The 57,671-nt window shown below is 41.3% G+C and carries 47 protein-coding genes and 3 tRNA genes (1 of these 50 only partly in view); 26 read left to right on the top strand and 24 right to left on the bottom strand.

The window, feature by feature from the left end; genetic code table 11:
* From ispC to rimO, 6 genes are all read right to left on the bottom strand, one after another.
* Positions 1–2, bottom strand: partial view of a 1-deoxy-D-xylulose-5-phosphate reductoisomerase gene (gene ispC, locus KPY62_RS12480; protein ID WP_216582685.1) — a 2-nt sliver only. It extends 1,201 nt beyond the left edge of the window; only 2 of the gene's 1,203 nt are visible here; only part of the start codon is in view: it crosses the left edge, with 2 bases visible at positions 1–2; its stop codon lies beyond the left edge, outside the window.
* Positions 3–65: 63 nt separating this feature from the next.
* Positions 66–875 (bottom strand): phosphatidate cytidylyltransferase, encoded by an 810-nt coding sequence (locus KPY62_RS12475; RefSeq protein ID WP_216582683.1) that lies wholly within the window; start codon positions 873–875, stop codon positions 66–68.
* A gap of 160 nt (positions 876–1,035) precedes the next feature.
* The gene (gene uppS, locus KPY62_RS12470; RefSeq protein WP_216582681.1) at positions 1,036–1,773 is read right to left on the bottom strand and encodes a polyprenyl diphosphate synthase; all 738 of its coding nucleotides are present in this window, start codon (positions 1,771–1,773) and stop codon (positions 1,036–1,038) included.
* A gap of 341 nt (positions 1,774–2,114) precedes the next feature.
* Positions 2,115–2,669: a ribosome recycling factor gene (gene frr / locus KPY62_RS12465; RefSeq protein ID WP_201622345.1), complete on the bottom strand. Its 555-nt coding sequence runs from the start codon at positions 2,667–2,669 to the stop codon at positions 2,115–2,117.
* A 112-nt stretch (positions 2,670–2,781) separates the two neighbouring features.
* Entirely contained in the window at positions 2,782–3,507 is a 726-nt protein-coding gene (gene pyrH / locus KPY62_RS12460; RefSeq protein ID WP_201622346.1) for a UMP kinase, read from the bottom strand.
* A 163-nt stretch (positions 3,508–3,670) separates the two neighbouring features.
* Positions 3,671–5,272: a 30S ribosomal protein S12 methylthiotransferase RimO gene (rimO, locus tag KPY62_RS12455; RefSeq protein WP_228730691.1), complete on the bottom strand. Its 1,602-nt coding sequence runs from the start codon at positions 5,270–5,272 to the stop codon at positions 3,671–3,673.
* 143 nt (positions 5,273–5,415) lie between these two features.
* Here rimO and KPY62_RS12450 point away from each other — a divergent pair, with 143 nt between their 5' ends.
* From KPY62_RS12450 to KPY62_RS12435, 4 genes are all read left to right on the top strand, one after another.
* A complete protein-coding gene (locus tag KPY62_RS12450) occupies positions 5,416–6,813 on the top strand; it encodes a two-component system sensor histidine kinase NtrB (RefSeq protein ID WP_216582679.1) in 1,398 nt (465 codons plus the stop codon).
* A gap of 78 nt (positions 6,814–6,891) precedes the next feature.
* Positions 6,892–8,877, top strand: coding sequence for a sigma 54-interacting transcriptional regulator (locus tag KPY62_RS12445; protein ID WP_216582677.1), 1,986 nt, complete (start codon positions 6,892–6,894; stop codon positions 8,875–8,877).
* 221 nt (positions 8,878–9,098) lie between these two features.
* A tRNA-Leu gene (locus KPY62_RS12440) sits at positions 9,099–9,183 on the top strand.
* 189 nt (positions 9,184–9,372) lie between these two features.
* Complete coding sequence (locus tag KPY62_RS12435) at positions 9,373–9,900, top strand: hypothetical protein (protein WP_216582675.1); 528 nt, start codon at positions 9,373–9,375, stop codon at positions 9,898–9,900.
* Positions 9,901–9,945: 45 nt separating this feature from the next.
* On the opposite strand, the gene KPY62_RS12430 is transcribed toward KPY62_RS12435, so the two are convergent.
* Positions 9,946–11,064, bottom strand: a complete 1,119-nt coding sequence (locus KPY62_RS12430) for a serine/threonine protein kinase (protein ID WP_216582673.1) — start codon at positions 11,062–11,064, stop codon at positions 9,946–9,948.
* 203 nt (positions 11,065–11,267) lie between these two features.
* Here KPY62_RS12430 and KPY62_RS12425 point away from each other — a divergent pair, with 203 nt between their 5' ends.
* Positions 11,268–12,248, top strand: a complete 981-nt coding sequence (locus tag KPY62_RS12425) for an ATP-binding protein (protein ID WP_216582669.1) — start codon at positions 11,268–11,270, stop codon at positions 12,246–12,248.
* 251 nt (positions 12,249–12,499) lie between these two features.
* Here KPY62_RS12425 and KPY62_RS12420 read toward each other — a convergent pair whose 3' ends face one another.
* The 5 genes from KPY62_RS12420 to gyrA form a co-directional block, all read right to left on the bottom strand.
* The gene (locus KPY62_RS12420) at positions 12,500–13,693 is read right to left on the bottom strand and encodes a ribonuclease Z (protein ID WP_216582667.1); all 1,194 of its coding nucleotides are present in this window, start codon (positions 13,691–13,693) and stop codon (positions 12,500–12,502) included.
* A 74-nt stretch (positions 13,694–13,767) separates the two neighbouring features.
* The gene (locus KPY62_RS12415) at positions 13,768–13,995 is read right to left on the bottom strand and encodes a hypothetical protein (protein WP_216582665.1); all 228 of its coding nucleotides are present in this window, start codon (positions 13,993–13,995) and stop codon (positions 13,768–13,770) included.
* 186 nt (positions 13,996–14,181) lie between these two features.
* Complete coding sequence (locus KPY62_RS12410; protein WP_216582663.1) at positions 14,182–14,850, bottom strand: glutathione S-transferase; 669 nt, start codon at positions 14,848–14,850, stop codon at positions 14,182–14,184.
* A 277-nt stretch (positions 14,851–15,127) separates the two neighbouring features.
* On the bottom strand, positions 15,128–16,198 hold the full coding sequence (gene rarD / locus KPY62_RS12405; protein ID WP_216582661.1) for an EamA family transporter RarD: 1,071 nt from the start codon (positions 16,196–16,198) through the stop codon (positions 15,128–15,130).
* A gap of 217 nt (positions 16,199–16,415) precedes the next feature.
* Complete coding sequence (gyrA, locus tag KPY62_RS12400) at positions 16,416–19,265, bottom strand: DNA gyrase subunit A (RefSeq protein WP_216582659.1); 2,850 nt, start codon at positions 19,263–19,265, stop codon at positions 16,416–16,418.
* An 845-nt stretch (positions 19,266–20,110) separates the two neighbouring features.
* Here gyrA and KPY62_RS12395 point away from each other — a divergent pair.
* Both KPY62_RS12395 and KPY62_RS12390 read left to right on the top strand, forming a co-directional pair.
* Positions 20,111–20,386 (top strand): hypothetical protein, encoded by a 276-nt coding sequence (locus KPY62_RS12395; protein ID WP_216582657.1) that lies wholly within the window; start codon positions 20,111–20,113, stop codon positions 20,384–20,386.
* 70 nt (positions 20,387–20,456) lie between these two features.
* Positions 20,457–21,332 carry a methyltransferase domain-containing protein gene (locus KPY62_RS12390; RefSeq protein WP_216582655.1) on the top strand — a complete coding sequence of 292 codons (876 nt, stop codon included), beginning with the start codon at positions 20,457–20,459 and terminating at the stop codon, positions 21,330–21,332.
* Positions 21,333–21,435: 103 nt separating this feature from the next.
* Here KPY62_RS12390 and KPY62_RS12385 read toward each other — a convergent pair whose 3' ends face one another.
* The 6 genes from KPY62_RS12385 to KPY62_RS12360 all read right to left on the bottom strand — a co-directional run bounded on the left by KPY62_RS12385 (position 21,436) and on the right by KPY62_RS12360 (position 30,412).
* Positions 21,436–22,593, bottom strand: a complete 1,158-nt coding sequence (locus tag KPY62_RS12385) for an ABC transporter ATP-binding protein (protein WP_416384066.1) — start codon at positions 22,591–22,593, stop codon at positions 21,436–21,438.
* Between the two features lie 310 nt (positions 22,594–22,903).
* A complete protein-coding gene (locus tag KPY62_RS12380; RefSeq protein WP_324033924.1) occupies positions 22,904–24,526 on the bottom strand; it encodes an iron ABC transporter permease in 1,623 nt (540 codons plus the stop codon).
* Positions 24,527–24,614: 88 nt separating this feature from the next.
* Positions 24,615–25,748, bottom strand: a complete 1,134-nt coding sequence (locus KPY62_RS12375; RefSeq protein WP_216582651.1) for an extracellular solute-binding protein — start codon at positions 25,746–25,748, stop codon at positions 24,615–24,617.
* A gap of 265 nt (positions 25,749–26,013) precedes the next feature.
* Positions 26,014–26,790: a 16S rRNA (uracil(1498)-N(3))-methyltransferase gene (locus KPY62_RS12370; protein WP_216582649.1), complete on the bottom strand. Its 777-nt coding sequence runs from the start codon at positions 26,788–26,790 to the stop codon at positions 26,014–26,016.
* A gap of 110 nt (positions 26,791–26,900) precedes the next feature.
* Complete coding sequence (locus KPY62_RS12365) at positions 26,901–28,517, bottom strand: 3-deoxy-D-manno-octulosonic acid transferase (protein ID WP_216582647.1); 1,617 nt, start codon at positions 28,515–28,517, stop codon at positions 26,901–26,903.
* A 233-nt stretch (positions 28,518–28,750) separates the two neighbouring features.
* Positions 28,751–30,412 (bottom strand): cardiolipin synthase, encoded by a 1,662-nt coding sequence (locus KPY62_RS12360; RefSeq protein ID WP_216582645.1) that lies wholly within the window; start codon positions 30,410–30,412, stop codon positions 28,751–28,753.
* A gap of 504 nt (positions 30,413–30,916) precedes the next feature.
* Between KPY62_RS12360 and KPY62_RS12355 the strand changes: the two genes are divergently transcribed.
* The 3 genes from KPY62_RS12355 (at position 30,917) to KPY62_RS12345 (ending at position 31,648) form a co-directional block, all read left to right on the top strand.
* Positions 30,917–30,992, top strand: a tRNA-Val gene (locus KPY62_RS12355).
* Positions 30,993–31,056: 64 nt separating this feature from the next.
* Positions 31,057–31,133, top strand: a tRNA-Asp gene (locus KPY62_RS12350).
* A 236-nt stretch (positions 31,134–31,369) separates the two neighbouring features.
* A complete protein-coding gene (locus tag KPY62_RS12345) occupies positions 31,370–31,648 on the top strand; it encodes a peptidylprolyl isomerase (protein WP_201622512.1) in 279 nt (92 codons plus the stop codon).
* Between the two features lie 350 nt (positions 31,649–31,998).
* Here the strand turns inward: KPY62_RS12345 and KPY62_RS12340 are convergent, their stop codons facing one another.
* Positions 31,999–32,742 carry a hypothetical protein gene (locus tag KPY62_RS12340; RefSeq protein ID WP_216582643.1) on the bottom strand — a complete coding sequence of 248 codons (744 nt, stop codon included), beginning with the start codon at positions 32,740–32,742 and terminating at the stop codon, positions 31,999–32,001.
* A 190-nt stretch (positions 32,743–32,932) separates the two neighbouring features.
* Here KPY62_RS12340 and KPY62_RS13975 point away from each other — a divergent pair, with 190 nt between their 5' ends.
* The gene (locus KPY62_RS13975) at positions 32,933–33,151 is read left to right on the top strand and encodes a hypothetical protein (protein WP_216583382.1); all 219 of its coding nucleotides are present in this window, start codon (positions 32,933–32,935) and stop codon (positions 33,149–33,151) included.
* A 453-nt stretch (positions 33,152–33,604) separates the two neighbouring features.
* On the opposite strand, the gene KPY62_RS12330 is transcribed toward KPY62_RS13975, so the two are convergent.
* Positions 33,605–34,090 carry a hypothetical protein gene (locus KPY62_RS12330; protein ID WP_216582641.1) on the bottom strand — a complete coding sequence of 162 codons (486 nt, stop codon included), beginning with the start codon at positions 34,088–34,090 and terminating at the stop codon, positions 33,605–33,607.
* 283 nt (positions 34,091–34,373) lie between these two features.
* On the opposite strand from KPY62_RS12330, the gene KPY62_RS12325 reads away from it, so the two are divergent.
* From KPY62_RS12325 to KPY62_RS12285, 9 genes are all read left to right on the top strand, one after another.
* A complete protein-coding gene (locus tag KPY62_RS12325; protein ID WP_216582639.1) occupies positions 34,374–36,074 on the top strand; it encodes a phosphoethanolamine transferase in 1,701 nt (566 codons plus the stop codon).
* Between the two features lie 182 nt (positions 36,075–36,256).
* On the top strand, positions 36,257–36,943 hold the full coding sequence (locus KPY62_RS12320) for a response regulator transcription factor (RefSeq protein WP_216583380.1): 687 nt from the start codon (positions 36,257–36,259) through the stop codon (positions 36,941–36,943).
* A 128-nt stretch (positions 36,944–37,071) separates the two neighbouring features.
* A complete protein-coding gene (locus KPY62_RS12315; protein ID WP_216582637.1) occupies positions 37,072–38,412 on the top strand; it encodes a sensor histidine kinase in 1,341 nt (446 codons plus the stop codon).
* A gap of 346 nt (positions 38,413–38,758) precedes the next feature.
* Positions 38,759–39,220, top strand: coding sequence for a diacylglycerol kinase (locus KPY62_RS12310; protein WP_216583378.1), 462 nt, complete (start codon positions 38,759–38,761; stop codon positions 39,218–39,220).
* A gap of 78 nt (positions 39,221–39,298) precedes the next feature.
* Entirely contained in the window at positions 39,299–40,039 is a 741-nt protein-coding gene (locus KPY62_RS12305; protein WP_216582635.1) for a PAP2 family lipid A phosphatase, read from the top strand.
* 188 nt (positions 40,040–40,227) lie between these two features.
* Positions 40,228–40,818: a YceI family protein gene (locus tag KPY62_RS12300; RefSeq protein ID WP_216582633.1), complete on the top strand. Its 591-nt coding sequence runs from the start codon at positions 40,228–40,230 to the stop codon at positions 40,816–40,818.
* Positions 40,819–40,874: 56 nt separating this feature from the next.
* Positions 40,875–42,272 carry a cytochrome c gene (locus tag KPY62_RS12295; protein ID WP_216582631.1) on the top strand — a complete coding sequence of 466 codons (1,398 nt, stop codon included), beginning with the start codon at positions 40,875–40,877 and terminating at the stop codon, positions 42,270–42,272.
* Positions 42,273–42,319: 47 nt separating this feature from the next.
* Positions 42,320–43,921 (top strand): flavin monoamine oxidase family protein, encoded by a 1,602-nt coding sequence (locus KPY62_RS12290; RefSeq protein ID WP_216582629.1) that lies wholly within the window; start codon positions 42,320–42,322, stop codon positions 43,919–43,921.
* A 65-nt stretch (positions 43,922–43,986) separates the two neighbouring features.
* Entirely contained in the window at positions 43,987–44,640 is a 654-nt protein-coding gene (locus KPY62_RS12285) for a cytochrome c (protein ID WP_324033946.1), read from the top strand.
* Between the two features lie 349 nt (positions 44,641–44,989).
* On the opposite strand, the gene KPY62_RS12280 is transcribed toward KPY62_RS12285, so the two are convergent.
* Positions 44,990–45,307: a DUF1810 domain-containing protein gene (locus tag KPY62_RS12280; RefSeq protein ID WP_228730689.1), complete on the bottom strand. Its 318-nt coding sequence runs from the start codon at positions 45,305–45,307 to the stop codon at positions 44,990–44,992.
* Between the two features lie 332 nt (positions 45,308–45,639).
* On the opposite strand from KPY62_RS12280, the gene KPY62_RS12275 reads away from it, so the two are divergent.
* The gene (locus KPY62_RS12275) at positions 45,640–46,935 is read left to right on the top strand and encodes a M20 family metallopeptidase (RefSeq protein WP_216582626.1); all 1,296 of its coding nucleotides are present in this window, start codon (positions 45,640–45,642) and stop codon (positions 46,933–46,935) included.
* A gap of 363 nt (positions 46,936–47,298) precedes the next feature.
* On the opposite strand, the gene KPY62_RS12270 is transcribed toward KPY62_RS12275, so the two are convergent.
* The 3 genes from KPY62_RS12270 to KPY62_RS13925 form a co-directional block, all read right to left on the bottom strand.
* Entirely contained in the window at positions 47,299–49,305 is a 2,007-nt protein-coding gene (locus tag KPY62_RS12270; protein WP_216582624.1) for a DUF262 domain-containing protein, read from the bottom strand.
* Positions 49,298–50,842, bottom strand: coding sequence for a DUF262 domain-containing protein (locus KPY62_RS12265; protein WP_216582622.1), 1,545 nt, complete (start codon positions 50,840–50,842; stop codon positions 49,298–49,300). Before KPY62_RS12265 ends, KPY62_RS12270 begins: the two co-directional genes overlap by 8 nt.
* A 323-nt stretch (positions 50,843–51,165) precedes the next feature.
* Complete coding sequence (locus KPY62_RS13925) at positions 51,166–51,300, bottom strand: hypothetical protein (protein ID WP_267459614.1); 135 nt, start codon at positions 51,298–51,300, stop codon at positions 51,166–51,168.
* A gap of 277 nt (positions 51,301–51,577) precedes the next feature.
* On the opposite strand from KPY62_RS13925, the gene dinB reads away from it, so the two are divergent.
* The 5 genes from dinB (at position 51,578) to KPY62_RS12245 (ending at position 57,596) form a co-directional block, all read left to right on the top strand.
* Positions 51,578–52,648 (top strand): DNA polymerase IV, encoded by a 1,071-nt coding sequence (dinB, locus tag KPY62_RS12260; protein WP_228730781.1) that lies wholly within the window; start codon positions 51,578–51,580, stop codon positions 52,646–52,648.
* A 277-nt stretch (positions 52,649–52,925) separates the two neighbouring features.
* The gene (gene queA / locus KPY62_RS12255; protein WP_216582613.1) at positions 52,926–54,122 is read left to right on the top strand and encodes a tRNA preQ1(34) S-adenosylmethionine ribosyltransferase-isomerase QueA; all 1,197 of its coding nucleotides are present in this window, start codon (positions 52,926–52,928) and stop codon (positions 54,120–54,122) included.
* 300 nt (positions 54,123–54,422) lie between these two features.
* Positions 54,423–55,334 carry a FimV family protein gene (locus tag KPY62_RS12250; protein ID WP_228730688.1) on the top strand — a complete coding sequence of 304 codons (912 nt, stop codon included), beginning with the start codon at positions 54,423–54,425 and terminating at the stop codon, positions 55,332–55,334.
* Between the two features lie 123 nt (positions 55,335–55,457).
* Entirely contained in the window at positions 55,458–55,649 is a 192-nt protein-coding gene (locus KPY62_RS13825) for a hypothetical protein (protein WP_228730687.1), read from the top strand.
* 117 nt (positions 55,650–55,766) lie between these two features.
* The gene (locus KPY62_RS12245) at positions 55,767–57,596 is read left to right on the top strand and encodes a FimV/HubP family polar landmark protein (protein WP_216582611.1); all 1,830 of its coding nucleotides are present in this window, start codon (positions 55,767–55,769) and stop codon (positions 57,594–57,596) included.
* Positions 57,597–57,671: the final 75 nt, after the last annotated feature.

Raw genomic sequence — 57,671 nt, 5'->3', positions numbered from 1 at the left:
ATAACTATTAGTGCCTATGATATCGTCAATTAATAAAATTAGCTAAAGTCAGTTACATCAGCAACTTAGACAACTAATAATCCTAGCTGTTGTAAGCCCCAAAATCCTAACGCAAATACAGGTGTAGCAGACAATAATGAGTCAATACGGTCAAGGATACCACCATGACCTGGCAATATAGTTCCTGAATCTTTCACATTAGCACGGCGCTTAAGCATCGACTCAAACAAATCGCCCAATACCGAAGACAATATCGTCAGCGCTGATAAGCTGATAAAGGCTACTAGCGCCATACCGGTTAACTGTAACTTGAAAACGCTGATAGCTATCACTACTACTAAGCCCGTTACTAAGCCGCCAGCCAGTCCTTCCATGCTCTTGTTAGGCGAGACATTCGGTGCCATCTTAATGCGACCGAGCTTACGTCCAACAAAATAAGCACCACTGTCCGCGCACCAAACCATTAAGAATACGTACATAAGCCACCAAGGTGACACTTGCCATAAGTAAAACATCGCCGTAATTGAGGCCGTTAAAATAACCACACCCATCAGTGCGAGGCGCTGACCATACCATTTTGTATGAGTAGGAAATTTAGTAACCCACGATAAAGCCATCATCCAGATAACTAGAGACGCTAGCCACCAAACTACCCAAGTGACTTTGAGCATCAATGAAGCCAAAGTCACTACTAGTACCATCAATACAAACACTATTGGCTGCCGCCATTTCGGCATTAGCTTAGTCCACTCATGAGCGGCAATAGTCACTCCGATGGCTAATAATGGAGCGAACAAAACAGGCGTTTGGCTGGCAAATAAAGCAATACCAACAATGACAATAAGTACGACTGCCGTTTTAATCCGTTGCCACATAGTGAGCGAACCTTATAGTTTTATAGTCTTTAATAAAAATATTTATTAATGAAAAAATAGGTCTTAATGGCCAACAGTCAGTGAAAGAATGGCAATTAAAGCTGCATTATAACAGCTAATTTGATAGGTTCAGTCACATTGATTGGCTTAGCAATTAAGATTAGGTTTGTATTTGCTCGCTGGTCTTACCAAATCGACGCTGACGCTGAGCAAAATCTTTGATCATCACCGCCAACTCTTCTGCAGCAAAATTCGGCCATAATGTTTGAGTAAAGAACAGTTCAGCATAAGCAGACTGCCATAATAAAAAGTTAGAGATTCGGTATTCACCGCCAGTACGAATCAGCATATCTACTGCTGGTTCATCTGCTAGCTGTACATACTCACCCAGTTTTTCTTTATTAATATCTTCTAGGCGCAGTTGTCCGGCCTGCACTTGTTCAGCTAGCTGCTGGGCAGCATGAGCGATATCCCATTGACCACCATAGCTGATAGCGATCACTAGGGTCATCGACTCGTAATGAGCAGTCTTAGCTTCAGCATCAGCCATTTGTGTCCGCAACTCGTCACTCAATAGACTACGATCACCAATAAAACGTAGTTTAATATGATGCTTTTGCATGCGGGGCATTTGCTCATCGATGGTCAGTTTTAATAATTGCATCAATAAAGCCACTTCAGCAGGTGGACGCTGCCAATTCTCACTAGAAAACGCAAATACCGTCAATACTTTAATGCCCACTTCACGGCAATACTCAACGATAGGGTCTAGTGCATCTTTACCTTTACTGTGGCCTTCACCTTTACCTAAGGCGTTTTGTTTGCCATAACGGTTATTACCGTCCATGATAATAGCGATATGTTTGGGCTTAAGGTATATATTGGTTTCTTTAAACATTTTAGAGCCATTTTAGTATTGAGAATTGGTAGTGATAAAAGAAGGTTAATATTTACTACGTATCAGCATATTCAGATTAGTAAGTATATAAGGTAAATGCAATGATTAACGACTTGTAAGTGCATTAACACTATATTATTTCGTAGGATGCTTTTTTTGGCTCGATAGCTTCTTCAGCCGTATCTACTATAGCTAATAATATATTTAACAAACTAGGTAAAGATAGCGGATTGTTTTTACCGCTTAAACGCCAACCATTAAAAAACTGGCAACTTAACAAATACAACTTGCAAGAGACCAGTCCTTATTTAACTATTGATGTAGCGCTTTTAAACCGCTGTTTACACTGCCATCAAATCAATTTCTTTTTTACTTAGACGGCTATCGATAGTTTCGATATATTTGTCAGTAATTTTTTGGATTTCATCACTAGCACGGTGCTCATCATCTTCTGATATTTCTTTTTCTTTTGCTAATTCCTTGATATCATTCATCATATCACGGCGTACATTACGGATAGAAACTCGGCTGTTTTCAGCCTCACCTCGTGCTAATTTTTGCATGTCACGACGGGTTTCTTCGGTCAAAGACGGCATCGGTACTCTGATGACATCAGCAGTCATCGGGTTCAAACCCAAATCGGCTTCGCGAATGGCCTTATCTACTGCTTGTATCATAGTGCGATCGAACGGCTGTACCAACAGCGTGCGCGAGTCTTCAACGTTGACGCTAGCCACTTGGTTCAAAGGTGTAGCAGCACCATAATAGCTGACCATAATACCTGATAACATGCCTGGATGCGCACGTCCAGTACGGACCTTACTAAAGGTACTTTCTAGTGCCTCTAAGGTTTTTTGCATGCGCGCTTCGCCTTCTTGCTTAATCTCTTTAATCATGTTGTTGTCCTTATTTATCGCTAACGATAATATGCTATGTTATTGGTTTTTTATTTTGAATAATAGTTTATGAAATAGTAGCTGATTAATTGACAGCTTAGTAGCTATTAACTTAGTGATAGACTCTTGTGCCTTCATTCTCGCCCATAACCACATTTAGCAAAGCGTTCGGTTTAGTCATATCGAAGACTTGTAGGGGTACATTATGCTCACGACATAAAGCGATAGCCGTCAAATCCATCACCCCAAGCTTTTGCTCTAGCACTTCATCAAAAGTTAAACCGTCATATTTAACCGCATCACTATGTAAGCTTGGGTCTTTATCATAGACCCCATCAACTTTAGTGGCTTTTAGAATCAAGCCAGCTTCAATCTCAATACCACGTAGGCAAGCTGCCGTATCGGTAGTAAAGAAAGGGTTACCAGTACCAGCAACGAAAATACAAACTTCGCCGTTTTTGAGGTAGCGAATAGCATTACGGCTACTATAGCTTTCGGTAACTTCACCAATAGGCAACGCTGACATCAGGCGGGTTTTAATATTACGACGCTCAAGCGCATCACGCATGGCCAAACCATTCATCACAGTCGCTAACATACCCATTTGGTCGCCCGTCACTCGGCCGACTAAGCCTTCTTTTTGTAATTGCGCGCCACGATATAAGTTACCACCGCCAACTACGATCCCTACTTGTACTCCAAGACCACGCAAATGGGCGATTGATAAACTCATATTATCGAGCACTTCACTATCAATACCCATCTCTTTGCCACCTGCTAAGGCTTCGCCTGAGAGTTTAAGCAAAATGCGCGAGTAACGAGGGTTCTTGTCAGACATGAGGCTACCTTTTATAGTTGAACGCCAATATTAGGGTTAAATGTAAATATTATAATAATAAACACTTAGATACAGCAAACAAATTGCACTAATTGTAGCAAAAACTACCGGCTATTGGGCAATTTTCCTTTCGCGCATTATTGCCAGAAAATACTAGCAATGCCTAGGCTTTATAATTGGCAAATAAGTCGTACTCGCTAGCATCATCGATAGTCACCGTTAATAACTGACCAACTTGCACGTTAGCAGTAATGTTATCAACATAGACGTGGCCGTCAATTTCAGGCGCATCGGCATAACTACGGCAAATAGCGATGTTCTCTTCGCTATCGATTTCATCGACTAACACGGTTAAAGTCCTGCCAATTTTCTCTTGCAGCTTTTGCGCAGAGATATCCTGCTGTAGCGCCATAAAGCGCTCGTAACGTTCCTGCTTAACCGCTTCAGGTACTGGATTAGGCAAGTCATTAGCAACAGCGCCTTCGACTTCTGAATAAGTAAAGGCACCAACGCGATCAAGGCGAGCTTCGACTAACCAGTCAAGCAGACATTGGAAATCTTCTTCAGTCTCACCAGGGAAACCGACTACAAAGGTTGAGCGAATGACGATATCGGGACAAATCGCTCGCCAAGCTTGGATACGAGCTAAAGTGTTTTCGCTATGCGCTGGGCGTTTCATCGCCTTCAAGATGCGAGGGCTGGCATGCTGAAACGGAATATCTAAGTAAGGCAATAGCTTGCCTTCACCCATTAACTCGACAACTTTATCGACATGAGGATACGGGTAAACATAATGCAGACGCACCCAGATACCTAGCTGATTCAGCGCTTGGCACAAATCATAAAATTTAGACTTCAGCGGCATTCCGTTCCAAAAACTAGTCTTATATTTCAGATCAAGACCATAAGCAGAGGTATCTTGCGAGATGATTAGCAGCTCTTTTACCCCAGCATTTTTTAGTGCCATAGCTTCATTCATTACGCTATCAATCGGGCGTGAGACTAAATCGCCACGTAAGCTTGGAATAATACAAAAAGTACAGCGATGATTACAGCCTTCTGAAATCTTTAGATAAGCATAATGACTAGGGGTTAATTTAATACCCGCTTCATTGATTAAGTCTATCTTGGGATTATATTCATCGGTTAATTCGCGCTTCGGCTTAGGTACATGCAGCGCTACTGCCCTAATTACTTCATCATAAGCATGGGCACCAGTCACTGCCAATACCGCAGGATGCATTTTTCTAATCTTGTCCGCCTCTTTACCTAAGCAACCAGTAACAATGACTTTACCGTTTTTGCTAATAGCTTCACCGATAGCGTCCAGCGATTCCTGTACGGCTGACTCGATAAAGCCACAAGTATTGACTACTACTAAGTCAGCGCCTTCGTAATCACTAGCTACTTGATAGCCATCGCGGCTCAGCTCAGTGATAATACGTTCGCTATCTACTAAAGCTTTAGGGCAGCCTAGAGAGACAAAGCCAATTTTTGGCGTAGTGGTCGGTGCACTAGCCGTCGCAGCATTAGCACTGCTCGCCTCGCCACTCTGACTGATACTACGATTTTGATTATGATTGGCTTTATGATGAGTAGCTTTATGAGTGTTGACAGGCTCTGCTGGCGACGTTTGACTTTGTGCCGGATTGAATACTGTTACGCTGTCATTAAGTTGCGCTAATGCTACAGACTCTGTAGCTGCTGATGATAAAGTCGATAGTGACGCTTTCACATCAGTTGATAGTGTAGAAATTTTGGACATAGCTGACCTTGCAAGAGATAAATTGGCTGTGCGCATTGTACGTTTTTTTTGTGATAATCACCAGTTTTGCCGTGCTATGCTGTTGATTTATGGTTAAATAATAGCGCTATTATTCTATTTCTCCCTTTATTTAGGCTTTAGTCATGAGCATTCGTCCTATTACAGCTGAAACTACTCCCGACTTAGCCTTTATATCACAGCATTTATTTACTGCGGTTTTGTGGGTCGATGAATCTTTAGATATCAAATGGCTCAATACTCAGACTGAGCAGCTGTTGGCCATTAGTCGTGGACGGCTACTAAATCATTCTATTTTGACCTTGCTAGCTCCTGCAGAAACAAATGATGGCACCGACCCAGATGTATTAAAATACTCAATAGATAAGCCACAATCAGGCGAAACCCCTACTCATAAAACCTGTTCGTTAACTGAGCGTTTCGCTCATGCCCACCAATATCAGCAGCCCTTTATCGATCATGATCACCGCATCAGCCCGCAATTATTAGAGGGTAATAGCAGCAGTCATAGTGGCGCTATATTGTTAGTAGACTATAGCGTGACACCGGTCAGCTATGAGCAGCAGACTTATTTTATCATTGAGATGTGGAGTAAGGATCGGCACAGCCGTATCTCAAAGGAGCAACGACAACAGCAGCAATATGCTGTGGCCCGACGTATGTTGCGCTCAGTGGCTCATGAGGTCAAAAATCCTTTGGCTGGCATTCGCGGGGCGGCGCAGCTACTACAGCGTCAGTTTGCTAAAGTGAACCATTGGTCCTTAGTGGATAGTTTAGCTACTGCTATAGCAGCCAATGATACTGAGCCAAATATCAAAACTATAAACCAAAAGTCACTGACTTATACTGATATTATCATCTCAGAAACTGACCGCTTGACTCAGCTTATCAGCCAACTTCTTGGCTCTAATCAACTGCCCAATTGGCAAGCGCTAAATATTCACCAAACCCTTGAACACGTGTTAACTTTAGTATTAAGTCAGTATCCAACCGTCAAATTACAGCGCGATTATGATTTATCTCTACCAGACTTAACAGCGGATAAAGATCAGTTGATCCAAGTATTTTTAAACTTAATAAACAACGCTTGTGAGTCGATGCTAGAGTATGAGCAAGCACTAGTAAATAGTGTTAATACTATCCACGCTAGTGTATCAACGATTAATAATGGCTCAGTAGAAAATCTACCAAAACCAACTAGCCAGCCAACCGCTTATCAAGCAAAGCTGGCTATCCAGACACGCATTGCTTTTCAACATACCATCGGCAGCCAGCAACATAAGCAAGTGTTACAAGTCACTATTACTGATAACGGCAGCGGTATAGACTCCCCGCTTATTGGCCAGATATTCTTTCCGATGGTGACTAGTCGTGCAGCTGGGACAGGCTTAGGGTTAGCGATTGTCCAAGATATTGTTAGCCGCCATAATGGTATGATAGATGTCATCTCCCAACAGATGCCCGATAGCAGCGAGACTAGCTTCACCTTATACTTGCCTTTTACTCAACCTGTCACTAGATAAAGTTGATTCGGTAAACAGCATCGATTCGAGTAACTGGTTAAGTAAGCATTTGGCTTAATTATCTTTAAAGGCTTATATATGACTAAGCGTTATGATACTGATATAGACAATACTGTGAATAATTCTGCTAATAGCAGTTCTGATAATGATTATAAAACCAATAGTTCTGACAATATTAGCCAAGTGAGCACTAGCTCCGATAAAATTGCGACTTTGTGGCTTATTGATGACGATGCTGCGCTGCGTTTGGTACTCGCTGATACTTTTAGTGATGCTAATCTCGAGGTGATCAGCTTTACCCAAGCGCAAGCAGCGTGGGTCCGACTCAACGATGTTTTGCAGCAGCGTGAGAGCTACGCCATTCTACCGGATGTTATCTTGACGGATATTCGTATGCCGATGATGGATGGCTTATCATTCAGCGATTGGGTGCACAGTAATTTTCCTAAACTGCCTACAGTGATTATGACCGCGCATTCAGATATTACTTCAGCCATTGATAGCTATCAGACAGGTGCGTTTGACTATTTGCCTAAGCCTTTTGATTTAGATGACGCCGTTGCCACTATTTATAAAGCTATTGATTATCAGCCTAATGAGCAGAAAAACCAGCAAAACACTGCCGATAAGTCAGTTAAAAAAGATCAGCAAATTAATGACAATATTAGCGACAGTGTTAGCAAAAGTTTTAATAGCAAGGCTAGTGACGATACTAAGGCCGGTGTTGATAATATTAATAACACTGCTAGCATTACTGGCACTGGCAACAGGGAAAGTAGTATCAGTATAAAATCAGCTATAAAGCCAGATATAAAACCAATTATAAAAGATACAGCGGTAACAGAAGATCCTAAAAGTAATAATAATCCCAGTGGAATTATTGGTCAGTCGCAAGCGATGCAAACCGTATTCCGTGCTATAGGCCGCCTAGCCCACTCTCCTATTACCGTGCTGATTACCGGCGAGTCCGGTACTGGTAAAGAATTGGTAGCTAGCGCATTGCATCAGCATTCCCCACGAGCGCAGCAGCCCTTTATTGCTCTCAATATGGCCGCTATCCCTCATGACTTGATTGAGTCTGAGTTATTCGGTCACGAAAAAGGCGCTTTTACCGGCGCCACAACCCAGCGCCAAGGACGCTTTGAGCAAGCCGATGGTGGTACGCTATTTTTAGATGAAATTGGTGATATGCCTTTTAGTACTCAGACGCGCTTATTGCGAGTATTAGCCAATGGCGAGTTTTATCGAGTTGGCGGTCAACAGCCCGTAAAAGTCGATGTACGTATCATTGCTGCCACCCATCAAAACTTAGAGTATCTAGTGCAACAAGGTAAATTTCGAGAAGATTTGTTTTATCGCCTCAATGTCATTCGCCTACCACTGCCACCGTTACGATCTAGGCGTGAAGATATCCCTGCGCTCGCCAGCCATTTTATGCAGCGGGCTAGTGAGCAGATGAACACCACAGCTAAGCAGTTGTACCCTGATGCTATGCATATTGTGCAAAACTTTGACTGGCGTGGCAATGTTCGCCAGTTAGAGAACGTCTGTCTTTGGCTAACAGTAATGACTACCGGTGATAAAGTGCTAGCTGAAGATTTGCCCCCAGAGCTGTTAGCGATAGTCGATAACCCTCCACTACAGACAGCTGAATTCAACCAGCAGCATCAAATCCAGATAGATAGGGTTCAACAGCCTAATGGCTTACCAAATATCAATGCTGATTCATCAGCATTAACAGTAGCGACTAGTGCACCTGCAACTGTCTCCCAAGCTTCTGCTTCTGCTTCTGCTTCTGCTTCTGCTACACTAAATACTAACTGGCAACAAGCACTAGCAGTCTGGGCAAAGCAATCTTTACAAGAGGGGGCTACTGATATTTTGCAAATAGCAAACCCTGAGTTTGAGCGCGTTCTATTGAGTGCAGCTCTCACCCATAGCGAGGGTAAAAAGAACCTTGCTGCTACTCTATTAGGTTGGGGGCGTAATACTCTGACCCGTAAACTAGCATTATTAGAGGACTCGACAGTAGAAATAACGGGAGCTAAGAAAACTGATAGTTAAAAGCATTTTTAATAATGACTAATATCAAAATATCCATTAATATCAAATACTTAAAATTAAATAGTTAATATAGTATAAAAATATCAAAATTAACTGCAAAAAGGGCTTGCCAAACTACTCAAACTCTATATAATAGCCAACCACTGAGACGCACTACCGAATCAGTTAACTGTCTGTATGGCGTTCGAATTTAAACGTTAATAATGATAGAGTAACGAAATGGGGCTGTGGCGGAATTGGTAGACGCACTAGATTTAGGTTCTAGCGCCGCAAGGTGTGAGAGTTCGAGTCTCTCCAGCCCCACCATTTTCGGATAGTACATCTTAGACCAGATTAAAAATCAACCTGCTTTTTAGCAGGTTTTTTTGTGTCTGCGATTTAAGTAATAAATCCAGTAGCGACTCCTAGTTATAGGTAGTGTAAACTGTCATAGGGCAGCACTTGCAGCAGCAAATCTTGCCATCTATTAGTGTATAAAGTAATTGGATTAAAACAATGAGTAAAGGGTTATGGGTAGCTATAGGTTTGTTGGTAGTAGCGGTAGCTTGGTTTGTGGGCGTCAACGTCTTATATAAGCCAGCTGAATCAACCAATGCTAACGCCAATGTGACTGCTACGGATTCCAATACCAAGATTATGATGAGCTTAGAGAAATTTGCAGGCTTTCATCATGATGCAGATATCCTATTAAAAGAATTAACCGTTTTAAAAGCTGATACCCAAAGTGCCATTGCTACTAAGGACATTAAGCTATTAGGGCTTGCTATCAATAATACTTACAGAGTGATGGACAATGTAGATATTAACCGTGTACCTACTATTGCCCCTTTTGAGGTTTGTGATGAAGCTTTAGATACCTTAAGTCGCTATGTTATCAGTGCTAAGAGTTATTACTCTGACCCTAAAAAAACGCCTATATATGAAGTTAGTGAGAAAAAGAAAGTCTTTGATACCAACTTTGCTGCCTGCCAAAGTATAGTCAATGACCGATCTGTCGCAGACCTTTATCAAGCCTACCAGTAACTATCAAGACTGCTAGTAACTGGCAAAACTAGCCGTAATACCGCTTTAGCTAGTCTCCAATGACGCTAAATCCGTTATAAGCTCCTGCATATGCTCATAGCGCCTTTGCCTCTGCTTTGCCAAGGCCTTATCAAGGATAAACTGGTAGCAACGATAGGCTTCTGATAGCTTTGGGATAGAGCGCTGACAATGTTGTGTTGCCCAATCTATCATTGGATCGCCACTTTGCTTCGATGTATTAAACGGTCGTTCACCAGTCAAAATCTCATAGATCATCACCCCAAATGCATATATATCGCTTTGCTCAGTAGCCGCGTGTCCTTGCCAACATTCAGGTGCTAGATAAGCGGGCGTCCCCGCACTACTCATCTTATGCTCTTGACTAAAATCATTATCCATACTATCAGCTAGAGCAAAATCCGTTAATAGCAAACTAGCTATTTCCCTATTGGCATTAGTATCATTAATCTTATTAGCCGCATTAACGTCACTAATACTATTAGTGTTATTTGATAAAAAACTGTCTTTTAAAACTGGCTCACTAAGGAGAATATTACTTGGCTTGAGATCATTATGTAGCCAACCTTGTTTATGCAAAGCCGCTATAATAGAAGCCGCTTGCTTAATAAAGTGCTGTTTTTGCACAGCGGTTAACGACGAGTGTTGCTTACTCCTAAGCTGCTGCGCTAAGCTACCTAATGGATAAAAAGGCAGCACTAAATGGCTAAGCTGATAAGGTTGCTGGAGTAGGTTTATAGGCGAGGTTGTATAAGCTAGTGTAGGCGGTGCTATAGCTAGAGTGGCTGTTGGCGATTGTTGCGAGATCTGTAAAGCTTGTAGCACGTGAGCTTCATGATTTAGATCAGCTGCCTGATAACTGTTACTGCTATCTGCTAAAGTCAGTTGCCATTTAATCATTACTGCCCCAAACGATGGATGGCGAGCGCGAGTCAATCCTTGGTAAAGTACTGTTTGAGTGATGGCTTGTTGAATAGTAGCAGTTTGGCAAAATTCATCTTGACTACTATTCTGCTGACTAATACGCTGATGAACTATCTGACCATAATCCAGCTGTAAAAATATAGCGGTAATTTCTGGCAGTAGCTGCTTAGACTGCCGCTGCAAAGCTTGTATTTGCGAGCAATTACTGGCACTATTTTTCATGTTATAACCTTGCTATTAACTGTCATAATTTTTGCCATAGCTTGTGATCTTAATCCACATTCTGTGCAAATAGTTGCTGTGCACTTATAGGCTGCCTTAGCTCATCTGCCGTTGAATGGTGTATATTACTACAGCGATTCAACCTTGATACATTCGCTAGCAAGCTTTTAAAAAAACCTTCATTTATTAACAATAGAGTCATTATGTCCCAGTCCCTTGAGTCTTCTAGTGGTTATGCCCTACCCGTCCCTTTACTAGATTTGTTAAGTCAATATTTGCAGCAGCAAGTCACTCCTACTATCGAGATAGATCCTGCCCAACTGGCTTATCGTTGGGTTGGGGGCGCTACTGGCCATTTAGAGCCACTAGTAGTGAATCTATTTTTGAACTTAGATGATTTGCATGGTATTGACAAGCAAAAATCAAAACTGATCCAAAACACTCGCCAATTCTTAGAAGGCTATCCAGCCAATCATGTGTTAATGACTGGTACTCGTGGCGCTGGCAAGTCCTCCTTGATTCGTGCTTTATTACAAGCCTATCATAGCGAAGGGTTGCGAGTTATTGAAATTGCTCGTGATGACTTACTAGTGTTAGATAAAATCCGCGCGGCTATTAACCAGCTCCCTGCTGACTGCAACTGCCGCTACGTAGTCTATTGTGATGACTTAGCCTTTAATGGGCAAGATGAGAGCTATCGTACGCTAAAAAGTGTACTAGATGGTGCGCTCGACTCTGAGCAAGACAAGCTATTGGTCTACGCCACTAGTAATCGTCGCCATCTATTACCGCAATTAATGAAAGATAATATTAATATCTATAATGGGCAGACCGATGAAGTCAACCCTTACGAGACTATAGATGAAACAGTGTCATTATCGGATCGTTTTGGTTTGTGGTTGTCATTTTATCCGATGGATCAAACCACTTACTTGCAAATCGTGCAACATTATCTGACTTTACAGGGTAAACCGCTTGCAGATAGTTTTGCTATCGACACTGCCAACTTAGTGCTTGAAAAAGCTATAAATAATGAGGGTGAGCTTGCTGATAAAGTCAGAGCTGATGCGTTACGTTGGGCGTCAGAGCGTGGCGGCCGTTCGGGACGAGTAGCTTATCAATTCAGCCGCCATTGGAGCGGTAAGAGGCAACTGGCTGCTACTGATAGTGATAGTGAATCTTGAGATGCATTGACTTATCGTCGCCTTAGTAAGCTTATGCCTATAAGGGTGTGCTTACTAATAGCGTAGAGAGCTGTTTAGTTTTGATAAACTTAAAGCTGCGCTGCAGTTGATAGGTATTGATCATAATCCTATTATTAGAGCGTGCAACACACCCTGTAGCGCTAAATTATAAGTTAGAAAAACAATCTTTATGACATTAAATATTGTCAGCTAACTGCGGGATTAAGCTGCGCTAACTTCACCCTACAAAGCTAATGTTTACGCCCCTCAATAACAAGCGCAGAGCCAATATATTCAACCCGGCTGTCACTTTTGCTATCTAATGCTAACGATTTACCACTGACTCTATATTGGGCAAAATCTGCTGCCAACCATAAGTTACCTTGATAGCTGCTTTGGGCATCAAGACGAATATGTCCCATGTTATCTTTATCACTAGCTGGCTTATCATAGCTTTGATAACGGGCGCTAAAATGAGTCAAGATTAGATTATTAAGGCCAACCTCTTGAGCGAATTTGCCTATTTGCTGCGCGCTACTGTGCATGGGATCGAAATCAGGATGCTTAGCTTGCACTTTAGCTTGAATCTTGGCGAGCATCTCAGCGGTATAAGTAGCTTCATGAACCAATAAATCGGTATCTTGCACTGCTGATGTTAAACAAGTCGCTGTGTCATTATCACCTGCGACAACTATCCGAGTGCGTAGCTCTTCATTGTGGACGTAATCTGCTGACAGTAATGTTTGCCCTTCTGCCGTACAGACATCTTCACCTTGTTGCAGTTTGCCCCATAGCGCACTTGCCGCAATACCTTGCGCTGTTAACTTATCAGTGTCCAAGCGCCGATGGCTGATAGTCTGAGTGATGCCAAAAGCATGAGAAGGTACCCGATGAGATAGCTTAACGACATCAATTTTTAGTTGCTGCTGCTTGTCTAGATCCAGAGTCACTACGGCTGTTGCTGGGTTGTTTTGGGCGGACAATAGCTGCTCAATCGCTATAAAATCAATAGCGAAAGGCAAATACAATACAGTAGTTAACTTTACGGCATCGAGCAAGTCGGCAATCGCTTGAGGAGCAATAAGGGTCAGCGCTGCAGTACGTCCTGACATTGCGGCACTAGCCAGCAGACCAGGCAATCCATAACAATGGTCACCATGGACGTGGGTAATACAGATGGCGCTAAGCTGAAGTAATGACAGTTTAGTCTGTAATAATTGCTGCTGAGTACCTTCGCCACAGTCAATTAAAATCCAAGGCCGTGACTTTTTATTTTGATAGTTACTGTTCAAGTCACTATTGGAATTACTATCTGGGTTATGGCGATGATGTTTATCTTTAGAACCTGCTAGATGGGGATTAAGGCATTCAATAGCTAGCGCAGTGACGTTGCGCTGCTTAGTAGGGACTCCTGCAGAAGTCCCCAAAAAGGTCAGTTGTAACATAGCTCATCTCAGTTAAACAATTCTAGGTTTAAAAGCTTTATAGTCAACAAGCTACGCTTTGAGACCGTCATAGCCTATGGCAACTCACATAATAAAGTTTTTCCACCTTCGATAATTTGACCACCACTAGCAAAACATTGATTGGCCATGTTTGACTCGTGAGATTTCCATCCCCCGTAAAAACTAGCCGCACAAAGTAGCGCTACTAGTAGTTTTTGTGACCAAGCGCGCATGGAGATATCTTTAACATTAGCAGCTGGTCCAGCGGTTAGTTTAGACGGTCTGTCGTTGGGGTCTTTCATCCTATTGCCTTATCAAGAAGCTGTTCATCAGTAATGGCGGTTCATTAGTGATGATAATAACCTCATATAGTAGTAAGAATTATGCTTTGGCGAACAGCTTATGCTTGATAACTAGGGTGTGTTAAACCTTCAAACTCAAAAAGCACAGTTAAATAATGAGTTTAAAATACCCTAAAATAAGCGCTATTAGAACTTAACCCGACCACCCTTCTCTACTGCACGTTTAAAGGCTGGGCGCTCTTCACAGCGATTAAGCCAATTAAGCAAATTAACATATTTCACTTTATCCAAGCCCGGTCCCGCATTAGCACCTATTACCGCAATATGCATCTGAATATCAGCGGCGCTAAAAGCAGGGCCAGCGAACCAATGATTGTCTTGCAGCTGTTGCTCCATCATATTTAGCATAGTTGCCAGACTGCTGCTAATCATACTGTTTTCAACTTGCTTGCGGATCCCTTTACTGATCGGCTTGATCAACATCGGTGATTTTTGCACTACTTTTGTAAATACTAAGCGCATAACCAATAACGGCATTACTGAGGCTTCAGAAAAGTGCAGCCAAAACACATAATCTTCCCAAGCCGCTTCATCGCTATCTACTGGCTTAAATTCATGCTGCTTATCATGATGTTTAAGTAGGTATTCGATAATAAAACCTGACTCCACTAAAGGGCTCTTATCGACTTCTAATATAGGCGCATGGCCTAGAGGATGGACTTTTTTTAGGCTGTCTGGTGCTAAGTGTGCCTTAGTACGCTTATAAGTTGTCAGCTTATAATCAGCATTTAGCTCTTCTAAGAGCCATAAGATGCGAAACGAGCGTGAGTTTTCTAAGTGATGCAAATGTAGCATAAATTATCCTATTAATGAGTAGTCATGAAAGACATCTATCTGTTTATCTATTTATTTAGATAGGCCACTTATGATTGCATAGATTATCAGTACAAATATTGTCGATCATAACGCAATTACTAGCGGTTTTGAACTGCCTAGCAGGGTCACAGTTACGAAAAACAATATCTACTTAGTCAAGGTTCAGCCGCTCATATTTTGGTTGAGCTTTATTTAATGGTTCTGGCTATACAATTAGCTATTTAAATTGCTATGCCCTTCTCAAACTAATAGCAGATTATTTAGAATGTAGTTGTTCAATTTTACGGTTCATTTTATCTATTTTGTGTTGATAACGACGAATTTTTCGAAAGCGATGAGCTACTAACACTCCTTTAACACGCCGATTTTTTAGACGACGATGGGGTGGAAAGCTATTAATTTGTGGCTCATTATAACCATGCAAACGATCTTCACGCTTATTAGTGATATATCCTATGGCGCTGTCTATAATCATGATCAATAACGCTAGAGTAATCATGCTATACATCCATAAAGATCCCCCTTCATCGAGACTTTGATTCAAGATAGTGATCGAAAATACGAATAACAGCATAGGTTCTATGTAGCTTAAAGCACCAAATAGTGAGACTGGCAATTTACGACTAGCAACCATCGTTAACGACATTGCTACAGCACTTATGACACCCAGCAGCGGTAGCAGATACCACAACTTACTAGTTTGTGCGGCCAAACTGATACCGCCACTTGCATAAAGCATCACTAGCACTATTGGCGATAATAATGTCAAATCAGATAGGAGACCTGTGATTGGCGGCACTGCCAGTTTGCGACGCATAAGATAATAAGGCGGGTAGCCCAAACACACAAACAAGGTCACCCAAGATACCGTTCCGTACTGGAATATATCATAGCCGATACCTAACGCTGCACATAGAGCGGCTACCCACTGCAATACACTCATAGACTCATGATAAAAAAATCGTCCAACCACTATCATTACTAGCGGTAATAAGAAATAGCCCAAAGTCACATCGAGACCGAAACCGTTCACCGGTCCCCACATAAACAGCCAAATTTGACCCCCTAAAATTGGCGTTGGCAATATAAACAATAGCCATTCTTTCGGTGTTTTTATAGTTTTTATATAATCAAAAACGTGCTGCCACTGCTTAGTGAGGCTTACCAATAACATTATGCTCGCCAACATTATTAGTACCCGCCATGATGCCACTTGGGTACCAGATAAGGGCTGCATAAAAAGTCCAAACACGAACATTATCGAAAACAAAAAGCTTGATGATACTGAGGCTAAGGTACCTTGCACCGTTTGATTGCTAGTCAACATAATAACGACCTCTAAAATAACTTATAAAACCATAAAAAATTAACAGCAATGTATATAAAAAACAAAAGCCCCCAACTTTTACGTCGGAGGCTTTTTACTACTATGTAATAGCCTTAGTAGTAAAATCATCTTAGTAAAAAACCCATTAATGGACCCTACTAATACCAATTTTACTCAACGGCTAGCTGATAACTGGATAAGCTAGCCGCTCTAATAGTTACTCATCATTATCGACAATATCATCATCTGAAGTACTGTCATCTAAAGAATAGTCATTAGCAATGTCGATAGTCTCAGTTATATCAGAGTCATCAACATTACCAGCAGTAGCTGCATCTATATCTATTTGCTCTTTACCTTCTACCTCAAAGGTACCATCTTCGCGCATAGCATCGATCAGCTCATTATCACCTTCTTCATGCTCAACTCGTGCCATCGCTACTAGCTTTTCATCTTTTGACAGACGAATTAGGGTGACACCTTGAGTATTACGACCAGAACTGGCCACATGCTCAACTGGCGTGCGCACTAGCGTACCTTTGTCTGAGATTAGAATAATATCATCTTCAGGATCAACTTTAGTGGCCCGAACTAGCGCACCATTACGCTCACTCGTTTTGATAGCAATCACCCCACCACCACCACGATGCTGAGTGTTGAACTCTTCGATAAAGGTACGCTTACCATAACCTTTTTCACAAGCGATTAAGATTTCGCGTACATCATCTTCGATAACCACTAATGATCTGATAAACTCATCATCAGCCAGACGCATACCACGTACCCCTTTTGCAGTACGACCCATAGCGCGAGCGTCATTCTCATCGAAACGAATGGCTTTACCACTGGAGGCAAACAGCATAACCTCTTGGTTACCATTAGTAATACGGGCACTAACTAACTTATCACCTTCCTCTAAACCAACAGCAATCAGACCATTAGAGCGAATATTTGCAAACTGCTTTAGCTCTACACGCTTAACAGTACCATTAGCGGTAGCAAAGAACACATAAGGTGGCTCTGCTGCATTACTATCTTCTAATGACTCATCATTGCTATCAATATCACTATCTAATAGTGCCACTTGCTCTTTACTGGACAGCTCTTCTACTACTTTTGGAATAGGTAGTATAGTAGTGACGGACTCATCACCAACCAAACCTATGAGATTCACGAGCGGACGACCGCGCGCACCACGGCTGGCAATCGGTACTTCAAAACCACGTAAACTAAAGACTCGACCAGTATCAGTAAAGCAAAGTACTGTTGCATGAGTGGAGGTAACGACTAAGTGATCAATAACATCATCTTCTTTCATCGCCGTCGCAGACTTGCCCTTACCACCACGTTTTTGGGCTACATAGTCATCAATTGGTTGCGTTTTGGCATAGCCAGTACGCGAAACAGTCATCACTACGGTTTGTTCAGGAATCAAATCTTCACGACTAAAATCAGTGCGTGAATCAACAATGTCGGTGCGACGTTCATCACCGAAATTCTCACGAATCTCAATCATCTCATTAGAGATAATAGTCATCAGCTTACCAAAGTCACCAAGAATAGATTCTAGATTAGCAATCTCACGCAGTAGATCCTGATACTCTTCAGTTAGCTTATCTTGCTCAAGACCAGTCAGACGATGCAACTGCATCTCTAAAATCGCATTAACCTGATCAAGTGACAAGCGATAGCTCTGCTTGGCTTCATCATCATTAACAATCAAACCAAACGGTGCCTTAGGATCTTCACCTTCGATATAATCAGGACGTACTGATTGACTGCCAGCAGCTTTTAGCATCGCTACGACGCTACCTGAACCCCAAGTGTTGTTCAGTAAGCTCTGACGAGCTTCACCACGACTAGCAGAAGCTTTAATAGCGTCAATAATTTCGTCAATATTGGCGAGAGCGACCGTCAAACCTTCGAGCAAATGACCACGAACGCGCGCTTTGTTTAGCTCATAAATAGTACGACGAGTGACGACTTCTTGACGATGACGAACAAAAGCAGCAATCAGCTGACGCAAGGTCAATAGCTTAGGCTGGCCATTATCTAGTGCCACCATGTTGATACTGAAGCTAGACTCGAGCGGGGTTTGTAGAAACAAATTATTAACAATAACTTCTGCCGTTTCACCACGACGCAAGTCAATAGCGATACGCATACCGTCTTTATCAGACTCATCACGTATCTCACTGATACCTTCAATCTTTTTGTCACGTACAAGCTCAGCAATACGCTCAATCAACTTGGCTTTATTGGCCTGATAAGGTACTTCAGTGAACACAATGCGCTCACGATCTCGGTTAACACCAGTATCAGTCATGGGCTCGATATGATAGCGACCCCGTACGTGCAAGCGGCCTTTACCAGTGCGATAAGCATCTTGAATACCACCCCGACCGTAGATAATACCACCAGTAGGAAAGTCAGGACCCGAAATATGGGTCATCAGCTCTTCACCTGATATCTGCGGATTATGGGCATAAGCTAAGCAAGCATTGATCACTTCAGTCAAGTTATGCGGCGCCATATTAGTCGCCATACCAACAGCAATACCTGTCGCACCGTTGACTAATAAGTTAGGCACTCGCGCAGGCAATACGCTTGGCATACGCTCAGAGCCATCGTAGTTATCTTCCCAATCGACAGTGTCTTTATCTAAGTCAGCTAGCATCTGATGGGTAAGCTTAGTCATGCGCACTTCGGTATAACGCATAGCAGCTGGTGGATCATCATCAATCGAGCCAAAGTTACCTTGGCCATCGACCATTGGATAACGCAAGCTAAAGTCCTGTGCCATACGTACAATAGCGTCATAAACCGCACTATCGCCATGCGGATGGTACTTACCGATGACGTCGCCAACTACCCTTGCCGACTTCTTATAAGCTTTATTATAATCATTAGATAGCACGTGCATCGCATACATTACTCGACGATGTACAGGCTTGAACCCATCGCGCACATCAGGTAGCGCGCGCGAGACGATCACGCTCATCGCATAGTCCAAATAGGACTGCTTTAACTCATCTACGATGGCAATAGGACTGATCGAGTCGCTCATATACACTCCTTCATTCACCCCCATTGTTTAAAGTTTGCGCAATTGGCTTTCTATTATTATTAATAACTATCGATAATTGTAACTAGCGACAATAAAAACTATTAATAATAACGTTTACGACCACAAGCAACTATAGCGACATTAATGTGCAGCTATCATCACTAGATAGACCATAAAAAAGCACTAATAGAAGTGCAAAACAAGATAACAATAGAGATGCTGTTTTTGTTAAAAATAATATTAAATCAAAGAAGCTATTTTAGCACAAACTTGCCTATTTAGGGGCTTTACCTACTATTAAACTTAGTCATAGGCGTTGATTAGTTTGCGTCATTTTCAAGCACTATCAGTGGTTTAAATTAAGCTTGTGACTTGGATTTTTAGCTTGGCTTTTTTTAAAGTTTTTGTGGGCTAATCTGTCAAAAATAATGGCTGTAAAACCATTAGTATCGGTATACCTCGAGTAGCTGCCGGATCATTATCGATAATAACTAAGCTATTGTTGTTCAGTAACTAACTAATAACGACTCTGTCAACTTAGCCCCTACTAGATAAAGCCGCTGTTATATTTAAAACTATTTGTTGGTTGTAGTTTACAGTTTATACCGTAAGATGTTATGCAAGACTGAGGTAAAATTTATTAGCAAAAGTCATTAACAAAAGCTATTTTGGTTGCTGTTGACTTATCGGTAGCCACTATTAGACTAGGATTAAACCTCTAGGTTGGTTAGGTTAGGTCAGCTCTATAAATTATTATAGTGCTTTGAAAGCTCTAGCTTTTACCTTATTATCTGCCAATATTTCACTGCTCTATATACTCACTTTTATACGGACAATCACTTATTATGGATATCGTTTTAGCTATTGTTTGGGTCTTGGCCATGGTGCTACACAGTTTCTCAAGCGACTATGCCTTGACCTTTCCCGCTCATAACAATCGCAGCTTACCGTTGATTCGTTGGGGCTCCTTATTAGTAGCTATCGGCTTATCTGCCTATCTAGCAAAAGTCTATCAAGCCAACTTACAAGGCTCAGGCATTTGGGTATTTTTCATGGTAGTGTTTGTGATTATCGTTCTATCGAAAATAGTATTCAGATGGGTGCTTAAAAGACGGCGTTAACTCGCCTAGTATCCTCTATCAACAGCGCTATAATGCCCTACCTAAAATGACAATATAGAAATAAAAATTCATGACTAATCCTAAACAGCAGACATTAGCAGCAGTAGATAAAAGAGTTGATCGTAGCTTTGATGATGTCGCCGATCATTTTGAAAAAAAGGTTTATGGTGGCCTTAAAGGCGAAATTCGACTGGCAGTATTGCGCCGTGATATTTTTGCTTACGTCGATAAGCTAAGCCACCATCTTGGTCGGCCTTTACGTATTTTAGATGTAGGTGCAGGACTGGCTCAAATAGCCATAGAGCTAGCCGCTAAAGGTCATAGTGTAGTTATCAATGATATCTCAGCCAACATGCTAATTAAAGCCAAAGCTAACTTTGAGCAGCTAAAGATGGCTCATACTGATAAGAATGATTTTGGCGAGGTGAGCTGGTACGTTTGTCCTTATCAACAGCTGACCGCAAAGCTAAGTGGCGAAAGCCTAGATCAACCAGTAGAAAAATTTGATCTAATACTTTGTCATGCGCTGCTCGAATGGTTGGCAGAACCAGTAGCTATTATGGACTTTTTTGATAGCCACCTCAGCCCTGAAGGCGCACTGTCTTTATGCTTTTATAATCCTGCTAGTTTTGAATACCGCAATCTGATTATGGGCAATTTTAACTTGCTAGATAGTTTGCTTAGTGCGGATGCCTATCAAGCTGATAACAAAAAAAGCCTGACTCCCAATTATCCAGTAGCCAAGCCGCAAGTAGAACAATGGCTACAGAGTCATCACTATCAGACCGTAGCAGAGAGCGGTTTAAGAGTATTTCATGATTACGCACCGCTTAAGCGTGGAGGTCATAATGATCCTGAAGCAGTTATTCGCATGGAGCTGCGCTACTCCAGTCAAGAGCCTTACAAACGCCTAGGGCGCTATTTACATATTTTGGCCACTCGTTAACTGAGTAATGCTCGCTTTACTATTGGCTCAATATGGACTTAAACTTGGTACTATACTAAGCTTGAGGCTATTTTAGGAGCAGTGCAAGAGCGGTTAAAAAACATCATGACAGACTGTAGTCTGACCAAGTAGTAGCATTAATATTTTTTTCATTAAACACTACTATGTGTTCAAGCATCGGCAAAATACCTATGCGCGTGCCTACCGCATGATTATGATGACTAGCGACTAAAGACAATACTATCTGCCCATCATCTAATTGCAAACGATACAGATAGTTGGCTCCACGAAACACCCGCCCTACTACTAGCGCTGTCTGCTCACTGTCATCATCATGAATAATATCATCTGGACGAACTAGTACTTTAATCGGAGTGCCATTAGGATAATCGTATTCGCAATACTGCGATTGTCCTGAGGCATTATAGACCTCCATAGGTCGGTAGATATCCCCTAATACTGTCTCGACATGACCTTCTTTTATGATGCCATCAATCATCGCCCCTTCGCCTACGAACTCGGCGACAAAAGGACTAACCGGCTCATGGTACAGCTCACTTGGAGTGGCCCATTGAACCAATTTGCCTTCATTCATAACACCCACTTTATCAGCCAAAGCAAAAGCTTCGTTTTGATCATGAGTCACTAGGATCGCTGTAGTATTAGTGCGTTTTAGAATATCGCGTACACTCATAGCTAAGGATTCACGCAGTACTACATCTAAGTTTGAGAAAGGCTCATCGAGTAATAATAGTTTAGGTTTTGGTGCTAACGCACGAGCTAAAGCTACCCGCTGCTGCTGACCACCAGATAGTTCTGCAGGTCGCTTATCAGCGTGTTCAGTGAGCTCAACCAGTTCTAACATTTCTAGAATTCTAGCTTTTTTGTCATTAGCGGACCATTTACTCAAACCAAAACCAATATTTTTGGCAACGCTTAAATGACCAAATAATGCATAATCCTGAAAAACCATACCCATGCCTCGATTAGCTGGAGCCACTGCAAACGAGCTACGTTTACTCTGGTCGGTTAGACGCTGATTATTCAGGCTAACCTTACCTTGACGCGACTGCTCTAAACCTGCTATTGCTCGTAGCGCTGTGGTTTTTCCGCAACCGCTATAGCCCAAGAAGCAGCCAATCTCACCTTGTTGCAGTGTTAACGACAAGCCATTAACTACAGTAACATTCTCATAGCCTACTACTAAATCTTGTACTTCAAGATAAGGACTGTCCGCAGCCTCTATCTTAGCCGTATCCATATCATCATGAGCCTGTTTAGCGTCATGATACTGCTTACCTTGTTGCGCAGATATCAACGGCTGCTGTCTAGCATTAAATCTCGTCCTAAGAGTAGGCTTGCTGGATACAGGTTGGTCTATCGAGTCATTAATTAAGTCAGTATACATAAACGTTACCCATAGGCTGTTGATAAATAGAGCAATACATTTGTTGGGCTAATCTGACTAATAGTTAGTTAGTCAGTTGGTGGGCGCAAGTAAGCAATAACTGAATAAGTAGCAATAAATAATAGTAACAAAACAACAGCAACGAAATAATTTAATCCTAACTTTAGCTGTTTTTGTCGCTCTGGCGTAGTAGTATCCAAACCGGAATAATACCAACCATAACGATTAATAAACTGGGCAATGCCGCTCGTCCCCACATGCCCTCACTAGTCATCTCAAACACTCGTACTGCCAACGTATCCCAGCCTTGTCGACGAGTCATCAAAGTGATGGGCATCTCTTTCATTACTTCTACAAACCCCATTAATAATGCGGTAAGCACACCAGGACTGAGCACCGGCAACACGACATGGCGCCAACGTTGTAGTGGACTGTCACTCAGTAACTCAGCAGCAGCCTCAGTATTAACGGTCAAACGTTGTAACTGCCGGTCTACTGGCTGAAAGCTAACGGTCATAAAGCGGGTCGATAGTGCTAGAAGCATCACAATGACGCTACCCGATAACACTTGCTCTGAGGTGATACTAAGCGCAATTAGCTGATTATCTAGCCAAGCTATGGGAATAAATACCCCAACCGCCAATACAGTTCCCGGCACCACATAACCCAAAGTAGCTAAAGTGGTCATTAGCTTAGTGCTTTGATCTGGATACTGCCGTTTTGTCCAAGCAATAATAATAGCTAATACCGCTATAAACAAGGTGGTCATACTAGCAATAAGTAAACTATTAGTCACAAAATCGATATAACGGGCATCAAAATCTTGCCGAAAATTTATCGCCGTCCAATAAACCAACTGCAAAAATGGAATCAGAAAAGCAAGTAAGAATACGCTAGTACAAAGCAAGCTCATCCCTAATTTAGCACTTTTGCTAGTCTCAAAGCGGCGGTTATTGCCTTGAGTGAGTGATTTACCACGTCGAGCCTGCCAATATTGTTCAAACAATACTACAATAAATATCACGCCGATCAGTAAAGCGGCTAATTGAGCAGCCGTAGTCAGACTAAAAAAACCAAACCATGCTTTGTAAATAGCAGTAGTAAAAGTATCAATATTAAATACTGATACCGCACCAAAGTCTGCTAAGGTTTCCATAGTAGCGAGTAGTAACCCACCAATAATCCAAGGCAGCGCTTGTGGTAAAGCTAAACGAAAAAATATCCGACTGCGACTTAATCCTAGCATCTGCCCTGCTTCAATCGCTCGCCTGCCTTGCGACAAAAAGGCTTGCCGTGCCAGTAGATATACGTAAGGATAAAAAGCTAGCGATAGTACTAAACCTGCACCCCAAATATTACGTACAGAAGGAATAGCCGTAGTGATTCCTAAGTCGCGCAATCCAGTCTGTAATGGCCCGCTAAAGTCAACAATACCGATAGTTACGAAAGCAAGAACATAAGCAGGTATCGCTAATGGCATCATTAAAGCCCAAGCAAAAAACCGCTGTCCAGGGAAGCGGTACATGCTTGTAACCCAAGCCAGGGCAGTACCAAGACCGCCAGAGATTACCGTCACCATCATTAATAGAATGGCAGTATTCTTTAGCACTTGTGGCAACACATACTCACGCATATGTATCCAGATATCAGAAACTGGCTGTGTCCAAGAAAATAAAACAACAATAATCGGCACTAACATAAACAACGAAATCAGTCCTAGGACTGATTTCGATAGTATACGGCGGCTTAAGGTATGATCTTGGCTGACTGCTTGATCGTCACTCACAATATTATCTCGATTGGCAGGTGTTTTTGGGACAGTTATTATAAACTATCATCATATAATTAATGCCCTCTCATACCTAAAAAACTTATTATTTATAACCGGCTTTATCCATCATTTGAATAGCTTTAGTCTGTAGTGAGCCAAATTTTTGTACGTTAATGCTATCTTGCTTGAACTCACCCCATGACTTGAGCAGCTCTGATTTATCAACACCTTCTTTTACTGGGAATTCTTTATCAGAACTAGCATAGATACCTTGTGCAGCATCTGAGGATAACCATTCCATAAGCTTTAGCGCACCACTTGGGTTATCAGAGTTAGCAATGACTCCAGCTCCAGAAATATTGACATGAGTACCAGAAGTATCTTGATTAGCCCAAAATATTTGTACTGGGAAATCAGGCTTTTCATCAAATAGACGGCCGTAGTAATAACTGTTAGCAACGGCCACTTCACATTGACCAGCAGCAACCGCCTCAAGCATACTAGTATCATCACTAAACACATCAGTAGCTAAGTTAGCTACCCAGCCACGAATGACTTGTTCAGTTTTTTCTTCACCTAGATTCTCTATCATACTTGCCACTAATGACTGGTTATAGACCGAGTTTGAAGTACGTAGACACAGCTTACCTTTCCATTTCGGATCAGCCAAGTCAGCATACGTTGATAGCTGTGATGCTTCTACTTTGCTTGGGTCATAAAAGATAGTACGAGCGCGCAATGATAACCCAGTCCACAGACCTTTTGGATCACGATATTTGGCTGGGACATTAGTCTCCAAAACACTTGAAGTCACTGGCTGTAATAGCCCTTGTTCTGCCGCTTGCCATAAGTTACCAGCATCTACTGTTAATAGCATATCGGCTGGAGTATTTTTGCCTTCAGCTTGCAAACGTGCCATCAATGGACCAGTTTTGTCAGTGACTAGCTCGATTTTCACTCCAGTCTCTTCAGTATATTTATCTAACAATGGTTTGATTAGCTGCTCATTGCGTGACGAATAGATAGTCACTACTTCACCGTTAGCTACAGTCGCTGTACCCTCAGTAGCCGTATCTACAACCGCAGTCTCGTCAGCTGTTGTACTCTCAGTTTGCTCAGGAGTTTCGGCTTTTTGACAACCAACTAACCCTAACATTAAGCTGAATATGGCAACCGATAAAGTCGCTTTGGCAGGACGTGCAAAAGATAATGGTGCAACGAGCGTATTCAACGACATAGATGTCTCCAAAGTAAGGCAAAAAACAATAAATGATTGCTACGATAGCTGATCTGCTGTTAACCATCGAAGCCAAAGTTTGCTAATGAGAAGTGTCAAAAAGTAAAAATAATATACTAATACAAATGAGATTAATTATCAATACATTTGTTTGACCCAAAAAATACCCTTTATACTGGCTATTTACCTACTGCTAAAAACGCTGTTATTGAGGCTATTTTATTTTTATATACTATTTAATCACATCACGCTCAATGCTCTAAAATTAACAGTGCAATAACCACTGCCCCATGATGACGTTAACCGCTGCTTCGGTTCGTAGTATCCGTGGACCAATACTGACGGCTTGGCAGCCTTGCTTCGCTAATAGCTCAATCTCGTAGTCAATCCAGCCTCCTTCAGCGCCAATACAAACCACTGTTGGCAACGATTTATTTACTGTATTGGCAGACAATGATGGTGTTGAAGCTGCAAAAGAGGCTACTTGCTGCTGTTGCAAATAGTTAGCTAAGGTCAGCTCGGTATAAGGGTGGGCTACGATAGCACCAGAAGTTATTAAACTGGCTAACTCATCTTCTACAAAAGGCTTAAAGCGTTTTTTTAGACTAATAGTTGGCGCTATAGTGTCAACCCCTTGCTGCAAGCCTTCCAATACAAACTCATCCAACCTAGCAAGCATGGGACTTTGCCAGTAGCTTTTTTGCGTACGGTAGCTATTGATAAGTATGATATGACCTACACCAAGAGCGGTCATGTCTATAATTAAACGCCGTAATACTTTAGGTCGTGGCAAAGCCAAAATCACTGTGACATCAAGCTTTGCAGGGGGTGCGCTGTTTAATACTACTGCACTGAGCTGAATTTTATCCGCTGTTATGCTATCGATAACCGCTGTACCAAGATTAGCGCCTAGCTCACCAATCTTGAGCGTATCACCTATTTGCGCGCCTAATACTTTATTGACATGCTCTATTTGGGACGCCGTATTGATATAAGCATAAGGATGAGAAAAGTTAGCGGCTGGTAATAAAATGCAGTTCATAGTCAATCATATCTGGTTAGAAGAAGCTCTATTTAGAGCAATCTGTGTTTAAAAAATAAAACCGTGCAGCAATGATAGTGGCGTAGGCTAAGGTTGTCGCTCAGTATCAACTAAGGTAAATTCACAGCAAACTGCTCAACCACCTCTTCGATCATAGTCAATTGTTGCCTCAGTATTGACTGCTGGTCAGCGGTTAACTGCTCTCCTGCAGCGCCCGCCAGCTTAGCTGACTGTGGGTGACTAAGCCAAAACTGTAATTGCTTATAAATAAGCACCATAAGATCGGTATCCCCAGTGCTTTCTAAGCTAGCTGCGGGATGATCTGGGGAGGGCTGGTTATGAATGACTGGTTGTTCACTATTAGACACTTTTTCATAGAAATTGTTATTGGGTTGGTACAGCGCCCCTACGCTCGCCAGCTGATCAACAACGCTTTGACAAGATTGCGTATATTGGCCAATCAGTACAGGGGTGGCTACACTGGCAGGCTCTACTGGGTTGTGCCCACCAATATCGACCAATGAGCCACCCACTAAAGCCACATCGGCTAGTGCATACCATTGCATCAGCTCCCCCATGCTATCAGCTAGATAGACTTGCGTCTGCGCTGTAATAGTCTCATTAGCACTGCGCCGCGCCATCTGTAGCTCTGATTTTTTTATAATAGTAGCCACTTCATCAAAGCGCTCTGGGTGTCTAGGTACTATTATCAATAAGCTATTGGTCATAGTAGGATCAGATAGCAGTTGCTTGTGCAAGGCAATCGCAGCTCTCTCCTCACCACTATGAGTACTAGCCGCTAGCCAAATCGGACGCTCTTTCTTAGCTACCAAAGCTTGTAGCTCATTAATTAGCCGATTAGTTAGCTTTGCTTTTGGCTGAGGGTTAAATGATGCCGATAGCGAATGTTGCTCAGGACTGCTGACAAGCTTTGGGGTGTTAATCAGCCACTTAAGCGAGCCAGTAACGCGAATTTGCGAGCTATCAGCACCTAGTTTATGAAAGCGCTGGGCTGACTCTTCATCTTGCGCGATAATTAAAGTTAGGTTACTCATCATACTGGCACTAACCGCACCAATCTTCTGATAACGCTGAAAGGAAGCCGCAGACAGTCGACCATTAACTAAGATACTAGGAATATTATGCTCAGAGAGCTTAGTTAAAATATTTGCCCACAGCTCAGTCTCGACAAATAGCGCTGCTGCTGGCTGCACATGCGCTAAGAAGGTTTCGATTACCGCCGGACTGTCCACCGGCACGTAACTATGAGCTAAAGTCCCTTGCGCTATTTCATTAGCAAAAAGACTGGCACCACGAGCAAAGCCAGTTTGGGTAGTGTTAGTCAGCCAAATTTTATAGCCTTTTGCCAGTAGCGCATCTAATAGCGGCGCAACCGTGTTGGTTTCGCCCAAAGATACCGCATGACACCAGATAAGGCGCTGACTAGCACTAGCTTGCGGACGTAATGGATAGTGCTTACCAAAACGCTGGGCAACCTCTTGCTGATAGTTGTCACGCTGATGCGATCTTCTCCATACTTGCAGGCGGTATAAAGGCTTTAATACACCGATAGCCATTCGATAATACCAAGGTGGTTGGCTAGGGCTACGCTTGCTCAAAGACAATTGCTTGGATGAGTCACTGGTCAAAGGTGCTGACTGAGCGGCAACGCCGAATCGCTTAGCATCAGCTGCTAGTTTTACAGGTGGTATATCAGAAGATGGCATGTACAAGCCTAAATTAATAAGAGAAAGTCAGTAAGATCATCATAGACAACAATCGGAGAAAAACAGTTATAAGTAAACCATTATAGATAAAAAAGTCACAGAGCAATAATCATAGAAATAATCGTAGAAGTACTCATAAGCACTGCGGTATATATTGCCATTGCTTAGCCAATACTCGACCAGCATAAAAGGCCAATGCTAGGTAGGGTTACCTTACCCTAAAATATCCAGCGCTACAATAACGGACTAAATAGCCGCACTAGATTATCGAATAAGCGCTGATAACCCTGACGTTGCTCCCATTCCTCCAAGCTTAAAAGCCGACAGTTCTGTAAATAAGAATGCTGACAATCGGCTATCTGCGCCACCATCTCTGCACTATAGATAGCCAAACTGACTTCCATGTTTAAATAAAAACTGCGCATATCAATATTAACGGTACCAAACAGGCAGTAATCATCATCTATCACTACCATTTTTGCATGCAGTAAACCGCCTTTAAACAAAGCAATCTTTACCCCTGCCTCTAACAGCTCTTGATAATAAGATTGCGAAGCATGCTGTACTAAAAATGAATCCACCTTTTCAGGGATAATGATGATGACCTCTAAACCGCGCTTAGCTGCTGTTATTAGTGCACCCGATAAAGCTTCATCAGGCACGAAATAAGGGGTAGTGATTTGAATGCGTTTATTGGCACGGTGAATAATAGTCACTAAAGTGCTATAAATCACATGAGCAGTCACTTGCGGAGCCGAAGGAATTAGTTGTGCGGTGACGTTTTTGACTACTGGCATCTGCGCAATCGCAATAGAAGTCGTGCCTTTTAACGGTTGCAAGCCCAGAATTTCTGCATGATAGTCCAGCTGGTCATTGGGTTGCTTGGTCACTTGACTACGTCTGTCAATATCATTAATGGTCGGCGGTAGCACATAAAGCTTACGAGTATAAGTATTCATCCGGTGATGCAGGGCAGCCAAATTATCTTTATTCTCTGCACCAATATCGGTAATCACCACTTTGGCCATCGCTGTTGCAATACTAATCGGCTGGTGACTGACAATACGAATCATCACATCTATCCATTGGCCAACATTCTTATCTTGTTTAAAAAACTTAGGGTCAATCAGATTAAAACTACCGGTATAGCCAATATTTTCATCGATAACTACTATTTTGCGATGGTTGCGCAAATCAGAGCGCTTAAATAAAGTTTTGAATAGCCCTACTGGTAATGATTGATGGACTAACACCCCTGCTCGCTCTAGCGCCTTATGTTCAAAGCTATTAAAAAAACTAAAGCTACCAACGCTGTCTACTAAGATATGACATTCTACTCCGCGCTGCGCCGCCGCCTCTATAGCTTTTAACACATCGAGAACTTGACCTTTAGGATAGATAATATAAAACTCTATCAGAATACTGCGCTTAGCCTCATTGATGTCAGCAATTATGCGCTCAAAAATCGTTTTCGGAGAAGTTAGCAGTTGCATTTGATGATCGGGATATACCCCAAACCCTGTCCAGCGTGTGCCAATACGACTAACACCACGATAATTATCTGGCAATAGACTTTGGCCTTGATCGAGCACCAAACGTTCACGTGCTGCCATATTATTAGTCATTATTTGCGCTTGCTGCATACGCTGACGATAGCGGCGACCAATCATCGGCTCCCCAAGCAGTAAATAAGAGAGTAAGCCTACCGCTGGTAAAGTATATAGCACAGCAATCCAAGCGATTGCCACCCCAATATTGCGTTGTACTGAGACAATACGTAGGGTCATGACCACCATGACAATGATATGCAATATTAGACCTAGCCCGGCGAAGTCGATCCAAGACCAAGGGTTAAGCTGTTGCTGGGTAACGATGGGATTTATGTCAGTCTCCATGAGCTTGCGATAGCAATAGCCATTAAAGTAAATTGAGAGTCCTACTTCAATTAGTAGAAATGTGGGGGTACTTTAAACACCGATAGTTTAAATACCGATAGTTTAAACACTCATAATTTAAACACTCATAGTATAGTAGCTTTGGTGGCAGGTACAATAGCCAAGTCTAAGGTCGAATTAATAGCTTAATTTACAACACCTTAAAGGGTTAAAATAAATATCTTCAAAATTAGATGAAATACTGTTTGACAGGGCAATGTATTTCTATATAATACACACCCACAGCAAGGGGCTTTAATTAGTTGTTAGCTGTTGGAGGTTTTGAGAGGTTAGAGGGTGACAACTTTAGCTGTTTAGACCTTTAGGAAATTTACCTTTAAGTAAATTTCTCTTGCGAACCTAAAATTGCAGTGCAATTTTTTAACGCAAAAAACTAGAAAATTCCCTTTAAGGTATTTTCTCTTGCAGAGCTAAAAAAGCAGTGCTTTTTTTACACGCTCTTCAGGGTGATTAGCTCAGTTGGTAGAGCGTCTGCCTTACACGCAGAATGTCGGCGGTTCGAATCCGTCATCACCCACCACTATTTAGTATAGTGTTACTCATAAGTAGTACACTGGGTGGTTAAATAAACTAAAACGACCTTAGCAGCGGTAGTTCAGTTGGTTAGAATACCGGCCTGTCACGCCGGGGGTCGCGGGTTCGAGTCCCGTCCGCTGCGCCATATTTAAAACTTAGTTAGCTTTTTAAGTTTAAGCAAAGTTTCAACCTCAAGTATTAGTTTACTTGAGGTTTTTTTGTGTTTGCAATTTAGGGTAAGTATGGTTTTGGTTTGAACTACTAGCCTTAAACGTTACAAAAGCTGAGCTTCCGCTATTAGGGTACCCAACTGAGTTTAGCAACTAAAGTAAGTAGTGATATAATGACCTGATAATCGATATTTTATAAAAGGTTTACATCATGGCTCGTATGGCTAGCGCATTACATATTTTAGTCAAAGACAAAGAACTGGCTGACGACATTATTGCCAAACTCAAAAAAGGCGCCCAGTTTGATGTGTTGGCTAAAAAACACTCAACCTGCCCCTCCGCTAAAAAAGGCGGCAGCTTAGGTGAGTTTAAACAAGGCCAAATGGTACAGCCATTTGATAAGGTCTGCTTCAGCGGCAAACTTTTCACCCCGCATTTAGTAAAAACCAAATTTGGCTGGCATGTGGTTAAAGTGCTTTACAGAACCTAATGGTTAAAACCCTTATCGAATAAACCCATTGATAGCTTTATTATCAGAACCTTATAGGATTATTAGAGCCTTATAGATCTTAAGGCTAATTTGCAGAATTTAGTGGTCTAGCCTTTTGATTTTAAGAAAATCTTACCTCAAGTACTCATTTACTTGGGGTCTTTTGTTTATGCAAGTTTGATTTTGTCTCAACCCTACCATTTATAAGGTTATTGCTACTGTTTATCTAGTGAGTGATGGCAGTTTTGGCTAAGCTTTAAGCGTGCTTTAGTATTTAGCAATACTTTACTATGAGTCGTATACTGGGGCTTACAAAAGCATCAATACTAAAAATTTAGTCGCCAAGGCTACTAGCGCTCAAGCTGACTCTGATGTGCTCTGTAGCTCTCTAGCCCGACTAACACTATGATCATCGCTAAAAATAGCAAGCTGATGCTAGTTACACCCAATCCTAAGCCACCATTTTTGACAGGCTGAGACAACCAATCTCCCAAAGCAGCGCCTAAAGGCCGAGTTATGATATAAGCTAACCAAAAGTATAAGACGCTATTGATTTTTAAGGTATAAAAGGCAATAGCTATTAAGGCAATGGCCGCAGCAAAAATTAGGGTAGAAGTCTGATAACCCAGTTGCAACCCTTCAGCAAACCAGTCTCCCGCTGCCGTTCCTAAGGCAAAGGTCGCCAATATAGCCACCCAATAGTACCCTTCACGCGCTAGACTATTGATATGATGAATCGATAAGGTCTTTTCACGGGCGTACCAGAGTGCGAATACCGTAGCTAATATAATACTAAATCCAATCGTAGACACCGCTAATGGAATGCCCATATTATCTGTCATGTTATCGGTGATTAAAGTGCCTAAAATGCTAACAAACACTACGGTAAGCCAGTACTTCCAAGGAATATAGCGATCGGCTCTGAGTTGGACCGTCAGCGCTATAAGGAACATCACAGCCATGATTAATGAAGTAAGGGGCAAGCCAAGCTTATAGTTAAAATTTAGATAATCAGCCGCGGTCTCCCCAACTGTCGTCAACATCATCTTGATCAGCCAAAATATAAAGGTAATCTGCGGTACTTTATTCCACATACCCTGGGCAGAAGAACCGACGGGGGCAGGTGTATGAGATGAAACTAAAGATTGAGTGTTAACAAAACCTCCTTAACAGCGATCATTGACAGTCAGCACCCCAGAATCAGGTATGCTCTGACTGTTAGAATAATCCTTCATAAATTAAGAAGTCGTTAAGGTGCACTAGCAGTTTACAGCTAATACTCTAATTTTTGCCTATGGCCGTTTCTTTACCGCTAACACCTCTACTGTAGCTGTACAAGCTTCAAACACTAAAGGTCAGTTCTCTACTATCCAACGTGAAGATAACAAATACCAGTGCGCGATGAATGGTAAGCCTTTGTACTTCTATGCTAACGATACTAAACCTGGCGACAAAAACGGTGACGGCAAATTTGGAACTTGGGACGTTATTAGTACTAAATAAGCACTAACAAGTTTAAGCTGGTCAAAATCCAAGTACTAATTGCTTGGGTTTTTTTATAGTGGATAGTTTTGGCAAATAGCTTTCACAAAAGTAACGTTTCAAATGAAGAACAAATAAAACGAAAGGGCCTTTGGGCTTATAATAATAGTAAAACTCTGTACAAATGATCTTAACTTTGCATTAAAAGTATTATAAGTATGATTAAAGATTTTAGATACTATAGAATTAATCTAACAGCATAAAAAGTATAAAGGTTAGCAGTTAGCAAAATTGAAGTATGAAGTGCTCTGATAAATGTATTATGGTTGAATAAATGGCTTATCTTTGCAACAACTATAGATACTTGTCAAAAAAGCTTTGCTCAATGAGCACTCAAGGTCAGAATAGAACCACCTATTAACTAGTAAAACAGACTAATTTAGACGGATAAACAAACTATTAATAGCTAATTTACTAAGACATACCATAGATTAGGCCATAAGGAACACAAAAAGCCGTGCTGTTTTTGATAGGTTTAAAGCAGTGTAAAACGTTAGAAAAATCAGGATTTTTTCTTTTATAAATTCTATCCATTTCAGCTTGTTTTAGGCGCTTTAGGGTACGTGAGTCCAGCTTTATTACTTCTGCTGGCTTATCATTAAGACTTATAGTTTCTTCAAGATCAAACATCTCTGCATCATCACCAAATCTAAAAGTAGCGTTATTAACAGTAGAGAAATTTTCATGAGAATCGGTTGTAAAATCAAGCTGCTGAACCGAATAAACTAGGCTGGCACCTATAGCACCCGCAAAGCTACAAGGTGTTTTTTTGAGTAATTTTTTATTGATTAACGATACTGTGCTGCAAGTGGTATCGCCAGCAACTTCACCGACCATAGCCATTGCACTAATAGACCCTAACATCATAGGCAAAATAACAAGCCATTTCTTAATAGACATTGGAGCAGCTCCCTATTGGTTTTTAAACTATCAAATATGAATTAGAATTATTTGCCACCCACTTCTTTAATCTATAACTTGCCCTCAATAGCATGACAAGGATAAAAGTGAGATAAACTTTGCTAATCCAAGTAATCTGACCTTAGAATATGAACATTTTAACGCTATTAAATGATATTTTTTTGTAATGAGGATACTTCTTAGCCTACTTAACATCTTCTTAACAAGGTACTTGCTACCTTAGAAAATGAAGCCCTCTCCCATTCTATTAAGAAGTCCATGGATGTCAAAACAACCCGTTAATAATCCAAGTATGCCACAAGATAGTGCTGTAAACCTTAGTAAAACGGCTGCTGTAACTAGCATTAAAAGCCGACTCTATAATCGTCAGATCCATTTGGCACACCTGATTATAGTAGTTACCTTATATTTAGTGGCTAGCGCCAATATCGGTTTCTTTGAGCAAGTATTGGCTATTTATCCGTTTGCTGAAAATATCGGCTTTATAGTTTCTCTTACTGGCATATTGTTTGGGTTAATGTGGTTGCTGTTTCAGCTGCTATGCTATCGCCCTACGGCAAAAACAGTGCTTATCTTCATGGTATTAACTGCGGCAGTATGTGGTTATTTTACTGATAACTATGGAACAGTATTTGGTTCTGATATGTTGACGAACAGCTTGCAGACCGATCAAGCAGAAGCTATGGGATTGATGGCACCGAGCTTTGTTATCCGGCTGTTGTTACTAGGTATATTACCAGCTTTTATTATTAGCAAGGTTCGCCTAGAGCGTCACACTATGGGTCGAGCAGTAATACAAAAGACAGCGACGCTGATAGCAGCTATTGCTCTAATTGCAGTATGCCTGCTGCCTTTTGGTGATCAATACGCCACCTTTTTTCGTCAGCATAAATTAGTACGTAGTTATACTAATCCGATCACCCCTGTTTATTCAGTGATCAAATTAGGTATCGACTATGTCGATGAGTTACGCCGCCCTGACACTATGATACTGCATGCTACTGATGCCAAACGTAGTACAGCCGTCAGTGGTACAGCCAAACCTAAATTGATGGTGTTCGTCGTCGGTGAAACGGTTCGTTCCGATCACGTTGGTCTCAATGGCTATCAGCGCGATACTATGCCCTTACTTGCCAGCCAGCCAGACATTTATAGCTTTAAAGACGCAGCTTCTTGCGGCACTTCCACTGCTTATTCAGTGCCTTGTATGTTTAGCTATGCTAATCGTGAAGACTACGACCCTGATACTGCTGATTATAACGAAAACGTCTTAGACACGCTTAGTAAGCAAGGCGTCAATGTGGTTTGGCGTGACAATAACTCCAGCTCCAAAGGGGTAGCAGATCGAGTTAATTTTGAGGACTACAAAACCGCTGAAAAAAACCCTGATTGTGATATTGAGTGTCGTGATATCGGTATGCTTGATGGTTTCGACAAACTAGTTAAATCAGCGGCTAAACCTCAAGATACCCTTATTGTGCTGCATCAAATGGGCAATCATGGGCCTGCTTATTACCAACGTTATCCCAAACAGTTTGAATACTATAAACCTGTCTGTATGACTAACGAGCTGTCTAAATGTGATGATCAGTCCGTTATTAACGGTTACGATAATGCTATTCGTTACACTGATTATTTCTTAAATTCCATTATCGATACTCTAAAGCCTTATCAGCAAGACTATCAAGTAGTGATGGTATACATTAGTGATCATGGGGAGAGTTTGGGGGAGAATAATATCTATTTACATGGCATGCCCTACAATATTGCACCAGAGGCACAAAAGAAAGTGCCCGTGATTGTCTGGTCTCCTAAAAACAATAGTATCGATGCTAGCCGCTTAGCTAATATGACCAGCCAGCCAGTATCACATGATTTTATTACTCCAACTTTGCTTAACTTTTTTGGGATTACTACTAAAGAAGTTGATTCGGAGCCAACCTTTTTTAACTCGATTAATTAACTGCTAGTTTTGTTTTGGTTAAGCTTTGTCGAGTCGACGTACTGCTAGAGACTAGTTATCAATCGCATCCTAGTCGTTGATAGATAGCCATTATTAATACTAATGGCTAGTTACTAACAGTTACTGATACTTGTTAACACTTATTAACACTTATTAATAGAAAGCTCATGGATAACACGCTGATGCATAAAATACTTATCATTGAAGATAATCCCGATATCGTGGCCAATATCTATGCTTTTTTTGAGCCAAAAGGTTTTGAGCTTGACAATGCTCATAACGGACTGAGCGGATTGGCGCTAGCCGCAAATAATCTTTATGACGTCATCTTGCTGGACGTGATGCTACCTGGTATGGATGGTACTAAACTGTGCAAAAAGCTTAGAGAAGAGCACCATAACAAGACCCCAGTATTAATGCTGACCGCGCGCGATACTATCTTAGATAAAGTGGCAGGGTTCGATAGTGGTGCTGATGATTATCTAGTCAAACCTTTCTCGCTGGTTGAATTGGAAGCCCGTATCAAAGCCTTAATACGTCGCCATCAAGACGAGCATTTTGGTCATAGTATAGAAGTAGGCAAGCTGTCTCTTAATGCTGCTGAACACAGTCTTAAACGCGAAGGTCAATTGCTAAAACTAACCCCAACAGGGTTTAAGATTATGCATACACTAATGAGTGCTGCGCCGCGAGTGGTCAGCAAGGCCGAGCTTGAAGAGAGGGTATGGGGAGAAGACACGCCGAATAGTGATGCTTTGCGTACCCATTTACACAGTGTACGCGCGCAAGTCGATAAGCCGTTTACCGTACCAGTGATAGTAACCATAGCTGGTATTGGCTATCAGATCATTGATCCTGATCATTCTTAGACCTCCATAAGTAGCAGCTATCAGCTATCAGCTATCGGCAGCTACTACCGGTAGCGTCTCGCTAGCTGCTTTAAACCCTCTATAGTGTTTTGAGCTTTTAACTTTTAGCCTTTAAATAAGTCACTGCCATGTTTAACTTAGACTCTATCACTAATAAATTTCGACTATCCTACTTAGTGTTTACGGTTTTTCTGTGTGCGACTTTTATCAGTATTTTCTTGTATGCTGAGACTCGAATGGAGCAGGAGTTAGTAAAAGCGCGTCTATTGCAACAGTTGCAGCTCAGTCAAGAGCAGCATGGCGAACAGAGCATTTATAAAGCCGACCCAGGCATCACAATCTATCAATACCTCGCTGCGCCAGAATCGTTACGAAATTTAGCGACCGACACTGTGCAAGAGATAAAGGTAACCGTCGATAATCAAGGGCGTGCCTCTGAGACTAACCTACATTTTTTTACCTATCGACAAAACCAACATGCTTATATCTTGACTTATTTAGAAGACAAAGAAATGGTGATGGAAAACTATCCTGTTTTGGCAATTTTTGAGCACTTAGAAGATATATTTGCCGATGCGTTGAGAGTCGCGGTTATTTTAAGTTTGCTTATTGCGGCGATATTCTCGCATTTATCGGCTAAGCAAATTACTAAGCCGCTATTGGATCTGAAGCGTGCAGTAGAAACTGAACATCAAAACTTAACTGAATTGACTCACTTACCCTCAGAAGTTGGCGTATTGGCAAGGGCAATTGATGAGCAGAATAATAAGCTGGCCGAGTACTTAAAACGTGAGCAGCTATTCACCGGCGATGTCAGCCACGAGCTACGCACGCCATTAACGATTATCTTGGGTGCCTCAGAAGTGCTGGCATCGCAGTTGGCTGAAGATAGCTATTTGAGTGAATTTACCACTCGTATCAGTAATACTGCCAAAGAAACCTCTGAGATTATCAGTGCCTTATTACTGTTGTCTCGTAATCCTGAACAACTAGATGCGCCACCAACTTCTATCAATAGCATCGCCAATAGCGAAGTGACCCGCCTACAATATTTACTCAAGTATAAACCAGTGACTTGTACAGTAGTCGCAGACCAAGACTACATAGCCGAAGTGCGGCCTGAGCTACTAAAAATGGCTTTAGGCAATTTAATAAAAAACGCCTTTCAATACACGGATGAAGGGGAAGTTATGGTGACTATCGATAATAGAAAAATCACTGTGACTGATACTGGTCTAGGTATTCCTGAGATTATGATGCCGCTACTATATAAAAGATTTAAACGCTTAGATCATAATTTTAAGCAAACTGCTGACGGTTTGCTGTTAGATGAGCCAACTAGTAGCAACGTAGAGGGTACCGGTTTGGGACTGAGTATCGTGCAACGTATCATGACTCATATGGGCTGGCAGCTAAGCCATCAAGACCATAAAACTGGCGGCAGTACCTTTATTATTTATTATAAATAACCGCTATAAATAATCTTTATAAATAATAGCCATAAATTGACTATCTTAGAACACTAGTTGTTTTAGAAAGCTTCTATGTCTAAAAACTGACTGCTTTTTAAAACAACTACTCTTAAAAAATGACTACTTCTCAAACTGACTGGCTGTCAAACCTGCTTGCTCAGTGACTAGCATTGCCTGTCGCTGATATCACTAGCTTGACCCTACCCCTGTGACTTCCGCCCTAACTGCTCGTTATAGACGAGCATCCCAAGGTCTTAACGCTTTCTTAATACTCACTGTCTTATACTCAGTAATACTGATTATTAATGATGGTGAAGCCCTTAATATGAGCAAAGATAATCCTATGTCTACCCCTGTCAATGACCAACAGACCAATTGCGACCGTCTAGCTCCAGCAACCGCTGAGCCATTACTCGCAGTCGATAGCTATGCTAGTCAGGCTAAAGGTAAAACTGGTGTCTCTCGTATTATTAAAGCTACGGGCTATTCTATTGACGGCTTCCAAGCGGCTTATAAATTTGAGGCGGCTTTCAGGCAAGTGCTTTGGCTCAACTTATTATTGTTGCTTGCCATAATATTCCTGCCTTTCGCTATCCCTATAAAAATGCTGCTGTTAATAAGCTCTTTTTTATCTTTGATCGTTGAGCTATTCAATACAGGTATTGAAGCCTGCGTTGACCATACTTCGACAGAGCAACATCCATTGGCCAAAATAGCCAAGGACGTCGGTTCTGCTGCGCAATTTCTAACCTTGCTACTAATATTTGTCTTATGGATGCTGTCCTTATCAAGCCTATTCTATTGAGCAATAGTTAGGCATCTCGCAAAGGGTCAAAAACTGACGAAAGCTGGTGCAACTAAATAACTGTAAGACGAGATATCAATGACCTTAAAAGATAATTCAACTGACTGGATTTGGCTCAAATTGTTGTGCTTAACTATAATCGCAACCTTAACCTTAGAACATAGCCAATTAGATATTAGTATCAGTCAGCTTTTTTATTCTAATGGACACTGGTTGCTGGCAAAGGGCCAACAGCCTTATCGATTTATCTTCTACGACTTCCCTAAAGCGTCACTCATACTGTTAGGGATTTATTTGCTACTAACCTTACTCTATAGTTATTGGCGAAACCGACGTCCTTCTGCTTATGCTGATCCTAATAATGCTAGATCATTGCCTAGCAAAATATTTACGTGGTTACCCCTCCGTGAAATCAGTTATTTACTGCTTGTCATCATCTTAGTCCCTAGCATTATTGCCACTCTCAAAGGTGTTACTCATGTCAGCTGCCCCAATAATTTAATTTTATTCGATGGTAACTTAGCTTATCTAAATATTTGGCAAAATATCCTTGCCAAAACGCCAGCGAAGTGCTTTCCAGCCGCCCATGCCAGCGCCGGATTCGCCTTATATGGCTTGGCATACTTGCCTAGCTTGCAGCGTTATCGAAGCAGAATTATTATCACCGTCACTATTTTAGGCTGGAGTATGGGTTTATATAAAATGAGCATTGGTGATCACTTTTTTAGTCATACCTTAGTTTCGATGCTGTTGTCATGGACTTTAGCTTGTGCGTTAGCTGTTGGATTCTTTAAAACCAGCTTTAACAAGATTGGTTAATATGACTAGTAGCTAGCTTACAAAGCCAAAAGCAAAACAATCATAATATTATAAAATATAGCTACTAAACCCTTGAAAAATAGTATATAAAATGATTAACAGTACAATTTTTATCGTTGATAAATAATAAAGCCTACTTTCAGCAACAAAGTACTTAGTGTATAAAACATTAATAATGGAATATAGCTATGGTAGGACTATTGGGTAAGCGATTAGCGATGCTGGTAGTAATGCTAACTAGTCTTAGCAATAGTCATGCTGCCAACTATGTCATTGACTCTAATCAAACTCACGTACGCTTCGCTATTGATAATCTGAAAACTTCTGTCACTGCTGGCGGCTTTTATAACGTTAAGGGTCAGCTGCAATACGATGCACTATTAAGAACCGGCAGTATCGCCCTTATTATTCCTATAATATCTTTAGATACTGGTAATAAAGCTTTTAATCTGAAGCTCACTAGTGCAGATTTTTTTGATACGCAGCGCTTTCCCTCTGCTACTTTTACCTCAACCCAATGGCACTTTAACCATAACAAACTAGGTGCACAGGTTACCCAAATTGACGGTAACCTTACTTTGCATGGTGAGACTCACCCTATTAGCTTAAAGGCCACTAAGTTCAACTGTGCTTTGAGCACTACGATTAATAAAGATGTCTGTGCGGGTAGTTTTACCGCTACTATTGATCGCACCAAATGGAATATTAAGAAATACACTTTATTTGGTATTACTAAAGGCCTCACTTTAAACATTCAAGTCAAAGCAGTTAGACAATAGCTTTATTACAGTAACAACATCAACATCGTAGTACTAGCCAGTTTTATAAGGATATTATGACTGCACTTTCTGCACTCTTGTCAGCAATGGTACTTAGTATAGTATCCAGTGCTGCGCTGGCTGATAGCGCAAGCTCTCTCAGCCTAAGCCTTTCTAATACGAGTTTGCTCACTACTAGCCCAGCTATTAGCCTACCTAATGTCAGTCCAGCCAATAGCGATTTAGCAAATCGTGGTGCTTATGTGGCGCGCACTGCTGACTGTATGGCTTGTCATCGCGAAGACTATACTGGCGGCGTGGCGATTGAAACGCCTATTGGCAATATTTACTCAACCAATATTAGCCCTTCTAAGCTCTATGGCATCGGCAACTATACTGAAGCAGATCTAAAAAAAGCGCTACAAAAAGGCCGTGCGCCTAATCATCAGATTTATCCAGCTATGCCCTATCCGTCCTATCACGGTATGAGCGACGAAGATATCAAAGCGCTATTCGCTTATTTCCAAACCGTACCTCCTGTAGAAGTCGCCCCTGAAAAAACCACTCACCTACCGTTTCCGCTAAATATCCGCACTTTGATGTTGGCATGGAATCTGATCAACGTACCCTCTACTGACAATCGCTTAGGGCTCACTACAACCCAGCAACGTGGCGAATATCTCGTTAATAATGCTGAGCACTGTGGTACTTGTCATACGCCGCGCAATCTTACTCAAGGTTTAAATAAGAAAAAATATCTATCTGGTGCGCCACTGGGTAAATGGTACGCACCCAATATTACTCCTGATAACAACAGTGGCATCGGGCGCTGGAGCGAGCAAGATATTGTCACTTATCTCCGTACTGGCATGTTGGATAAACGCGCTTATGCTGGTGGACCAATGGCCGAAGCAGTGGCCCATAGCACTCGTTATCTAACCGATGAAGATTTGGCTGCGATGGCCGCTTACTTAAAAGTGGTTCCTGCTATTGAAACCGACGACTACTTGCTACCTGTGAATGTTGCACGCTTACCAAGTCCAGTGAGTAGCTCTATTAGTTATAATTTGATAGAACAACAAGACTATTTGGCTCAAACTTTAGCCAACACTAAGGCAAAAATTAATACTGCTGATAGCGCTACTAATAATCCTACTGATAGCAGCTCGCCAAAGTCACTATATCTTGTCGCTTGCGCCAGTTGTCATGGCGTAGATGGCTACGCCCAACCCGATGCCCGTTACGCTTCTATCGTCGGTCTTAGTAGCCTCCGCCGAGCCAAACCTGATGCTTTGATTAACGTCATCGCTTATGGCGCTAAAGGGGCGCTAAATACTGCTCCAAAAATGCCTGGCTTCGCTAAAGAATTAACTCATGCGCAGATTGCTGATATTACCAATTATGTGCGAGTGAACATGGGTGGTCTGCAAAGCAGTAAAGTCACTGCTGATGAGGTCAAAAAAGTAATGAAATAAGTCAGTATTTGCAGTCATGGACGAATGCTCTATAACAAGGATAAACAATGAACGACCTATTCCAAGCGCCCACACGGCGGCAATTGCTAGCGATGATCGGTAAAACGGCTGGGGCAACCGCTATGTATCAGGCGATGACTACGCTAGGGTTTGCTGCTGAGTCTAGTTTTAAAACCCAGATTGAATTAAAAGGCGCGCCTGCTGGTGCTAGTATCGTCATACTTGGCGCTGGTTTGGCTGGCCTTACCGCTGCTTATGAGCTACGTAAAGCAGGCTATAAAGTAACTGTACTTGAGTTCCAAAATCGTGGTGGTGGCCGCAGTTGGACGCTCAATAGTGGTGATAAATATACTGAGTTAGGCGGTAGCGAGGTTAGTTGTGACTTTAAAAAGGGCAACTACTTCAATGGCGGACCTTGGCGCCTACCCGTTCACCATTACGCAGTATTTCACTATTGCAAGAAGTTTGGCGTTGCCTTACAACCGTTTATTCAAACTAACGATCGTGCCTACTTACACCGTACCAATCATTTCAATGGCGCACCGCAGCGTCTAGGCGAAGTACAAAGCGATATCCGTGGTTATGTCTCAGAGCTGCTATCTAAAGCGGTGAATGTCGGTAGCCTTGATAATGCTGTCAATAAAGAGGATAAAGAAAAGCTGTTAGAAGGTCTAAAAGGCTGGGGTGTCCTCGATAATAATTACCGTTATGTCAAGAGCCACGAAACTAGTAAGCACCGTGGCTATAGTGTCTATCCGGGTGGCGGTTTGATGCCAGATGCTCAGCCATCGACACCGATACCTAGAGACAAATTACTGAATTCAGGAATGTGGGCCGATATTTATAATAATTATACTGTTCAGGTTCATCAACCAGCGATGTTTCAGCCAGTCGGTGGTATGGGAAAGATTGGTGACGCCTTCACTCGTGAATGCCGTGATATGATCGAATTCAATGCAAAAGTTACCAAAATTGAGCAGGATGATAGCGGTGTCAGCGTCGATTATGTCGATAGCAATAATCTTGATGGACTAGCAAAAACCGTACGTGCCGATTGGTGTATTTGTACCATTCCATTGTCAGTGTTGACCCAAATAGACATCAATGTTTCAGCACCGATGAAACAAGCCATGGCAGCCGTCCCTTATGACACCTCCTATAAAGTAGGCTTAGAATTTAAACGTCGATTTTGGGAAGAGGACGAGTGGATTTATGGCGGTATCAGCTATACCGATATGCCCATTACCCAGATATCTTATCCTTCACAAGATATGTTTACTACTGGCTCAGGAGTGCTACTAGGTGCTTATGGATTTGGTGAGGCGTCTTATAAATTTAACAGTCTCAATCCTAAACAGCGCATCGATGCAGCACTGCAATATGGCAAATACATTCATCCACAATATCCTAAAGAGTTCCGCTCTGGTACTTCGGTAGCTTGGCATCGTATCCCATGGGTACTCGGCTGTTATGGTATCTGGAGTGAGTCAAGTCGTGATCAGTATTACAATACTTTGTGTGCTATCGATCATCGTATCGTCTTGGCAGGCGAGCACTGCTCGCATATTCCAGCTTGGCAGGAAGGGGCAATACTATCTGGCATGGATGCTGCCACCCGTTTGCATCAACGCGCAAAAAGTATTGGCTAGTAGTCAGTAGTAGCCCTTAGCTAAAAAGCAATATTGACTCAATGATAGAGGCCTTAGAAGGGGAGATAGAGATGATAAAACCAAACTTGCTTGTTACATCTATAATAATAGTAGGGTTAGGTGTCACCACCTTATCGGGCTGTAGTCGCTATAGCAAAGACCAAACGGCTCCTAGCACTGCTACCCTAGCCGATCTACAAGCTACGCAAGTGAGGTTTGATAATCAAGCCAGTCGTAATAATGGGGCTTGGGGCGCAGTTTATAGCTCTAAAGAAGAGCTCAGAGAGCCACGGGGCAATATTGTCGATGTCAGCTCGCTACCGACAATGGCAGAAGATGTTGACTTGCAACCTTGGTTAATCAAATTCGAAGGTAGCTTACAAGGCAAAACTGGGTTTTTTAGTACTGATGGTAAAAAGCTCTATGACGATTCTTGTGCAGGCTGTCATATGGCTGACGGCAAAGGAGCACAAGGGGCGGGCTATTATCCACCGCTAGCTAACAACAGCAAGATGCTATCAAAACACTATATCATCAGTGTGGTCATTAATGGCCTGCGTGGTATGCCCTCCTTTCACAGCATGATGAATGATCAGCAAATAGCAGCGGTTACTCAGTATGTGCATAGCGATTTAAATGGCTTTACTGACACTGTCACTGCTGCTGATGTCGCCCAGCTACGTCATGAGTTCCCGCCGGGCGCTGATCCGAGCGAATAATAGTACTAGAGCATGTTGAACCTTCGACCACAACACTGACACCTTTCTAGCAGAGACTATTTTTAGGCGCTGATTTTATAACAGTAGTCAGTTAAAACTCTCTAGACGAGTCTTATAAGGGAATGGTTTTAATAAAGTAGCGGCAAAAAAGTCCTGTTCTTGTTTTTATCTGTTGGCCTGTTGGATTGATGCTAACATCACTCTATCCGTTATAAAAGCTAGCCCAAGCATCTGCATCCGATTTTTACTTAAACTAAAGTAATTTTAGCTATCAGCACTGTCTACTTGTGAAGGGTCAATATGCTCTAATTAAAAAATAGCTATATTTGGTTATAGCACTTTATTATTGTCATAACAAGTCTAGGGTTCTCTTATCATATGATCCTGCAAAGAACTGCTGCAACAGCTGCTCAAAAACAGAGCCTTTACTAGCTGCTAAAGCAAATAGCGTTAATGAAGAATGCAACTTTAAGTTATCTGGGCTACAGAAAATTTCTAAAGTGCCTTTGTCAGAATGAGTTAACAAAAGCTCAGCACACTGCAATAATCGCCCACTAAGTACTTCATGCTGCAAATAGGCTTGTACTTGCGCTAGGCTGTCTAAAGCAAAACGTCTAGCCATAGCACTATGACCTAATCCTAAAAGCTGCGGAAAAACAAACCACATCCAATGCGAGCGTTTGCGCCCTTAGGTTAGTTCTACTATAACTTGTGGGTAAACACTATCTTGGTGCTTGCACAAAGTCATCAAATAGACTGTCATTCATAAGTAATCCTATATAGATTTCACTGTAAATATTTAAATTCTTTCAATACATATGACCATCAAATTGTTAACATTATAGCCGAGCCTTAATTGTTGCTAATTAAGGCTAGCATAGCGTAATCGATACGCCATAACCTCCTCACTAAGTTCTTTAACCTCAATATATAGTAAACAATACTAAGCTTTTAACTCGAGCGCCAATCAAGAGCCAACCAACCAAGGAAGGAAAACATATGAAAAGAGCTTTATTATCATTAGCTATCGGCTGTGTTGCCTGCAGCACGTTTAGTGCTAACGCTACCATCAATGTCGATAAAGAGGCCAAAAAAGTAGAAAAAAAAGTCATTGAGTGGCGTCGTGATTTACATTCAAATCCCGAACTCAGTAATAGAGAAACTCGTACTGCGGCCATTGTTGCCAAACACCTGAAATCTCTAGGGATGGAAGTTGAAACCGGCATAGCCTACACTGGGGTTGTAGGTATCTTAAAAGGGTCAAAACCAGGGCCTACTGTGATGCTTCGGGCCGATATGGATGCGCTGCCTGTTACCGAAAAAACAGATGTGTCTTTTAAATCAACCAAAACGGCTATCTATCAAGGATCAGAGGTAGGCGTGATGCATGCCTGCGGACATGATACTCACGTGGCTATGCTAATGGGGGCCGCTGAAGTACTAGCAGGGGTAAAAAACGAGTTGCATGGCAACATTATGTTTGTGTTTCAGCCAGCTGAAGAAGGTGCTCCAGAAGGAGAACAAGGCGGCGCTGAGCTAATGTTAAAACAAGGTATATTCAAAAAATATAAGCCAGACGTAGCCTTTGGACTGCACATTATGTCGAGCCTAAACAGCGGCCAAATTGGTTATCGCAGTGGTCCTATCATGGCTAGTGTAGACACTTTTGAGATCACAGTGAATGGTAAGCAAACTCATGGCTCAGCACCTTGGGGCGGGGTTGATCCTATTGCCGCAGCAGCGCAAATTGTGACTGGTATGAACCATATCGTCAGCCGTCAAATTGATATCACTAAAGAGCCTGCTATTGTCTCGTTCGGTAAAATACAAGGCGGCGTACGTGATAATATCATTCCTGATAAAGTTGACATGATAGGCACTATTCGTAATTTTGATATGGATAATCGCCAACAGATATTTGAAAAAATTAAAACCACCGCGACTTATATAGCAAAATCTTCAGGTGCAGAAGCAGACGTTAAAATCATCGAGGGTTATCCAGTCACTATCAACAATCCAGAGTTAACGACTAAAATGTTACCTACCTTACAAAACGTAGCCGGTAAAAATAACGTCATTGAAGTCTCTAAATTAACAGGTTCTGAAGATTTCTCATTTTATGCCAACGAAGTCCCTGGTTTGTTTGTGTTCTTAGGGGGAACGCCAGTGGGACAAGATGCTAGCAAAGCACCTACTAACCACTCCCCTTACTTTTATGCCGATGAATCCTCATTTAAGGTGGGTACTAAAGCTCTTAGCCAATTAGCAGTAGACTATCTGGCAATGAAAAAGTAACCCTTAACCGTTGAGTTAAAACTTTAGGCTGAACTAACTTTATCTTAGGAAGACGAGTGTTAGGATCAGCTAAACAATTATAAAAAGTCAGATACTTATGGTGTCTGGCTTTTTTATATTTTGCTGTTGGTTGTTTATTATTAAGAATGAAAGGGTCGTTCGATTGCAGCAGCGAAAACTTTTACTCCTTTTCATTAAAACAGCCACTATCTTTTAGCACATTAAAAATGCTATCCATTTCTTTTAGGATTTTATCTGCCATTATATCTTCATTAATCATTACCCATGCCTCACTCGACCCATTCCAGTCCTTTAGACAAACGCTATCTTACACTTCAACAAATTTATTGCATAAGGTTGCATTTATAATGGTAACTCTATACCTCTCTGTAGAGTTTTAACCATGTCATCTCCATGTAATTCTATAGTATTAACGTCCCAACTATTCTCAGAAGTTTGCATCATTAACTCAAGCTTTAAACTAAGAGGCGCCATCTTACTGCGCTGACTTTCTAATATCTTCGTTTTTTGATAAGGAATATCGTTACTTAAAGACGAGTTTTCACTGCTCCCTATCAAACATAAGTTACCAAACCCATGCAGATGAGTTTTATCTAGTATTTCATTAATTCTAGAAGTCTGAGGTGAAAAGTGTTCAACAGAGTTTTTAAAACTAAACCTGAATACATTTTTTTTATCTATAGAATATTTATCGTCTTTCCATAATAAATAATCCAAGTAATTAAATACAAATACTCTGACACGACCATAACTTAGTAGCGTATCTAGGTCTTCAAAAGCTACATCATATTGATTAGCTGTATTTATAACATACATAAAGTCCTTATATTCTTTGGACTCTGCTATTAAATAGCGATTAACCATAAAGCTTTTAGCAAGGCTTTCTAAAAACTCTAAATAATTTTCTGCAGTAATTAATTTTGAGTGTTCATTATCACTTAACCAATACAATACCGCCGATAGCCAGTTTTTACGAGAATTGGTTGGATAGGAGACATGAAAGGCGGAAAGTAGCATTGCACAAGACCAATTTGCACTAGACTTATAGCTTTCATCTTTTCCGAAACTATTCACATAGCTTGAGCTAATCTTATCAAACTTGTAACGTTTTAATGACCAGTCTTCTTTACCACTTGTACTCTCACGCTTGACGATATAGTTATCGAATAAGTAGCGTATTCTAAGTAAAGTGAAAATAAAATCTTTAACCTTTTGAACATCCTTGCCTATATGTTGTTTGAAAGCTTCAATTAATGCTTTATCATCTAAGGCAGGTAACTCTTTACATAATTCTGGTTTTAGATAAATACGAAGAGCTTGCATAAGAAAGTTAGGAAAGTCTATAACACTGTTAAACCGCTCCGCTTTACCTTCATCATTATCATCATTGCTATTTCTTTTGTCTTCTTTTACTGGCAATTTTCGACCTGCTGCAAGTGATTCTGTAAGAGACAGAAAACCATCTGTTAGACTAGAATCATCGCCTTGCACAGTAATTATCTCTGTCAAGTCATCGAAACTTTTCACTACTAAAACTGTCGACTCTGCTCCAAATATGGCTTCGCGATTATCAACTAAAAACCCTGTTTGCACATAACGGCTCATGTCCGCACAAGCGTGCCAAACTTTACTTATAGTAGCCATAGCCTGTGTATCATTTTGGACAGCAGACAGTAAGTTAGCTTTTACCACTTCATGTTTTTCTAACTGCTCCCCTCGATTGTTCATAACTTCAAAATAATGAGTAACATCAGTATTCTTGGGCACACAAACACGGAGTATTTTTACCCTTTCCAACAAGTAAGAACTAAATTCTTTTAGCGCTTCAGGCTTCTGATCCGCAAAGTTCCTAGTAATTACTCTGTCTATAGCTCTAAAACCATTTAATATTGAAGGGTTAGTTTTATTAGTATCAATCACACTTATTAGTTCAGATAGATGTTCAGGCGAATCGTATTTAGTGCTTTTATTTGGCAGTAAAATCTTAAAAAGCTGACTGATAGCCATTTCTGATTTAGTACGACTCTCAAACCCTAAGTTTGGCTTTTCATACCATAAAAAACTGTCAGGTAAGCGATGCTTTAAATAGAAAGCTAATAAACTTAATGTCGTAAACCGCTGTTGGCCATCAAGAATTTCAAAGTATCCTGGTTTCTCATGTACCACTAAGCTACCGATATAATACTCACTGGGTTTGTGCTTTTGTTCTGAATAATCTTGGATATCATCGATAAGCTGCTGAATTTGAGGCTCAGCCCAGTCGTAATTACGCTGATATACGGGCACTTTGTAGCAATCCATACTAAGTAGCTGTCGCAACTCCAAGCTTTTTAGGCTTTTATTATCCATATGCTTTCTCCCTTACTTGCTCAGATATATAACCAAGCTCTGCAAAAATAGTTTTGATCCCTTCTACATTTCGCGCGTTTATCTCTACTATTCTGGGTAATGGCTCATTTAGAAAGTCCACAGGAGACAGCGAATACTGCAGTCGCATAAACAAATTATTACTCTTTATATGCTTTTCTACACTTTCTAGGTAAACACTTGATTTTTTTAAACGTAATGAATAAGCCCAAATGAATATATACTCAATTGCTCGTGCTAAATCTTGTGACCCAAAGCGGTCGTAATAACATAATACAAGCGCGTTAAACATACGACGAACATATTTGTCTCCCTGGCGCCACCAGTGACTATAGATATATCTGTCACCTTTTTTTTGGTTATCTAATACCTGCATAATCATTAACGCTGTAGGTCTATCAGCAACTTCATACTTCAACCTTTGTAGTGTTTCTTGATGATATAAAGCAGCCTTTAACCAATTACCTCCCTCGATTTCAATAGAGTTAATTAGGAGAGGCTCTAGAAGATTTTGATAATGTGTGACCCAATCAAAAAATCGGCGACCGTTAATGATCGTTTGAGTAAGCTGAAAGGGGTAATCCATAGCTCTCTGATCAAGAGTACGCTGTGAGTGTTGGTTATATTGATCGACTGTATTATGAATAACCCTTAAGCTTTGTTGAAATGGATAAGAGCTAAGGAAGGGTGCATTGCTCAGATTAACACCTTTAAATGAACCTACATCAGTTTTTGAAAAGTATAGACTAGGCTTGCCCCTACTCCATTGACGAATAGGATATAGGTAGTTGGCAAATAATAACCTTAAGTCTTTAGTGTTCTTTTGCTCCCAATGGGTTACAACAGACTCTTTTAAAGGGTTCTCTGCCGTAGCAAACTCACGTAAATGAAATGCTTTAAGCAAATCATGAGGACTTAAATCAAGACCACGTGCATTTTGCGAATCAAAAAACTGGAAGGCTTCCGCGAGTTCATGCAAAGTTACTTGAACAACTTCACAATGATTTAGTAAAAAATCTAATACTTCGGATGTAAACTCAGGATTATTAATATGGCGTTCTATGATAACAAGGTTCTTACTTAGGTTTTTCTGAGTTTCGCTACAATCAGGGAGTTTTATTTCTACAGGCGCAAAGCTTTTAAATTGCTCTGCAAACTTTCCAGAATCCGCAGCTGCCTTCATAATCAATAATAACGTCAGAGTACGCTGCTGACCATCCACTAGTGCAACCACCTTCTTTTGACCTTTTTTATAATCTTTTTTATCAGATTCTTGATGTAAGACTATAGTACCTAAACGGTAAGCACTTTCTGAATCGTCAACAGTACCTAAATCAGACTCAACTCTGCTGCACTGGTAATATAAGTCCGTCAATAAATCAGTAATATTTTTTTCACTCCAACGGTAAGGACGCTGGTATTTGGGTACAACAAAATCTTTATCTAAGTACTCTTTTGCAGATAAAAAATCTATAATTTTTAAAACCTCTTCATCATTATGGGTATTTTCTTTTTTCATGGATTCATTTCTTAATATTTAAAATTTAGTAAAATAATTTATAAGCTATCTGGATCATATGACTAGCCAATAAAATTTCGTTTAAAATCTATAATTCATCAAATCTAATAAATATTCGTTTTCTAGACAACATATATTGCTCTCATCCAATAACAGTTATACTTTTCAGCATATTTTAAGTAATAGTATACTCGTTCGTTGTCCATAACCTTACTTTTAACCAAGTATTATAGCTTTGAATATTCAGAAATTGATGACTACCTATCGCTTTCAAAACAAAATAGCACTGCAATAGTATTGGTTTCTGTAATGTTTAAAGTCTCTTAATACCAGTTATCTACAAGAAACAAAGTGTCTTGCTGACGTTGATTGCTCAAATCGCCTCTGAGAATGATAAAATAGGCTTTTGCAGTCGTAGCAATGACCTGAGAACAAATATCGTTTAGAGGAGCAGCCATAGAAGCATCTTTTTGACGTCATCACAAAAGCTAGTATAGTCCACAACCTATAAATTTATTTTCTAGGTTAGCTTTTTTATAGTAAAAAATATTAACCACTAGCAATAACCAATAACCAATAACCAGAGTAAAATCAAAAGCCATACAAATATATGACTCAATAGCAGGCTACATAATAAATCTCCTATTAAAAGACGGTCCTATATCCGTTAAAATAGTAGTTATGACCTTTGATGCCCATCCAGTTAACCAAGACTTGGTTAATACAAACTTAGTAATGCCAATTCAGCGTAAGATTATCCATCTTGATATGGATGCTTTTTACGCTAGCGTCGAACAACGCGATTTTCCTGAGCTGCGTGGTAAGCCATTAGTAGTAGGCGGCGATCCTAAAGGACGTGGTGTAGTTGCAGCCGCTAGTTATGAAGTGCGTAAATTTGGTGTACGCTCAGCGATGTCTTGTTATGAGGCACGTAAACGCTGTCCTGAAGTACTATTTGTGCGTCCACGCTTTGAAGTTTATCGTGCAGTTAGTGCTGATATCCGAGCGATTATGCATAGCCTTACCCCGTTAGTAGAGCCTCTATCTTTGGATGAAGCTTATATCGATGTCACTGGGCTACAAGTCCATCACGGCTCAGCGACTCTAATGGCCAATTGGTTACGAGCGCAGATACTAGAGCATACTGGGCTCACCGCCTCGGCTGGGGTATCTTTTAATAAGATGCTAGCTAAGATCGCTTCTGATATTAATAAGCCTAATGGTACGGCAATCATTACCCCTAGCGATGCTGATGCCTTTATTAGTTCGCTACCAATCGAGCGCTTTCATGGTATTGGTAAAGCTACTGCTAAGCGTTTACATGCGATGAATATCAGTACCGGAGCCGATCTGCGCCGTGCGTCAGCGGTAGTGTTGGTTAATGAATTTGGCAAGCGTGGCCAGTTTTATCATGATATCGCTCATGGTCGCGACGAGCGTCCAGTTAAGGCTGAACGTCAGCACAAATCAGTTGGTTCTGAGACTACCTTTCAAGATAATCTACGCCTTGATGAAGCGCTGCTAGTACAGATTTATGAGCAAAACGCTGATGCTTATACCCAAATGCATAATAAACAGCTTATTGCCTACACTATCACCCTTAAGATTAAATATGCTGACTTCAGTCAAATAACCCGCTCGCATACTTTATCAACAGCGTTTGATAGTGCTGAGTCTGCTCACTATTGGCTCAACAAACTGTTTGCTGATATCCCACGTGACTTGCCTATTCGTTTAGTAGGGGTTACTTATTCATCGTTAGCTCCAGCGACGCAGACCTTAGCGCAATTGGATTTATTCGAATAGCGCCTTGCTATTGCAACTGACTAATTTATAGCTTGTATAATTTTACTTAGGCTATTTTAATAGTAGCATTCTGGTCATAGGAAGATCATGCCTACTGCAACACTGCAACACTGCAACTAGTTGTAGATTAAGCAGTGATTAAAACCGTTAAAATCAGCCAGTCAATGCCGACAAGTAAAGGCAGATATAGCTAGATAAATAGCCTGCGTAATCTACTCCCTTTGCTGGTGCTTTCTGCTACAATTACGCCAAAATACTCCTCTACTTACTGACTCTTATGACTGCTTCTAACTCTGTAATTTCTGATCCTAAAGCCTGTGCTAACAATTCTGATTCAGCTCCTCTAGACTACTTAAGTGTGGCTGATTATGATTATGAGCTGCCGGATAGCTTAATCGCTCGCTACCCCCTAGCCCAGCGCTCAGCTTCTAAGTTGCTGTACTTGCCAGCCACTACTGACGCTAGCATACAGATAGAAGACCATCTATTTACTGAGCTGGCCTCACTATTAAATGCTGGCGACTTAATAGTATTTAATGATACCAAAGTGATGAAAGCAAGGCTGTTCGGTAGTAAAGATACTGGCGGTAAGATAGAAGTGTTGATCGAGCGTTTATTGGATAGCGCTGCTATTGAACAGCTATTAGGAAGCACTATCGCTGATGCAGATAAACCGTTTGAAACACCGCAGTATGTCGCGCTTTGCCATGTCAAAGCCAGCAAAGCCCCAAAACTAGGTCAGAGCTTATCTTTAGCTGATGATCAGATGCAATGCGTTATGCTCGGACGTCAACAGAACCTATTTATCTTGGCTTTTGCAGCGCCTATTTTGCCAGACTTAGAAAGCTACGGAGAGCTACCGATACCGCCATACTTTGAGCGCCATGCTGACGAAACCGACAATACTCGTTATCAGACTGTGTTTCATGACCCTGCCAAGCTTGCTAGCGTCGCTGCTCCTACTGCCAGTTTACATTTTGATGAAAAAGTACTATCTATGCTCAGCGATAAGGGTATTAATACTGCTTTTGTCACTCTACATGTCGGGGCTGGTACTTTTGCACCGGTCAAAACTGACAATCTGCTCAACCATACTATGCATAGCGAGTATGCGTATTTGCCGCAAGATACCGCAGCGCTGATTAATCAAACTCATGCTAATGGCAAGCAAGTTATCGCCATTGGAACTACGGTAGCTCGGGTTCTCGAAAGCGCTTATCAGCAGACTACACAGAATGGCGAAGCACTAGCTAGCTGGTCAGGAGATACTGATATATTTATTTATCCAGGCTTCCATTTTGGGGTAATTGATCGCTTATTGACTAACTTCCATTTACCTAAATCGACTTTGCTAATGTTAGTCGCCGCTTTTTCTGGCAAAGCCGCTATAGAACAAGCCTATCAACATGCTATCGAGCATCAATATCGCTTCTTTAGTTATGGTGATGCCATGCTACTGGACAAAAAACGGTAAATATTAGTTATTAAATAAATACTATTAGCTAATCACAAGCAAATAAAATCATAAACAGGGCAACAAGAATTAGTAAAAAAGCATTGCACCCTTTGAATAATAAGCTTAATCCTTAGTTTCTTTCTATAAATGTAGTTGCTTTATATAAATTATGCAAAGTAGCTACACTAAGGTTTAACCAGATAAAAGTCAGCTTTTGTTGTTATAGTAATAATAATAGCTTACTATTGATAATTACTTATAGTCATTACTTATATTCCGTAATTAAAGTCATTATCATTTATTATAAAAGGGTTAAGCATGTCTTGGCATTTACCTCAGCGCTTAACCACTATCCATTTAACGGCTGTACATAAAGCGCTAGCGATCGGGTTGCTCTACTCAATTAGCGCGACGCTATGGTTAGCTACAGCGCAAGCGGCGACTATAGGCAAGATCATAGTCACCTCTGAGCAGCATCAACCTCTAGTAGCTATTATTTCAGTTACTGATATCCACGCTGAAGACTTTTCTGCTAGTTTGGCAAATCCCGTAGTTTATCAACAACTGGGGCTCATCCCAACGGACTCCATGTCTGTACATTTTGTCACCACTTCTGCTCATGCAGGTACGATGGTGATTAGCACCACGCAGCCTGTCTCTAAGCCGTTTGCTGATGTAGTGTTATCTATCAATGAGAAAGGCCAACGCAATATCATACCTAAGACCTTACTGATGCCATTGCATAAAAGCGTAGCGATTAGGCAACCTAACCAAGCCACAGCCACAGCCACAGCCACAGCACAAAAGACTAATCTATCTGTAGTTAGTGATCATACAGCGCAAACTTTAGCTGTCAAATGGGGAGCACCGCCGCCTTTATTCGCTTCGTCCAGCCCCTCAGTAGCTAGCTCTGCGATGGCTAATGCGCAAATACGGGCCCTAGCTATGCCCAGCACTAAAATAGCTACCGCCAGTACTGCCAATGTCAGTGACGGTTCCGCTACGGCTGTGCCAAAAAATATAGCGCCTGATAACCAAACGACTACTATAAGCTATGATGTGCAACGTAATGATAGCTTATGGAGCATCGCTAAAAAGATCGCTGTGCAAAACAATATCGATGTACAAGCAGTGATGAAAAAAATTCAACATCAGAATCCTGATGTTTTTATAGCGCAAGATACCAATCGCTTAAGAGCCGATGCTCAATTGCAGCTTCCCAATTACTAAACCCGCCCATCGCAAAAAAGCCTGCCAGTAGCTATCGCCGCACAGAGACCACACTATCGCGTTAAACCTTTAAAATATAACCCTATCAGTAAAGCTGAGCAGGCGGCTGCTACAGAAACAACTATGGTAATCTCTGCTAAGCCCACAGTTACTAAGTCTGGCGGTACTGAGTCTAAAGCTCCTAGTACAGCTGGCAATGCTGTCAGTACTGACGTCTTAGCGATACTCAAGCAATCGCAGCAAAGCAAAGCGGCTCAAGGTAAAGAGGTAAAAGCGACTAACCCTACTCTTAGTGGCTATAGGCAAAAGCTATAATTACAAAACCAAAAACCAGCTGAGAGTAATGCTCATCTTAAAAATTTAAGTAATCAATAATTGCCTAGCTGCTCAGTATTTCTGCTATAAAAAGCGCTTGTATACTTGGGAGTATCAATGGATAACATACTATATATCATGGCAGGATTGGCTATCGTCTTGTTGTTAGTGCTTTTAATCAAACGCAAAAACAGAGCTCAACAACCCTTAATGATGAATAAAAAACCTGAGCCCTCCCCATCCAATTCAAAGGTATGTCGTTCTGCTGTTAGCAAAAATAGTATCAATAACTCTTCTAGCAAGGTAACTAAGTTTGATAACGTCACTATTGCTCAACGTTTTATCGATCAGCAACGTTATGATAAAGCTATTGAAGCCCTACAGCGTGGCTTAGCCAAAAAACCTAATGACGGTCCGTTATTATTGAAGTTATTAGATATCTATGTATTTACCAATCAAAGTGATGACTTCTATCGAATTTATAATACTATCCAGAGCGATAATGATCAGACAATTATTGAACAAGCGCAGCAACTGAAAGACTTAATGGCTGAACAGCAGCCAAACTTAGAAGACAGTGATGCTTTGTTAACTATGAGTTTAGTTACTGATGATACTAGCGCTGCTAATACCTTTGAGCAAGATGACTTTTTATTAGATTTGGATTCCTTACCCTCAGTAACTGATGCTTACTCTACTAGTATAGCTGTTGATCCTAAGCAATATAGGCAAGAATGCGCCAGCTTTGATCTGACCTTGGCTGATTTAGAAGCTGCTGATCCAACCGCTACCCCTTTCACTGATACCCCTTTTATTGGCAATAGCGCTAAGCTCCCTATTGCGTCAGTAGTCTCTGCTGATGCTATTAACCTAACGACTACTAATAGCGCCAGCAACATCGACGATGACTTTACCCTTAGTTTTGATAACGGTTCTGATGATATGTCTGACGATGTAGCTGACCCTGATACTAGTGCGTTGACAGCAGAATGGTCTGAGCTTTTAGTTGATGATCAGTCTACTCAGCAGACCTTAGGCGCTGATAGCTTACTAGCTGATACTATTAGGGCTAATAATACAGTTGACCAGCTCAGTTTTAATCAAAGCTTTAACGAAGAGGTTAACGAAGGTTTTGAAGACCATTTTGATGGTAGCTTTGATGATAGCGATAATGATAATTTTGTTATGGATTTAGCAGATCTTAGTATTGAGCCTAAGATAGACAGCACTATAGATAGTCTTAGTGCTAATGAGCTTGCTGCTGCACAACCACACAGACAATACTTTGTATTTAGTTTAGAGGATAGTGCAGTTGATATTGATGCTGCTGCGTTTGTAGATAATGCTACTGATGACTTTGATATTGATATTGATACCGATATTGATACTGATACTGATACTGATACTGATACTGATACTGACTTTGATATTGAGTTAACTGCTGCTGATATAGCAAATACAGCTAACAGTCCAACTAACGATAATTTATTTTATTTTGCATCTTCAGATGATGCTGATGATATGGCTATAGCTGACCTTACAGACTCTTCAATCAGTACCCCCGCTTCTGAGTCCACCGTAACTGATGTTGCTGATAAGTCATCTGTAGAAGAGTATTGGCTGCTTACTGATGATTTCGTTAACAGAGTTGTCAGTAGTAATGGACCGACTACCGTCTTTACCCATGCAGCCACAGAGCTATCGTCAGTAGAGCTAGTACCAACAGATAGTAGTGAGCAGGCACCAGTTGACTTTGACTCGCAATTTTCAGCAGACTTTAACTTTGTAAAGTCTTTAGACAGCTATCAAGTTATTTTAGATTTGGCATATCAGTATATAAAGCTAGGAGAGAATGATAGCGCTAAACGCTTGCTTACTGAAGTAGTCGATCAAGGTAGTAGCGAGCAACAACAACAAGCGCAAGCTTTATTAGCTCATACCACTTAAGCGGCTAGTTTGTTTGTTTAATCCTCGTTATATTGTTTGAAACAATCTCTAGCTAAAAATAGCAGCGGCTGACCT

This window comes from Psychrobacter sp. TAE2020 (assembly GCF_018919485.1).
GTDB lineage: Bacteria > Pseudomonadota > Gammaproteobacteria > Pseudomonadales > Moraxellaceae > Psychrobacter.
Note: the sequence above shows the minus strand (reverse complement) of the source record. Positions and strands in the feature narration are given on the sequence as shown.

What these genes read in the sequence shown, in the direction of transcription:
- gyrA (WP_216582659.1), bottom strand. Translation starts at nt 19,265, where the DNA reads ATGAGCGACTCGATCAGTCCTATTGCCATCGTAGATGAGTTAAAGCAG.
- KPY62_RS12270 (WP_216582624.1), bottom strand. Translation starts at nt 49,305, where the DNA reads ATGGATAATAAAAGCCTAAAAAGCTTGGAGTTGCGACAGCTACTTAGT.
- KPY62_RS12315 (WP_216582637.1), top strand. Translation starts at nt 37,072, where the DNA reads ATGTTTAACTTAGACTCTATCACTAATAAATTTCGACTATCCTACTTA.
- KPY62_RS12295 (WP_216582631.1), top strand. Translation starts at nt 40,875, where the DNA reads ATGACTGCACTTTCTGCACTCTTGTCAGCAATGGTACTTAGTATAGTA.
- KPY62_RS12280 (WP_228730689.1), bottom strand. Translation starts at nt 45,307, where the DNA reads ATGTGGTTTGTTTTTCCGCAGCTTTTAGGATTAGGTCATAGTGCTATG.
- frr (WP_201622345.1), bottom strand. Translation starts at nt 2,669, where the DNA reads ATGATTAAAGAGATTAAGCAAGAAGGCGAAGCGCGCATGCAAAAAACC.
- KPY62_RS12445 (WP_216582677.1), top strand. Translation starts at nt 6,892, where the DNA reads ATGACTAAGCGTTATGATACTGATATAGACAATACTGTGAATAATTCT.
- KPY62_RS12300 (WP_216582633.1), top strand. Translation starts at nt 40,228, where the DNA reads ATGGTAGGACTATTGGGTAAGCGATTAGCGATGCTGGTAGTAATGCTA.
- KPY62_RS12410 (WP_216582663.1), bottom strand. Translation starts at nt 14,850, where the DNA reads ATGCTACATTTGCATCACTTAGAAAACTCACGCTCGTTTCGCATCTTA.
- KPY62_RS12430 (WP_216582673.1), bottom strand. Translation starts at nt 11,064, where the DNA reads ATGAAAAATAGTGCCAGTAATTGCTCGCAAATACAAGCTTTGCAGCGG.
- KPY62_RS12325 (WP_216582639.1), top strand. Translation starts at nt 34,374, where the DNA reads ATGTCAAAACAACCCGTTAATAATCCAAGTATGCCACAAGATAGTGCT.
- rarD (WP_216582661.1), bottom strand. Translation starts at nt 16,198, where the DNA reads ATGTTGACTAGCAATCAAACGGTGCAAGGTACCTTAGCCTCAGTATCA.
- KPY62_RS12415 (WP_216582665.1), bottom strand. Translation starts at nt 13,995, where the DNA reads ATGAAAGACCCCAACGACAGACCGTCTAAACTAACCGCTGGACCAGCT.
- KPY62_RS12370 (WP_216582649.1), bottom strand. Translation starts at nt 26,790, where the DNA reads ATGAACTGCATTTTATTACCAGCCGCTAACTTTTCTCATCCTTATGCT.
- KPY62_RS12345 (WP_201622512.1), top strand. Translation starts at nt 31,370, where the DNA reads ATGGCTCGTATGGCTAGCGCATTACATATTTTAGTCAAAGACAAAGAA.
- KPY62_RS12290 (WP_216582629.1), top strand. Translation starts at nt 42,320, where the DNA reads ATGAACGACCTATTCCAAGCGCCCACACGGCGGCAATTGCTAGCGATG.
- KPY62_RS12340 (WP_216582643.1), bottom strand. Translation starts at nt 32,742, where the DNA reads ATGTGGAATAAAGTACCGCAGATTACCTTTATATTTTGGCTGATCAAG.
- KPY62_RS12330 (WP_216582641.1), bottom strand. Translation starts at nt 34,090, where the DNA reads ATGTCTATTAAGAAATGGCTTGTTATTTTGCCTATGATGTTAGGGTCT.
- KPY62_RS12435 (WP_216582675.1), top strand. Translation starts at nt 9,373, where the DNA reads ATGAGTAAAGGGTTATGGGTAGCTATAGGTTTGTTGGTAGTAGCGGTA.
- KPY62_RS12375 (WP_216582651.1), bottom strand. Translation starts at nt 25,748, where the DNA reads ATGTCGTTGAATACGCTCGTTGCACCATTATCTTTTGCACGTCCTGCC.
- dinB (WP_228730781.1), top strand. Translation starts at nt 51,578, where the DNA reads ATGCCAATTCAGCGTAAGATTATCCATCTTGATATGGATGCTTTTTAC.
- uppS (WP_216582681.1), bottom strand. Translation starts at nt 1,773, where the DNA reads ATGTTTAAAGAAACCAATATATACCTTAAGCCCAAACATATCGCTATT.
- KPY62_RS12420 (WP_216582667.1), bottom strand. Translation starts at nt 13,693, where the DNA reads ATGTTACAACTGACCTTTTTGGGGACTTCTGCAGGAGTCCCTACTAAG.
- KPY62_RS12320 (WP_216583380.1), top strand. Translation starts at nt 36,257, where the DNA reads ATGCATAAAATACTTATCATTGAAGATAATCCCGATATCGTGGCCAAT.
- KPY62_RS12265 (WP_216582622.1), bottom strand. Translation starts at nt 50,842, where the DNA reads ATGAAAAAAGAAAATACCCATAATGATGAAGAGGTTTTAAAAATTATA.
- queA (WP_216582613.1), top strand. Translation starts at nt 52,926, where the DNA reads ATGACTGCTTCTAACTCTGTAATTTCTGATCCTAAAGCCTGTGCTAAC.
- KPY62_RS12395 (WP_216582657.1), top strand. Translation starts at nt 20,111, where the DNA reads ATGGATATCGTTTTAGCTATTGTTTGGGTCTTGGCCATGGTGCTACAC.
- KPY62_RS12475 (WP_216582683.1), bottom strand. Translation starts at nt 875, where the DNA reads ATGTGGCAACGGATTAAAACGGCAGTCGTACTTATTGTCATTGTTGGT.
- KPY62_RS13825 (WP_228730687.1), top strand. Translation starts at nt 55,458, where the DNA reads ATGGTAATCTCTGCTAAGCCCACAGTTACTAAGTCTGGCGGTACTGAG.
- KPY62_RS12365 (WP_216582647.1), bottom strand. Translation starts at nt 28,517, where the DNA reads ATGCCATCTTCTGATATACCACCTGTAAAACTAGCAGCTGATGCTAAG.
- KPY62_RS13925 (WP_267459614.1), bottom strand. Translation starts at nt 51,300, where the DNA reads ATGGCTGCTCCTCTAAACGATATTTGTTCTCAGGTCATTGCTACGACT.
- KPY62_RS12385 (WP_416384066.1), bottom strand. Translation starts at nt 22,593, where the DNA reads ATGGATACGGCTAAGATAGAGGCTGCGGACAGTCCTTATCTTGAAGTA.
- KPY62_RS12450 (WP_216582679.1), top strand. Translation starts at nt 5,416, where the DNA reads ATGAGCATTCGTCCTATTACAGCTGAAACTACTCCCGACTTAGCCTTT.
- KPY62_RS12245 (WP_216582611.1), top strand. Translation starts at nt 55,767, where the DNA reads ATGGATAACATACTATATATCATGGCAGGATTGGCTATCGTCTTGTTG.
- rimO (WP_228730691.1), bottom strand. Translation starts at nt 5,272, where the DNA reads ATGTCCAAAATTTCTACACTATCAACTGATGTGAAAGCGTCACTATCG.
- KPY62_RS12305 (WP_216582635.1), top strand. Translation starts at nt 39,299, where the DNA reads ATGACCTTAAAAGATAATTCAACTGACTGGATTTGGCTCAAATTGTTG.
- KPY62_RS12425 (WP_216582669.1), top strand. Translation starts at nt 11,268, where the DNA reads ATGTCCCAGTCCCTTGAGTCTTCTAGTGGTTATGCCCTACCCGTCCCT.
- pyrH (WP_201622346.1), bottom strand. Translation starts at nt 3,507, where the DNA reads ATGTCTGACAAGAACCCTCGTTACTCGCGCATTTTGCTTAAACTCTCA.
- KPY62_RS12310 (WP_216583378.1), top strand. Translation starts at nt 38,759, where the DNA reads ATGTCTACCCCTGTCAATGACCAACAGACCAATTGCGACCGTCTAGCT.
- KPY62_RS12390 (WP_216582655.1), top strand. Translation starts at nt 20,457, where the DNA reads ATGACTAATCCTAAACAGCAGACATTAGCAGCAGTAGATAAAAGAGTT.
- KPY62_RS12250 (WP_228730688.1), top strand. Translation starts at nt 54,423, where the DNA reads ATGTCTTGGCATTTACCTCAGCGCTTAACCACTATCCATTTAACGGCT.
- KPY62_RS12275 (WP_216582626.1), top strand. Translation starts at nt 45,640, where the DNA reads ATGAAAAGAGCTTTATTATCATTAGCTATCGGCTGTGTTGCCTGCAGC.
- KPY62_RS12360 (WP_216582645.1), bottom strand. Translation starts at nt 30,412, where the DNA reads ATGGAGACTGACATAAATCCCATCGTTACCCAGCAACAGCTTAACCCT.